The organism is Winogradskyella sp. 4-2091, assembly GCF_045765065.1.
Taxonomy (GTDB): domain Bacteria; phylum Bacteroidota; class Bacteroidia; order Flavobacteriales; family Flavobacteriaceae; genus Winogradskyella.
In genome coordinates this window covers 1-57,671 of the sequence record NZ_JBJKOD010000015.1, presented here as the reverse complement: position 1 = coordinate 57,671, position 57,671 = coordinate 1, and the positions used below count along the sequence as shown (strand labels likewise).

The 57,671-nt window shown below is 31.6% G+C and carries 57 protein-coding genes (1 of these 57 running past the window's edge); 30 read left to right on the top strand and 27 right to left on the bottom strand.

Going from position 1 to position 57,671, the window contains the following annotated elements; translation table 11 throughout:
- Positions 1-677, top strand: partial view of a tRNA (adenosine(37)-N6)-dimethylallyltransferase MiaA gene (gene miaA / locus ACJBCC_RS15430; protein ID WP_407557680.1) — the 3' portion only. It extends 226 nt beyond the left edge of the window; the window shows 677 of its 903 coding nt (coding positions 227-903); its start codon lies off the left edge, out of view; the stop codon is at positions 675-677.
- A gap of 25 nt (positions 678-702) precedes the next feature.
- Here the strand turns inward: miaA and ACJBCC_RS15425 are convergent, their stop codons facing one another.
- The 15 genes from ACJBCC_RS15425 to ACJBCC_RS15355 all read right to left on the bottom strand — a co-directional run bounded on the left by ACJBCC_RS15425 (position 703) and on the right by ACJBCC_RS15355 (position 18,377).
- Entirely contained in the window at positions 703-1,089 is a 387-nt protein-coding gene (locus ACJBCC_RS15425) for a VanZ family protein (protein ID WP_299103202.1), read from the bottom strand.
- Between the two features lie 71 nt (positions 1,090-1,160).
- A complete protein-coding gene (locus ACJBCC_RS15420) occupies positions 1,161-1,868 on the bottom strand; it encodes a response regulator transcription factor (RefSeq protein WP_299103201.1) in 708 nt (235 codons plus the stop codon).
- A gap of 10 nt (positions 1,869-1,878) precedes the next feature.
- Positions 1,879-3,450, bottom strand: a complete 1,572-nt coding sequence (locus tag ACJBCC_RS15415; protein WP_407557679.1) for a sensor histidine kinase — start codon at positions 3,448-3,450, stop codon at positions 1,879-1,881.
- A 69-nt stretch (positions 3,451-3,519) separates the two neighbouring features.
- Positions 3,520-4,113 (bottom strand): dephospho-CoA kinase, encoded by a 594-nt coding sequence (gene coaE, locus ACJBCC_RS15410; RefSeq protein WP_407557678.1) that lies wholly within the window; start codon positions 4,111-4,113, stop codon positions 3,520-3,522.
- Positions 4,113-5,072, bottom strand: coding sequence for a hypothetical protein (locus tag ACJBCC_RS15405; RefSeq protein ID WP_407557677.1), 960 nt, complete (start codon positions 5,070-5,072; stop codon positions 4,113-4,115). The genes coaE and ACJBCC_RS15405 overlap by 1 nt, the downstream gene beginning before the upstream one ends.
- Position 5,073: 1 nt before the next feature.
- Positions 5,074-6,075, bottom strand: coding sequence for a glycosyltransferase (locus tag ACJBCC_RS15400; RefSeq protein ID WP_407557676.1), 1,002 nt, complete (start codon positions 6,073-6,075; stop codon positions 5,074-5,076).
- A 137-nt stretch (positions 6,076-6,212) separates the two neighbouring features.
- Positions 6,213-10,745, bottom strand: a complete 4,533-nt coding sequence (locus ACJBCC_RS15395; RefSeq protein WP_407557675.1) for a fibronectin type III domain-containing protein — start codon at positions 10,743-10,745, stop codon at positions 6,213-6,215.
- Positions 10,746-10,985: 240 nt separating this feature from the next.
- Positions 10,986-11,804 carry an enoyl-ACP reductase gene (locus tag ACJBCC_RS15390; RefSeq protein WP_299103189.1) on the bottom strand — a complete coding sequence of 273 codons (819 nt, stop codon included), beginning with the start codon at positions 11,802-11,804 and terminating at the stop codon, positions 10,986-10,988.
- Between the two features lie 44 nt (positions 11,805-11,848).
- Complete coding sequence (recN, locus tag ACJBCC_RS15385) at positions 11,849-13,501, bottom strand: DNA repair protein RecN (protein ID WP_407557674.1); 1,653 nt, start codon at positions 13,499-13,501, stop codon at positions 11,849-11,851.
- A 127-nt stretch (positions 13,502-13,628) separates the two neighbouring features.
- Positions 13,629-14,516 (bottom strand): DUF4835 family protein, encoded by an 888-nt coding sequence (locus ACJBCC_RS15380; protein WP_407557673.1) that lies wholly within the window; start codon positions 14,514-14,516, stop codon positions 13,629-13,631.
- The gene (gene coaBC / locus ACJBCC_RS15375) at positions 14,509-15,720 is read right to left on the bottom strand and encodes a bifunctional phosphopantothenoylcysteine decarboxylase/phosphopantothenate--cysteine ligase CoaBC (RefSeq protein WP_407557672.1); all 1,212 of its coding nucleotides are present in this window, start codon (positions 15,718-15,720) and stop codon (positions 14,509-14,511) included. Before coaBC ends, ACJBCC_RS15380 begins: the two co-directional genes overlap by 8 nt.
- Positions 15,721-15,724: 4 nt before the next feature.
- The gene (locus tag ACJBCC_RS15370; protein WP_299103246.1) at positions 15,725-16,051 is read right to left on the bottom strand and encodes a DNA-directed RNA polymerase subunit omega; all 327 of its coding nucleotides are present in this window, start codon (positions 16,049-16,051) and stop codon (positions 15,725-15,727) included.
- A 14-nt stretch (positions 16,052-16,065) separates the two neighbouring features.
- A complete protein-coding gene (locus ACJBCC_RS15365; RefSeq protein ID WP_407557671.1) occupies positions 16,066-16,866 on the bottom strand; it encodes an outer membrane protein assembly factor BamD in 801 nt (266 codons plus the stop codon).
- Positions 16,867-16,974: 108 nt separating this feature from the next.
- Positions 16,975-17,859, bottom strand: coding sequence for a 4-hydroxy-tetrahydrodipicolinate synthase (gene dapA, locus ACJBCC_RS15360; protein ID WP_299103180.1), 885 nt, complete (start codon positions 17,857-17,859; stop codon positions 16,975-16,977).
- Entirely contained in the window at positions 17,859-18,377 is a 519-nt protein-coding gene (locus tag ACJBCC_RS15355) for a DUF6913 domain-containing protein (RefSeq protein WP_299103178.1), read from the bottom strand. The genes dapA and ACJBCC_RS15355 overlap by 1 nt, the downstream gene beginning before the upstream one ends.
- Before the next feature lie 71 nt (positions 18,378-18,448).
- Here ACJBCC_RS15355 and ACJBCC_RS15350 point away from each other — a divergent pair, with 71 nt between their 5' ends.
- The 3 genes from ACJBCC_RS15350 to ACJBCC_RS15340 all read left to right on the top strand — a co-directional run bounded on the left by ACJBCC_RS15350 (position 18,449) and on the right by ACJBCC_RS15340 (position 21,357).
- Positions 18,449-19,207, top strand: coding sequence for a 5'-nucleotidase C-terminal domain-containing protein (locus ACJBCC_RS15350; protein WP_299103176.1), 759 nt, complete (start codon positions 18,449-18,451; stop codon positions 19,205-19,207).
- A gap of 4 nt (positions 19,208-19,211) precedes the next feature.
- On the top strand, positions 19,212-20,126 hold the full coding sequence (locus ACJBCC_RS15345; protein ID WP_299103174.1) for a bifunctional UDP-sugar hydrolase/5'-nucleotidase: 915 nt from the start codon (positions 19,212-19,214) through the stop codon (positions 20,124-20,126).
- A 121-nt stretch (positions 20,127-20,247) separates the two neighbouring features.
- Positions 20,248-21,357, top strand: coding sequence for an adenylate/guanylate cyclase domain-containing protein (locus ACJBCC_RS15340; protein WP_407557670.1), 1,110 nt, complete (start codon positions 20,248-20,250; stop codon positions 21,355-21,357).
- Between the two features lie 8 nt (positions 21,358-21,365).
- On the opposite strand, the gene ACJBCC_RS15335 is transcribed toward ACJBCC_RS15340, so the two are convergent.
- The 5 genes from ACJBCC_RS15335 to ACJBCC_RS15315 all read right to left on the bottom strand — a co-directional run bounded on the left by ACJBCC_RS15335 (position 21,366) and on the right by ACJBCC_RS15315 (position 26,272).
- Positions 21,366-22,037 (bottom strand): hypothetical protein, encoded by a 672-nt coding sequence (locus tag ACJBCC_RS15335; protein WP_299103169.1) that lies wholly within the window; start codon positions 22,035-22,037, stop codon positions 21,366-21,368.
- 180 nt (positions 22,038-22,217) lie between these two features.
- Entirely contained in the window at positions 22,218-24,212 is a 1,995-nt protein-coding gene (gene ligA, locus ACJBCC_RS15330; RefSeq protein WP_407557669.1) for an NAD-dependent DNA ligase LigA, read from the bottom strand.
- Positions 24,213-24,219: 7 nt separating this feature from the next.
- Positions 24,220-24,903 (bottom strand): hypothetical protein, encoded by a 684-nt coding sequence (locus tag ACJBCC_RS15325; protein WP_407557668.1) that lies wholly within the window; start codon positions 24,901-24,903, stop codon positions 24,220-24,222.
- Between the two features lies 1 nt (position 24,904).
- The gene (gene prmC / locus ACJBCC_RS15320; RefSeq protein WP_407557667.1) at positions 24,905-25,777 is read right to left on the bottom strand and encodes a peptide chain release factor N(5)-glutamine methyltransferase; all 873 of its coding nucleotides are present in this window, start codon (positions 25,775-25,777) and stop codon (positions 24,905-24,907) included.
- Positions 25,778-25,780: 3 nt separating this feature from the next.
- Positions 25,781-26,272 (bottom strand): GNAT family N-acetyltransferase, encoded by a 492-nt coding sequence (locus ACJBCC_RS15315; RefSeq protein ID WP_407557666.1) that lies wholly within the window; start codon positions 26,270-26,272, stop codon positions 25,781-25,783.
- Between the two features lie 49 nt (positions 26,273-26,321).
- Between ACJBCC_RS15315 and ACJBCC_RS15310 the strand changes: the two genes are divergently transcribed.
- Genes ACJBCC_RS15310 through ACJBCC_RS15295 form a run of 4 tightly spaced genes read left to right on the top strand, consistent with a single transcriptional unit; the run spans position 26,322 to position 29,237 of the window.
- A complete protein-coding gene (locus ACJBCC_RS15310) occupies positions 26,322-26,780 on the top strand; it encodes an LEA type 2 family protein (protein ID WP_407557665.1) in 459 nt (152 codons plus the stop codon).
- Entirely contained in the window at positions 26,781-27,785 is a 1,005-nt protein-coding gene (ribD, locus tag ACJBCC_RS15305; RefSeq protein ID WP_407557664.1) for a bifunctional diaminohydroxyphosphoribosylaminopyrimidine deaminase/5-amino-6-(5-phosphoribosylamino)uracil reductase RibD, read from the top strand. It begins immediately after the preceding gene.
- On the top strand, positions 27,772-28,389 hold the full coding sequence (locus tag ACJBCC_RS15300) for an HAD family hydrolase (protein ID WP_407557663.1): 618 nt from the start codon (positions 27,772-27,774) through the stop codon (positions 28,387-28,389). The genes ribD and ACJBCC_RS15300 overlap by 14 nt, the downstream gene beginning before the upstream one ends.
- Positions 28,386-29,237, top strand: coding sequence for a DMT family transporter (locus tag ACJBCC_RS15295; RefSeq protein WP_299103153.1), 852 nt, complete (start codon positions 28,386-28,388; stop codon positions 29,235-29,237). The genes ACJBCC_RS15300 and ACJBCC_RS15295 overlap by 4 nt, the downstream gene beginning before the upstream one ends.
- Positions 29,238-29,270: 33 nt before the next feature.
- On the opposite strand, the gene ACJBCC_RS15290 is transcribed toward ACJBCC_RS15295, so the two are convergent.
- Entirely contained in the window at positions 29,271-30,854 is a 1,584-nt protein-coding gene (locus ACJBCC_RS15290; protein WP_407557662.1) for an aryl-sulfate sulfotransferase, read from the bottom strand.
- 221 nt (positions 30,855-31,075) lie between these two features.
- Between ACJBCC_RS15290 and ACJBCC_RS15285 the strand changes: the two genes are divergently transcribed.
- The gene (locus ACJBCC_RS15285) at positions 31,076-31,684 is read left to right on the top strand and encodes a YigZ family protein (protein WP_299103149.1); all 609 of its coding nucleotides are present in this window, start codon (positions 31,076-31,078) and stop codon (positions 31,682-31,684) included.
- Here the strand turns inward: ACJBCC_RS15285 and ACJBCC_RS15280 are convergent.
- Entirely contained in the window at positions 31,679-32,086 is a 408-nt protein-coding gene (locus ACJBCC_RS15280) for a thioesterase family protein (RefSeq protein WP_299103147.1), read from the bottom strand. The two genes, ACJBCC_RS15285 and ACJBCC_RS15280, sit on opposite strands and share 6 nt — an antisense overlap.
- Positions 32,087-32,286: 200 nt before the next feature.
- On the opposite strand from ACJBCC_RS15280, the gene dnaA reads away from it, so the two are divergent.
- From dnaA to ACJBCC_RS15260, 4 genes are all read left to right on the top strand, one after another.
- Entirely contained in the window at positions 32,287-33,714 is a 1,428-nt protein-coding gene (dnaA, locus tag ACJBCC_RS15275) for a chromosomal replication initiator protein DnaA (RefSeq protein WP_299103145.1), read from the top strand.
- A 12-nt stretch (positions 33,715-33,726) separates the two neighbouring features.
- Positions 33,727-34,182: a low molecular weight protein-tyrosine-phosphatase gene (locus ACJBCC_RS15270; RefSeq protein WP_407557661.1), complete on the top strand. Its 456-nt coding sequence runs from the start codon at positions 33,727-33,729 to the stop codon at positions 34,180-34,182.
- A gap of 64 nt (positions 34,183-34,246) precedes the next feature.
- Positions 34,247-35,671 carry a PQQ-dependent sugar dehydrogenase gene (locus ACJBCC_RS15265; protein WP_407557660.1) on the top strand — a complete coding sequence of 475 codons (1,425 nt, stop codon included), beginning with the start codon at positions 34,247-34,249 and terminating at the stop codon, positions 35,669-35,671.
- On the top strand, positions 35,671-36,387 hold the full coding sequence (locus ACJBCC_RS15260; RefSeq protein ID WP_407557659.1) for an SAM-dependent methyltransferase: 717 nt from the start codon (positions 35,671-35,673) through the stop codon (positions 36,385-36,387). Before ACJBCC_RS15265 ends, ACJBCC_RS15260 begins: the two co-directional genes overlap by 1 nt.
- A gap of 11 nt (positions 36,388-36,398) precedes the next feature.
- Here ACJBCC_RS15260 and ACJBCC_RS15255 read toward each other — a convergent pair whose 3' ends face one another.
- The 5 genes from ACJBCC_RS15255 to dapF form a co-directional block, all read right to left on the bottom strand.
- A complete protein-coding gene (locus ACJBCC_RS15255) occupies positions 36,399-37,055 on the bottom strand; it encodes a peptidoglycan-binding protein LysM (protein WP_407557658.1) in 657 nt (218 codons plus the stop codon).
- A gap of 117 nt (positions 37,056-37,172) precedes the next feature.
- Complete coding sequence (locus tag ACJBCC_RS15250) at positions 37,173-38,075, bottom strand: DUF2279 domain-containing protein (protein WP_407557657.1); 903 nt, start codon at positions 38,073-38,075, stop codon at positions 37,173-37,175.
- Between the two features lie 6 nt (positions 38,076-38,081).
- Positions 38,082-39,125: an endolytic transglycosylase MltG gene (mltG, locus tag ACJBCC_RS15245; protein ID WP_407557656.1), complete on the bottom strand. Its 1,044-nt coding sequence runs from the start codon at positions 39,123-39,125 to the stop codon at positions 38,082-38,084.
- A gap of 2 nt (positions 39,126-39,127) precedes the next feature.
- Positions 39,128-39,652, bottom strand: coding sequence for a GNAT family N-acetyltransferase (locus ACJBCC_RS15240; RefSeq protein WP_407557655.1), 525 nt, complete (start codon positions 39,650-39,652; stop codon positions 39,128-39,130).
- Positions 39,646-40,425, bottom strand: a complete 780-nt coding sequence (dapF, locus tag ACJBCC_RS15235; RefSeq protein WP_407557654.1) for a diaminopimelate epimerase — start codon at positions 40,423-40,425, stop codon at positions 39,646-39,648. Before dapF ends, ACJBCC_RS15240 begins: the two co-directional genes overlap by 7 nt.
- A gap of 158 nt (positions 40,426-40,583) precedes the next feature.
- Between dapF and ACJBCC_RS15230 the strand changes: the two genes are divergently transcribed.
- From ACJBCC_RS15230 to ACJBCC_RS15150, 17 genes are all read left to right on the top strand, one after another.
- Positions 40,584-41,993 carry a trypsin-like peptidase domain-containing protein gene (locus tag ACJBCC_RS15230; protein ID WP_407557653.1) on the top strand — a complete coding sequence of 470 codons (1,410 nt, stop codon included), beginning with the start codon at positions 40,584-40,586 and terminating at the stop codon, positions 41,991-41,993.
- A 149-nt stretch (positions 41,994-42,142) separates the two neighbouring features.
- On the top strand, positions 42,143-43,591 hold the full coding sequence (locus ACJBCC_RS15225) for a glyceraldehyde-3-phosphate dehydrogenase (RefSeq protein WP_299103126.1): 1,449 nt from the start codon (positions 42,143-42,145) through the stop codon (positions 43,589-43,591).
- A gap of 146 nt (positions 43,592-43,737) precedes the next feature.
- Positions 43,738-44,247 (top strand): hypothetical protein, encoded by a 510-nt coding sequence (locus ACJBCC_RS15220; protein WP_407557652.1) that lies wholly within the window; start codon positions 43,738-43,740, stop codon positions 44,245-44,247.
- A 5-nt stretch (positions 44,248-44,252) separates the two neighbouring features.
- Entirely contained in the window at positions 44,253-44,990 is a 738-nt protein-coding gene (locus ACJBCC_RS15215) for a hypothetical protein (protein ID WP_407557651.1), read from the top strand.
- Between the two features lie 134 nt (positions 44,991-45,124).
- Entirely contained in the window at positions 45,125-45,751 is a 627-nt protein-coding gene (locus tag ACJBCC_RS15210) for a tRNA (guanine-N1)-methyltransferase (RefSeq protein ID WP_299103120.1), read from the top strand.
- Positions 45,752-45,843: 92 nt separating this feature from the next.
- Positions 45,844-46,728 carry a hypothetical protein gene (locus tag ACJBCC_RS15205; protein ID WP_407557650.1) on the top strand — a complete coding sequence of 295 codons (885 nt, stop codon included), beginning with the start codon at positions 45,844-45,846 and terminating at the stop codon, positions 46,726-46,728.
- A 46-nt stretch (positions 46,729-46,774) separates the two neighbouring features.
- Positions 46,775-47,266 carry a TlpA family protein disulfide reductase gene (locus ACJBCC_RS15200; RefSeq protein WP_407557649.1) on the top strand — a complete coding sequence of 164 codons (492 nt, stop codon included), beginning with the start codon at positions 46,775-46,777 and terminating at the stop codon, positions 47,264-47,266.
- A gap of 110 nt (positions 47,267-47,376) precedes the next feature.
- Positions 47,377-48,060, top strand: coding sequence for a tRNA (guanosine(37)-N1)-methyltransferase TrmD (gene trmD / locus ACJBCC_RS15195; protein ID WP_407557648.1), 684 nt, complete (start codon positions 47,377-47,379; stop codon positions 48,058-48,060).
- Positions 48,061-48,071: 11 nt separating this feature from the next.
- Positions 48,072-48,398: a hypothetical protein gene (locus tag ACJBCC_RS15190; protein ID WP_299103112.1), complete on the top strand. Its 327-nt coding sequence runs from the start codon at positions 48,072-48,074 to the stop codon at positions 48,396-48,398.
- 173 nt (positions 48,399-48,571) lie between these two features.
- The gene (gene rplS, locus ACJBCC_RS15185; RefSeq protein ID WP_299103110.1) at positions 48,572-48,922 is read left to right on the top strand and encodes a 50S ribosomal protein L19; all 351 of its coding nucleotides are present in this window, start codon (positions 48,572-48,574) and stop codon (positions 48,920-48,922) included.
- 729 nt (positions 48,923-49,651) lie between these two features.
- Positions 49,652-50,143, top strand: a complete 492-nt coding sequence (locus ACJBCC_RS15180; RefSeq protein WP_299103108.1) for a hypothetical protein — start codon at positions 49,652-49,654, stop codon at positions 50,141-50,143.
- On the top strand, positions 50,140-50,712 hold the full coding sequence (locus tag ACJBCC_RS15175) for a pentapeptide repeat-containing protein (protein ID WP_299103106.1): 573 nt from the start codon (positions 50,140-50,142) through the stop codon (positions 50,710-50,712). The genes ACJBCC_RS15180 and ACJBCC_RS15175 overlap by 4 nt, the downstream gene beginning before the upstream one ends.
- 148 nt (positions 50,713-50,860) lie before the next feature.
- Positions 50,861-53,080 (top strand): NADP-dependent isocitrate dehydrogenase, encoded by a 2,220-nt coding sequence (locus ACJBCC_RS15170; protein WP_407557647.1) that lies wholly within the window; start codon positions 50,861-50,863, stop codon positions 53,078-53,080.
- Between the two features lie 148 nt (positions 53,081-53,228).
- Complete coding sequence (locus ACJBCC_RS15165; protein ID WP_299103102.1) at positions 53,229-55,604, top strand: TonB-dependent receptor; 2,376 nt, start codon at positions 53,229-53,231, stop codon at positions 55,602-55,604.
- 3 nt (positions 55,605-55,607) lie between these two features.
- The gene (locus ACJBCC_RS15160) at positions 55,608-56,423 is read left to right on the top strand and encodes a DUF4249 domain-containing protein (RefSeq protein WP_299103100.1); all 816 of its coding nucleotides are present in this window, start codon (positions 55,608-55,610) and stop codon (positions 56,421-56,423) included.
- Between the two features lie 96 nt (positions 56,424-56,519).
- Positions 56,520-57,332, top strand: coding sequence for an N-acetylmuramic acid 6-phosphate etherase (gene murQ, locus ACJBCC_RS15155; protein WP_407557646.1), 813 nt, complete (start codon positions 56,520-56,522; stop codon positions 57,330-57,332).
- Entirely contained in the window at positions 57,319-57,558 is a 240-nt protein-coding gene (locus ACJBCC_RS15150; RefSeq protein WP_299103096.1) for a DUF6095 family protein, read from the top strand. Before murQ ends, ACJBCC_RS15150 begins: the two co-directional genes overlap by 14 nt.
- Positions 57,559-57,671: the final 113 nt, after the last annotated feature.

The following is a 57,671-nucleotide window of genomic DNA, read 5'->3' as shown; positions in this document are numbered from 1 at the left end:
ATTTTGAACGTGATGCTATTGCTAAACTAAAAGAGCTTCATCAAAAACACAAAACTGTTATTATGGTTGGAGGATCTGGATTGTATGTGAAAGCCGTTACAAAAGGCTTAGATTATTTTCCTGAGGTTGATGCCAGTATTAGAGAGAATCTTAATCTTCAACTTGAAGAAAAAGGGCTACCACATTTACAAGACCAATTAAAAACGTTAGATACGGAAGCCTATAATACAATCGCAATTGACAACCCAAAACGTGTAATTAGAGCACTAGAAATTTGTTTAGGTACTGACAAACCTTACTCTTCATTTCTTACTAACCCTGAAAAAAATAGAGCATTTAAAACTATAAGCATAGGACTTAACGCAGAACGTAATATAATTTACGATAGAATAAATCAACGTGTTGACTTAATGATTAAAAATGGGTTATTAGATGAAGTAAAATCTTTATTACCACATAAAGAGCTCAATGCATTAAATACAGTCGGCTATAAAGAGTTATTTAACTATTTTGAAGGGGATTGGACTTTAGATTTAGCCGTATCAGAAATTAAAAAGAATACTAGACGTTTCGCTAAACGTCAACTCACTTGGTTCAGAAAAGATGAGAATACAAAATGGTTTGATTATAAGACTAACGTCAGCGAGATTATTGATTATATAGTCGCTAATAGCTAATAGTCAATTCTAACTGCTGCTCAAATTATGATTTAATATACTTTTCTTTACTAAGTCGTTGTCCCAAAATTGTAAAGCAAATAATCCCTAAACCGTCTGCTATTAAATCTGATATATCTAAAGTCCTATTAGGAAAAAACGTTTGGCTAAGTTCTTCTAATAGTACCAAAGCAGATACTATTACAGAACCCAATGGCAACTGCATCCAAAGTTTAATTTCTTTAAATTTCAACGTGATGTTTACCACCAAAGTTAAAATGCCAAAAAGAAAAAAGTGACCTATTTTATCTCCGAAGGGTATCCAATTTACGAGATCGAAAAACATATTTTTTCCTCCTGTATCTGCAGAATAGATTATCCAGCAAATAAATGCTAGAAATGTAATAGTGATTACCTTAAAGAGGTTATGCACTTATATTATAGTATTGTCGTATAAAAAAAGCCCAATTCAATGAACTGGACTTTATATCTTTTTAGCTTAAATTATTGGTTATTAATGACCAATCTAAATCCTTCACCATGTATGTTTAAAATTTCTACATTTGGATCTGGCTTTAAGTATTTACGTAATTTAGCAATATATACATCCATACTACGAGAAGTAAAATAATTATCGTCTCTCCAGATTTTTGTTAATGCTAATTCTCTCGGCATTAAATCATTTTCATGCAGTGCTAACAAACGTAGCAGCTCATTCTCTTTCGGAGATAATTTTGAAGGCTCCTCACCATCAAATTTTAAAAATCGCAATTTAGAATTAAGATCAAAACGCCCTATTTTAAATTCAAACTGTTTACTATCAGCAACTGTATCTGTTGCTTTTCGTTGCATTATTGCTTTTATTTTCATTAATAAAACTTCACTATCAAAAGGTTTATTAAGGTAATCATCTGCTCCTACTTTGTATCCTTTAAGGACATCTTCTTTCATAGCTTTTGCTGTTAAGAAGATAATAGGCACATCTGTATTTTTTTCGCGTATTTCCTTTGCTAAGGTAAATCCATCCTTATAAGGCATCATAACATCTAGAATACATAGATCATAATCATCTTTTTTGAATTTTTCAAAACCTTCCATACCATTCTTTGCATGGATGACGTCATAATCATTCATCATTAAATAATCCTTTAATACGGTTCCGAAATTTGGATCGTCTTCAACTAAGAGTATTTTTTTATTTTGTTCTTCCATAATTCTATTTTTATGATATTAATGGCATCTTTATTATAAAAGTACTGCCTTTCCCTTTTTCACTTTCTACTGATATATGACCTTGATGATCATCTACTATTCTTTTCACATAAGCTAAACCAAGCCCATGTCCTTTTACATTATGTACATTACCTGTGTGCTCTCTGTAAAATTTCTCGAACACCCGTTTTGCAACAGCTTTAGACATTCCGTTACCTTGATCTACTATTCTTGCAATAATATTATGACCAGCATTTTCCGTGTAAACGTCTATTTTTGGTGCATCATCAGAGTATTTAATTGCGTTATCTAAAATGTTCACTAACACATTTGTAAAATGCGTTTCGTTTGCTAAAACTGATGTATGCTCTGCATTTAAATGCGTTTTAACATAGCCTTGTCTATCTTCTACTATAAGTTCTACATGAGTAACAGCATCTTCTATTAAGTCGTGTAACTCGTGTCTTTCCTTACTGATATTTAATTCATTCTTTTCTAACTTAGAAATACGTAATACATTCTCTACTTGAGCATGCATTCGTTTATTCTCTTCCTTAATCATTCCTAAATAACGCAATACCTTCTCTTGGTCATTTATTATTTTAGGGTTTTTTATTGAGTCTAATGCCAAATTAATTGTTGCAATTGGTGTTTTAAACTCGTGCGTCATATTATTAATAAAGTCGGTCTTAATTTGTGATATTTGACGTTGCTTTATTAATTGGTATATGGCACTTGTGTATGCAATGATAATTATACTTGTAAATACTATCGATAGTATTATCATCCATATAATTGAGGATAATAAATACTTTTTTCTATCTGGAAACTCTACCCAAAGCGTGTAACTACTTTCTTCATTGTTATCTAAAAAAATTGGTACACCTTTATAGGCGTTAGACATTTCAAAATTTTGAGTTTGAATTTTGGTAGCCAAATCTTCGTCATATATACCAAATTCAAAATCTAAATCTATCCCTTCATCTTTTAACTCTCTATTTAAATACAACTCTACCTGATCTGTTGTAATACGTTTATAAATAGGAATCGTTTTCAACAAAGGCTTAAAAACATCCTCGTACATTTGTCTTACAACGATTGGCATAGAAGTAATTTCTCTAAGCCTTTGTATGGGCTCAACAGACTTTTTACCGTCTAGTCTTGCATTACTATAAACTTCTGTAACACGCTCGCTAGTGAGTTTACTAATATTTAAACTATCTGCATCAATTTCAAAGAACAATGAAGGAGGTACTTTATAATGTTCCTCTAAAACGGTACTTCTATTAACAATCGTAAGATCGTTAATGTCATCTTCTGTTGTTATAAAAAGCTTTCTAATTTTTACAGAATCTACTTTATTATCCTTATTTAAATATGGCTGCAGTTTAGAATATGCGTCTCTAAACTCCATTTCTTCAATAGACTTAGAAACAAGACTTAAGGATCGCTTTACACTCAAGGTAAAGTTCTTATTCTCGTTTTCTATACTATTATTAATAAAAAAAGACTGTACAAAAATTATACCGATGAGTGATAAACTCATTAAGACTATCAATAACACGAATAGCTTTTTGCTCATCAGCCAAATTTAACATTTTAACATATAGCACAAATTAGGTTTAACCTAACGTTAACAAAAGAAAGTGGATTATTTGTGCTTTATTTTTTGAAGAATTTCATTGTGAACTTTATCAGCTTGATTTTTAGCCACAAGTAAATCATTATTAACAATCACAAAATCAGATTTTTCTGCTTTTTCTTTATCAGATAATTGATTATTTATTATCGATTTTATTTTTTCTTTTGAAGTATTATCACGTTTCATAACACGCTTTATTCTTAGGTCTTCGTCAGCTATAACCGTAATAATATAATGATATTGACTTTGTAGATTATTTTCAAATATTATAGCAGCTTCTTTTATAACATAAGTTGAACTTTGTTTTTGAAGCCATCTTTTAAAATGCGATGCGACCTTTGGATGTACAATGGCATTCATTTTATCTAACAAGGCCTTATCGTTAAAAATCTTTGAAGCTAAATAGGGTCTGTTCAATTTATCATCCTTATAAGCTTCTTCTCCAAATAGTGCCACCAACTTCCGTTTAATAACCTTAGACCTGTTCATTAAAGCTTTTGCTTCATCATCAGCCAAGTAAATTGGGACTCCTAAAGATTTAAAATAATTTAGTATTGTGGTTTTACCACTTCCAATACCACCTGTTAGACCTACTACTACCATTATAATTTAATATAATCTATTCGTTTTTGTTTAATATTAACGCGCTTAACACTCAAAGGCTTCTTTACCACTTTTGGTAATAAATAATTCTGATTATTGTCTATTTCAGCAAAATCACACTCCACACTAAAGTCTTCCGTTTTAATGTTGTTATAATCTTCTAAATCCACATAATATGATACACTTACAGTCTTAGGGAAATAGTTTATAGTAATATCATTTGGCTGATTAGTTACTGTAATAGGCACCTCCTTTGTTCCTTCTGTAAATCTAGCGACTTCTCCTGTTACTAAAAGCGCTTTAGGATAGATTTCAACATTTCTTAATTGATCTATATTGAGTTTTATAGTTGTATTTATTTTGCTGTTCACATTATCCAATACCAACTTATCAGTAAATATGGCTGTTATAGAATCGACTTCAGTTGATGAGCCTACAACTTTTATACTATCTTGGCTAAACAAAAAATCTCCTTTCAAATCGTAACCAACAGCATAATTAATATTTTCTATTAATTTTATGGGTACCATTTTAGATGCCCTTTTAGAAAACGGAATTCGCAAAGTGTCTGGAATAACTGATAACAAGTTATATGAATTACCTAACTGCCCTTCAATTAAAAACTTATGTTTTTGTACATCAAAAATATATTGATTTCCTTTTAATACAACATTGTTATTAGAGTTGACAATAAGCTCTTTCGACTCATTGAAAATTAAAGGTATTAAAGAAAACCCTTTCGCTTCTACATAAGCATCAACATAATTTGAAGAATCATTTTCTATAATAATCTCATCTTCTACGTTGATTAGTTTAACTTTTAATTTTATGGTTTGCTTGTAGTCATTAGATAATTTAGAAAAAAGCAGTAACACAAAGGCTGCGATAAAAAATAAACCAAATCGTTTATAGTTTCGTTTTTTTAATTTATCAAATATGCTTGAACTATTTTGTTTCATATCAAAAAAACAATTTAGGAAAAGTTTTCTCCGGATTTCTTTTTAAAACTACTAAATAAAAAGTTGATTTTAAAAACCCAAACCCGTAACCTAAAAACTGAATAACAATGGCTATTATGGCCTGAAAAGCGATAATTAAACTTTTATTTGAAATTAAAGCCAATATAAATGCAATTATAAAGTAAAGAACATAGCAATATATTGGAAAATAAATACCAAAAATCATAAAAAATAAAGCACCTAACAAACCCAAACTAAATAAAGTAGGAAACCAATAAACTAAACTTTTAGATTTTGGATGCCATTGATTTAGTATTGGCCTTACCATACCAAATTTATTAACTTGCTTGTGGAATTTTGACCATGAAATACGACGCTTATGATAAACAAAAGCATCTTTAATTAAGGTGGTCTTAAAACCTAATTTGTGTAACCTAAGTGACAAATCTGGGTCTTCACCAGGATGAATTTTACCAAATCCACCAGATGCTAAAAATGCTTTTTTAGACAAGCCCATATTAAAACTTCTTGGCTGAAAATCTTCAACCTTATGTTCGCCACCTCTTATACCACCAGTTGTAATAAAAGAAGTCATAGCAAAATTTATAGCTTTCTGTAAATTTGAAAAAGAACTATGTGCAGCGTCAGGACCACCAAAACAATCATAATAATTAGCCTCTAAAAAAGTAACTACTTCATTTAAATAATTTGAAGGCATTATAACATCAGAATCTAGAATAATATAATAATTACCTTTAGCCTTATGCATACCAAAATTCCTAGAATCTCCTGGTCCAGAATTGGCCTTAATATAATATGAAATATCTAAGTTGCTTTCAAATTGTTCTATAATAAGCTCAGAAGACTCAGTTGAACCGTCCTCAATAATCACAATTTCAAACGGAACGGTATCTTCAAATTTGAGAAAACTCTCTAAGAGTTCTTTAATTTCGTCTGGTCTATTATAAACCGGAATGATAAAAGAAAATTCAATTGCATTCATAAGATGCAAAGGTAAATAAACCAAATACAACTAATTATAGTTAGTTAAGCTAAAAAGAAAATAAAAGCACTACTAAATTATAAAACAAAAAAAAGCCGCTATAAATAGCGGCTTTTTAAATTATAACTTAATTAAGTTTATTGCTTAATCACTTTTATAGTTTGTGTGTTATTTGCAATAGTAACTTTTACAAAATATGCTCCACTTTGTAATTGAGACATATCTAATTCACTATCAATTGAATTAGGTGTAACTCTTAATACTTCTTGACCAAGTACATTAAACATACTAACGTTCTCAATGTTATTTTGAGCATTTAATGTTAATGTGTTTTCTACTGGGTTAGGATAGTATGTAAAAGCAGATTCGCTTTCAATATCATCAGTTCCTAATACTTGATTAGTTACAATATCTAAACAGAAGCTTCCCTCTGCTCCACTATATCCTGAAACTTGAACATAATAAGTCTCTCCAACAGTTACAGCTAAATCTGAAATTATTGAATTCCAAGCAAATCCATTAGATAAATTAGTTGTACCACTATCTTGATCACAGTCTAATTGTACCAATGCACCAGAAACTCCAGAATATACTGCTATTTCAGAATCAACTAATGTTCCACCTGTAAAATCTGTAGAAATGTCTACAGTTGCCACACTAGCTGGTACAGTAAATGTAAACCAAACATCGTTCGATCCACCATTAAAACAAGAGCCATCTCCTTCTAATGAATCTGTTGAAGCAGCATTTGTTCCGTTTGAATTAGTACCATCACAATATCCTTCATCTACAGTAACTGCAATAGCTGCTGAAATTTCATCATTAACTGGAGGACAAGCAAATTCAAATAAACCTACAGTAGAACTACAAGCCACATCAGTTGCTGTATATTCTATAGTTATAGAATCTCCACTATTATAAGGACCTGCTGTTACAGTTCCTACAACTACTGGATATGTATTTGTTCCATCATCAAAAACTCCACCTGCATCACCAGCATCTGATACTACAATATCAACAACAAATGTACCTGTTCCGTCACCATTACAAGTTTCTACTATTGCAGAACTATCAATAGTTGCAGCCGCACATAAAACTTCAGTAATATCAAGTGTATACGTTGTACTTTGAGGAGTTGCCCAAGTAGAAATTACAATATAGTAAGTAGTTCCATTAGTTACATCTAGATCTAAATCATAATCATTAGTACTAGAGCCATTCCCAAATCCTGCTACACATTCTGTACCAATATTTGCACAGTCAGTATAAACAAAAAGTCCAGAGTATGTACTTCCTATTGCTGACATAGCAATATTAATTGTGCCATCTGCAGTTGCTGTATAAGCATAAACTACATCATCACCATTAAGATAACTGGAAGTTGTACCACAACCAGTTGCTCCTGCAGATCCAGTGTAATCATCTCCATAATTGGCAGTGTCATCTGATGTATTATAAGGAAGAGCAGTTACATCTATAGCAACCTCACAAGTTGCACCACTTAATGGTTGCGTCCACGATGTTGTTATATAAACACTATCTGAACCTGAAGCACAGTTAGCTTGTACATAAATATCATAAGATTCACCAGATACTAAACCAGTTAAACTTAATGTTGGTGTTGTATCCACTGTCCCTGTAGTTCCACCACTACCTTGAGTATATGGAGAAACGCCATATTCATAAGTCCATTCTGTTTCACTATCACCAGCTGTCCAGGCAATATCTGCAGTTTCCAAACCTGTAACAGTAGCTACTAAATTTGTAGGTTCTAAACAAGATGGAGGTGTTCTTACTTTAAATTCATCTATAAAGAAATCATAATCTTCAGCATCATCAACAGTACCATCAGTTGCCCAAATAGCAAATTGAGCCATTCCTGTGTACGCAGATAAATCAATAATTTCAATATCTCCAATTTCAGAAGGTATGTTAGATTGATTATATGTTTCTAAATTAATCCATGTAGCTCCAGAGTCAGTTGAGATTAAAACCTGAACTTCATCATCAGATCCCATTCCGTCCAATTCTGGCACATTAGAATTATTGTAATCTGTAACAGCTACTGAGTAGACTAATTCATAACCTCCTCCAGATAAATCAAATGTTGGAGAAAGTAACCAATCTTCTCTATTTGTTGTATACAAATTAATTTTCGCTGAATTATCATCACCACCTGCATTTAAAAAATCAGTATGATTCCATAAACCAGACTCTAATTCAGTAGGACCAGTTGTTGGATCACCAGAACCAGCTTCTATCCAACAGTTTGGTACGAACGTATCAAAACTTTCAGTATAATCTGGTGTAAACGTAGCACAAGTTGTTGTAAATGAGAATGGTCCAACCCATGAAGATGTTCCATTAGCACCACAATCCGCTTGAACGTAAAATTCGTAATCATTAGAGTCAGTTAAACCAGATAACATATATGGATTTGCAACGCCTGTTGCTGTTGCTGTTCCAGTAACAGAACCTCCAGCTGTAACATCTACTATTTCAATATTCCATGCTGTGGCAGAACCAGTTTCTACCCAACTCAAATCTGCTGAATCTGCAGAAATATTTGAAGCCGCTAAAGTTGAAGGGTCAAAACATGACGGTGCTTCATCAAATGATACATCATCAATTGCTATATCATTTTCATAGTTCGAACTTGTTTCAGTATCAACAATAAATCTAGCTTGAACGTTACCAGTTATAGTTAAAGACGATAAGTCAATGATAATCGCTTCCCAATCATCTAAATTTCCATCAGCATCTGTGTAAACTTGATTCCAAGCTGCTCCATCCCAAACTTCAACAGTAAGCGTATTTGAATTGGTTCCAGCAGCAACAAAATGATATGCATAGAATGATAATGCAGGAGTTGTAAGACTTGAAATATCTACCATTGGAGATAATAAAGTCGCATCAGTAGATGTCGTTGCCGTTGAAGCATCAACAAAAGCAAAATAACCAGAACCCGAGGTATGATCAGCATAAGAATTTCCAAATGTAGGAGAAGTTGCAAAATCCCATTCTCTTGTAGTAGAAGAAGAACTTGTCCAACAAGATGGAATATCACCAGCATTTTCAAAATCTTGAGAGTAAGGTGCTACTACTGCATCACAAGGAGTAGAAAAAGCAACTGGTCCTATCCATGCAGATGTTCCACCAGCACCACAGTCTGACCTTAAATATACTTCGTAATCATTGCTAGCATCAAGCCCCATTAAAGTATAAGGGTTTGTAGTAATACCTGATGTCGTTGGTGTCCCTGTTACAGAAGCTGCAGCAGTAACATCAACCAATTCAATATCCCATAATGTCTCAGAATCTCCCATAGTCCATGCTAAATCTACTGAGTTTACTGTTTCACCTGAAGCCATAAAAGCCGAAGGCTCTATACATGCTGGAGTCTCTCTTACTTGAAATTTACTTACGTGGAAATAAACATCTTCTGTATCATTTACGTCACCTTCATCACCTAAAAAGGCAAATTGTACCGTTCCTGTGATTGCAGATAAATCATACGTAATTTCTTCTCCTACATCAGTTGGCACATTTCCTTGTGTCCAAGATTGCATTGAAGTCCAAGTTGCACCTCCATCTGTAGTCATTAATAATTCAACGTTATCATCAGAACCTAAATCTGCATCAGAACCGCTAGTTCCGGCTTCAGTTAAAGCAACATATATATTAAGTTCACTAGGCGCAGCAGCAGATAAATCAAAAACTGGAGATATTATCCAATCGCTTCTTACATCCGACCAAATATTAATAGCATTACTTGGTGTTCCGTTATGATTCGATGCATACCATAAACCAGAACCTAAATCCATAGGTCCGCTTGCAGCATCACCACTATTTGCTTCTTCCCAACAGTCTGGTGTATTTGAAGACATATCGGCCAAATAATCAGGAGCAATTGATGCACATATTGTTGAAAATGCAAATGGACCAGCCCATTCTGATACGCCATCTGTCATACCACAATCTGCTTGTACATAAAATTCATAATCACTATTCTCTGTTAAGCTCATAGCTGAATACGGATTAGCAACGCCACTCGCAGTCGCTGTTCCTGTAGCCGCAGTTCCGGCATCTACTATTTCTATGTTCCATACTGATGCAGTGCCAGCTTCTGTCCAAGCTAATTCTGCTGAAGAATCAGTTATACCTGTTGCAGTTAAATCTGTTGGAATTAAACATGTAGGTGGAGGAGTTACAGCACTAGTCATAGTAAATGTCGTTGGTCCTTGAATCCAATCTGATAATACAATGTAATAAACGACTCCTGCTGTTAAAGCAGGTGTAGTTAATACTAGATCAGCAGAAGAGCCACCATTAGTAGCAGATTCAACACAACTTGGTGATGAATCAGGACAATTATCAATTACAAATACACCATAGTAAGTATTGGTAAGGTCAGATATTGTAATATCTAGAGTTTCACCTGTCTCAACAGCAGTGTACTGAAACCAATATTCAAGATCATTGTAGAAGGTACTACAAGGGTTAACTTCTGGAGCAGTATTAGAATCGGAGAAGCTTCCTGCTTGTCCAGTTGTATCACCTACTTGTGGTGTCCCTGGAGTTAATACTAATGCATTCGCGCAATCAGCCTGGGAAAAGCCAAACGTGATAAAGCAAAATGCAAAAATTGTTAGTAGTAAATTTTTTTTCATAAAAATGGATTAATAGTTAGTAATTCTCTAAAAATATGTTAAAACTTTAGAAGAAGAAGATGTTTAACTTTCAAATCGATGAAATGTATAAAAGGACGTTCAGCGACATCTTTCAATGTTGTTAATTACATTAGTGAACCTCTTAGCGGATATGTTTTTGAATTTACCGAAATTCAAAAACAAAAAAAAACCATAATACGCTAATTTGTATTATGGTCTTCAATGCTTTAAGAGTGATCCTTATTGATTATCTACGAAGGTTTCCATAACACTATCACTTACACCCATATTACTAAACCCACCATCATTATATAAATTTTGGAGTGTAACACGTTTAGTTAAATCACTAAACAATGTGATCGTATAATTAGCACAATCCATAGCAGATGCATTACCTAACGGAGACATTTTTTCTGCATACGCAATAAAGCCATCAAAACCTTTTACACCACTACCAGCTGTTGTTGGTGTTGGAGATTGTGAAATAGTATTTACTCTCACTTTCTTATCGCGACCAAAGAAATAACCAAAACTACGTGCAATACTTTCTAAGTACGCTTTATTATCTGCCATATCATTATAATCTGGAAAAACACGTTGGGCAGCCATGTAAGTCAAAGCAACAATACTACCCCATTCATTCATAGCATCTGCTTTGTATAATGTTTGCATGACCTTGTGAAATGACATAGCGGAAACATCTGTGCCTTTTTGAGTCCATGCGTAATTTTGATCTGTGTAGTGTTTGCCTTTTCTTACATTAATAGACATACCAATAGAATGCAGTACAAAATCTATTTTACCACCTAAAATCTCCATTGATTGTTCTACTAGATTTTGCAAATCTTCTTCTGAAGTTGCATCTGCTGGTATTATTTGAGAACCCGTTTTTTCAGCAAGCTCATTTATTTGACCCATTCTCATAGCAACAGGTGCATTTGTAAGAACAAACGTTCCGCCTTCCTCATGCACTCTAACCGCAGTTTTCCAAGCTATAGAGTTTTCGTCTAATGCTCCAAAAATGATTCCCCTTTTTCCTTTTAGTAAGTTGTAAGACATAATGTTTTGTTGTTAGTTTATTTAAATTGGTAAATAATTAATTTTTAATTCAATAATTGTTTGGCATGAGCCATCGCAGAATCTGTAATACTCAATCCTCCTAGCATTTGTGCTATTTCAACAATACGCTCTTCTTCATTTAATTTTTTAAGTTGTGTATGCGTAATGTCTTTAATATCCGTTTTAAAAACTTTAAAGTGCGAAACACCTTTAGCCGCTATTTGTGGTAAATGCGTTATGGCAAATACTTGCATATGGCTACTCATTTGCTTCATAATATCTCCCATTTTATTTGAAATTTCTCCAGAAACACCTGTATCAATTTCATCAAACATAATAGAAGGTAATTGAATATATTCTGCTAGTATCGATTTTATAGCGAGCATAATACGTGAAAGCTCACCACCTGATGCTGATTTTTTTAGTTCATTAAAGCTAGATCCTTTATTGGCCATAAACAGAAATTGTAAATTATCTTTTCCGTTTGAAACAAATGTATCTCTAGACTCTAACTCAACTTTAAACTTAGCGTTAGGCATACCCAATAATGCTAAAATTGTTTCTAATTTTGAAACAAATATTGGAATAACTTTTTTTCTATTCTTAGTAATAGTTAATGCTAATTGATTGAGTTTCTTATTTGCTTTTAAGATTTCTTCTTCTTTAAGAAGTATAGCTTCATCTAAACTTTCAGTATTATCAATTTTGGATTTTAAATCAATTTTAATAACTAATAATTTCTCAATGGTAGAAACTGAATGCTTTTGAAATAAATTATTTATAATTTGAAGTTGATGATTAATCCGTTCTAATTCCTGAGGGTCTGATGATAAGTTTTCTTCTAAATTATCTAATTCTATTAAAATATCATCGATTTCTATACCAACACTAATTATACGTTCTTTTAAAGCTTGGTAAGATTTACCGAAATTTTCAATTTTAGAGAGCTCTTGTCTCACTGAAATAATTTGATCTGAAACACCTAAGGATTCAGCTGTTAAAATAGATTTTGAACTACTTATTTTCTCACCTATTATTTCAACATTATTTAATTCTTCATATTGCGCTTCTAACTCTTCAAGATTTACGTTTTCTAAATTAATTTCATTCAATTCTTTAGACAAAAATAAATTGTAATCGTATTCCTTTATTAATTCAGCTTTAGAAAGTTTTAAATTCTCTAAGGCCTTTTGAAGAGACTTATACACATTCAAACTTTTAGAAAACGAATCTAAATGCGACTGATTATTAGCCAAAGCATCAATAACTTTAAATTGGTAATCATCTTGTGTTAGTTGCTGTGTTTGGTGCTGCGAATGTATATCTATAAGATGTTTACTTAAGCTAATTAAACTCTCTAGATTCACTGGTGTGTCATTAATAAATGCTCTAGATTTACCAGAAGGCAGTATTTCTCGTCTTATTATGGTTTGCACATCATAGTCTAAGTCTAAATCATTGAACAAAGACTTTAAATTATAGTTAGCAAGATCAAAATTGGCTTCGATAATACATTTATCCTTTGCGTTTTTAACCTGACTTAGATCTGCACGCTTACCCAATACTAAAGATAAACCACCTAACAGGATAGATTTTCCTGCTCCTGTTTCACCAGTTATAATAGTTAGTCCGTTGTTAAAGGATACATTGAGCTCATCAATAAGAGCGTAGTTTTTTATGTATAGTGATGTAAGCAATCTTAATTAATTTTTACAATACGAAATTAAGTGATTATGGCTTAAAAATTGAAAACAGAAGAAGAAAAATGTCTAATGTTCTGAAAATATTCGGAATTCTAAAAAGCTAAAACACTTTCTTAAAACACTAATATTTAATATTACGCCACTTTTGCGAATACATTGGTGCTATTTTATTGAGAATATCTTTTGCATCAGCAACATTTACCTTAGGACCTCCATTAAGTATATCTAATATCTCATCTGCTTTGGCATCAAAAAATACGCGCATTAGAAACGAATTTGGTCGTACGCTATGTACTTTTTTCAACTCATCAAAAACAGAAATGATCTTCGTCTTTCCATCTTTCTGGTTGTCATTCATAATATCTAACCCTTCTCTATGATACATGTATACCGCTGTTCGTATACTTTTATACGAAGGCGATATAATATTGTCAATTAATGCAAAACGCGACTGTAAACCGTCTTCTAATTTCCATCCTTGACCACTAAGCTGCTGTGAGTAATTAGCAATTGTCTGTGCTTGTTTAAAATAATCACTCCCTCCATTTAACTCAAAGGAATCTGCGTCCATTCCTAAAATCATATAGACGTGAAATGCCAAAACCGAAACTAAATTAGATTCAAACTGGCTTTCATTAAATACTAAATTTTGAAATTCTAAATATTGAAAATTAAAATCTTTGTCATTATAATTATAAATAGGCGAACTGTAAGTAGAATTAAAAATTGGACGCGATGACGATACTTGTATCGATGCAGAAAAAGCGTCATTATTATTTTCTCTTACATTGATAACCATACCACAGTTAATACGCTCGTGTGCCTCAAAAGATTTGTTGGTCCACTTCGTATTATTTACGAATTCTGTTAACTGCTTTTCTAAAGTTTTAAAAATAATATCATTTTCATTTCCTGTTTGCTGAGCAATTACATTAACTGTACAATTAAGCTCTTGTGAAAATGAAATACTTGAAGCTAGTAAAGCAAATAAAAGAAATAATTTACGCATGAGTTTGTTTTAGTATAAGTTCCATTAAGTCTTGAGCCACTTCTCTTTTAGACTTTAAGTCGTTTTCTATAATTTCATTAGTAGATGTAATAAATGTAACTTTATTTGTTGACACTCCAAAACCTGCACCTTTATCTTGCAAGGAATTTAAAACAATAAGATCTAAATTCTTAGATTTTAGTTTCCCTTTTGCGTGTTCTAGAGCATTATTTGTTTCTAAAGCAAAACCCACTAAAAATTGATGTGATTTAATCTCACCAAGTGATTTTAAAATATCTTTAGTTTTTTCTAACTCAATAGTAAACGTAAATTCCTTCTTTTTTATTTTCTGACTAGCCACATTTTTTGGTCTATAATCGGCAACTGCAGCAGAAAGAATTGCAATATCAGTTTCTTTATAATGCTTATGTACCTCATTGTACATTTCATCTGCACTTGTTACGGGATTGACAGTCACAAAATTATTTCCTGTTTTTTGGTGTGTTGGTCCAGTAACCAAAATAACCTCAGCTCCTAAACCTGCCGCTGCATTTGCGATTGCAAAACCCATTTTGCCACTTGAATGATTACCAATAAAGCGCACAGGATCTATCGCTTCATATGTTGGACCAGCAGTAATTAACACCCTTTTACCTTTAAGTGGTAGTTGATCTAATATATCCTTCTCTATATAATTAAAAATATCTTCAGGTTCTGCCATTCTACCTTCACCTACTAATCCACTTGCTAATTCACCTGTACCTGCAGGAATGAGCTTATTACCAAATGAAATCAGTTTTTCAAAAGAAGCTTTTGTAGTTTCATGCTTATACATATCTAAATCCATTGCTGGCGCAAAATAAACTGGGCATTTAGCCGAAAGATACGTTGCTAATAATATGTTATCGCATACACCATTTGCCATTTTAGCCATAGTGTTAGCCGTTGCAGGTGCAATTATTAATAGATCAGCCCAAAGGCCTAAATCAACATGATTATTCCAAACCTGACTGTCATCTCCATCTTCTGTAAAAGATGAGTAAACAGGGTTTTTAGATAAAGTAGAAAGTGTAAGTGGTGTTATAAAATCCTTAGAAGCAGGTGTCATAACGACTTTAACGTTAGCACCTGCTTTTATAAATAATCTTACTAAGTTAGCAGATTTATATGCGGCAATACCAGCTGTAATGCCTAATAAAATGTTTTTGTCTTTTAAAATAGACATTTAATTAAGACTGAGGATCCTCAGTATTTCTATGATAAATTTTATCATCTAACCACTCTTTTACAGCTAGTGCGTGTGGTTTTGGTAATTTTTCGTAAAACTTAGAAACTTCGATTTGCTCTTTGTTTTCAAAAATTTCTTCAAGACTATCGTTATATGTTGCAAACTCTTCAAGTTTATCAATTAACTCTCTTCTTATGTCAGTATTGATTTGCTCTGCACGTTTTGCAATAACTGAAATTGCTTCATAGATGTTATCCGTTGGTGCATCTATTTCATTTCTGTTGTAAGTTACTGAACTTACTGGTGCATCTGTCTTTTTTAAATCCATCATTATATAATAGTTTAACTTTTTGTCTTTAATGTATTCAACTCTTCTTGTAATTGGTTGTACAATGCCGTAGCATTCTGAATATTTTCTGAGTTTGGGTATGCTTTCTTTAAAGCATTATAATAGCCAATTGCTTCATTGAGTCGTTCTTCCTTTAAATACTCTACACTTAAAATGGCTAAATTATAAGCAGCATCTAATCTGTAATAAAAAGCTTCACTTCTTAATGTCGTTCCTGGGAACTCTAATAAAAAGTTATTGAATGATTTAATTGATGCTTTATAGTCTTTAATTAAATCATATTGCTTTGCAATTTCGAATGCCTTTTTCTCTAATTTAAAATCTAATTCTTTTACCAAAGTATTAGCTTCACTTAAATATTGAGAATTAGGATTAGCATTTACAAACAACTGTAATTTTTCAATCGCTTCTATAGTCTCTTTTTGTTCTTTAGAGTAAATAGGTGAATTGTAATAATAACCTTTAGCAGATAAAAATGAAGCTTGTTCTGCCTTCTCACTCTGCGGGTAAATATCCGTAAACTTATCTAAATGATAACTAGACCTATAATACTCTTTCATATTATACAAACACATAGCATGCATAAATGTTAATTTCTCTGCCTGAGGTTTTCCTCTATACTTCTGAAGAATTTGATCTAGTAATCTAAATGATTTTGCCCACTTCCCGTCATTATAAAGTTCTTCAGCCATATCAAATTTGGCCGAAGTATCTTCAGATTTTAGGGTTTTCTGAAAATCACTACATGATACTAATATTAAAGTAACAAGTAATATGTAAAGTCCTCTCTTCATAAATTTTAAACAGACTGCAAAAGTAAACATTATAAACGGAATTTAAAAACAATTATTATTGGCTAATTTAAACGTTGTTTTTAGGCTAATTAGGTATTTATATAAAGTTTAACTTTTACCTAATATTTTCAATTCGTTTTTTATAGCATCTTTTAGGTTTTCTGTAGCTTCAACTAGCGGCAATCGCACATTTGAATTTGAAATATTAAGAGCTTCTAAAACAGCTTTTATACCAGCCGGATTGTTCTCTGAAAATATTAAACCTACAATTGGCATAAGCTTAAAATGAATATCATACGCTTCCTTCGCCTTGCGAGCAATACCTAAACGAATCATTTCAGAAAATTCCTTTGGTAATGCTTGTCCTATCACAGAAATAACACCAGAACCTCCTGCTAATGCTACACCCAAAGCTAAGTCGTCATCACCAGAAAGTATTAAAAAACCTTTTGGCTTAGTCCTTAAAAGCTCTAAATATTGATGCACATTATTACCTGCTTCTTTTACGGCTACAATATTTTCAAAATCCTTAGCTAATCTCAATGTTGTCTCTGGCAACATATTAGAAGATGTTCTACCAGGAACATTATATAGTATTATAGGTTTTGGTGAAACTAATGCAATTGCTTTAAAATGCTGATAAATACCTTCTTGTGTTGGCTTACTGTAATATGGAGAAACTGACAAAATTCCGTCAATTTCAGTAAAGTCCGTAGCTTTAATTTCTTCCACTACAGTTGCTGTATTATTACCACCAATTCCAAGTACAAGCGGCAATCTTCCATTATTTACTTTAGCTATAAAAGCTATTAATTCCTTTTTTTCTTCTGCAGTTACGGTAACACTTTCTCCAGTTGTTCCACTTATTACTAAATAATCAGTTCCGTTTGCAATATTGTATTCTACAAGACGCTCTAATGCTTCAAAATCGATACTTAAATCCGCATTAAAAGGTGTAATTAACGCTACACCAGTTCCTATAAACTTTGTCATTATAATTTTTTTAGTATGTTTAAATATTTCTTCAATTCTTGCTTAAATATATTGATGTTCTTTAATTCTACATCAATAATTAAATCGTAGAGTCTTTCATCTTCATTTGAAATTCCAACTTTAAAATTAGCTTTAGATATAGCCGTAATTTGATTTAATTGTAATACCGGATTTTTAAAAAAACAAATCAGCATATCAAACGGCTCATCAATAAAAGATTGTAAATCTTGGTTTTTTATTTTACCATTCCATCCAAAATCTTTTGGACTATAATGCGCATTCCACTGATTGTGCTCTAATTTATCATCCATAGTAAAGGCCACAATCTTATGTTTTGGCGATGTTAAGCCTAATTCTTTAAAATAGACTCTAAACACCTCAAACTCATGAAACTCATTAGCATTTAATAAAACCGCGACTGTTTTTACTTTACTATTGTTTACAGAAGGTTTTCGTTCTGCCAACAATTTGTTCACATATTTTCGATTTGATTTTTCTTTAAATGCTTTTAAAATCATTTATCTTTAGCCTTTGTGCAAATTTAATAAAAGCACTCACATTTTAATACAAACTTTATATAAGTTATTCAATGACTATTAAACACACACTAAAACTTTGTTTTTTACTACTGCTTTTTACTTGTTCTTCTTCGCAAGTTTCTAAAATTGAAGGTAAACGCATAAATATTGACGAGACCTTAGAGCCCAATAAAGAAGTAGAAGATTTTATTAAACCTTACAGAGAACATGTTAATGCAGATATGGATAATATTATCTCTTACGCATTAGACACTTATTCTAAATCTGATGGCGAATTAAATACTGCTATCGGAAATTTGATGGCTGATGCTGTCTATGATGAAGGTAACGAGGTGTTCCTTAAAAAAACTAGCGAACATATAGATTTTGTTTTGTTAAACCATGGTGGTATTCGTGCTATTATATCTCAAGGAAATATTACAACAAGAACAGCTTATGAAGTAATGCCGTTTGAAAACTCTGTAGTTGTGGTAGCCATGAAAGGCAATAAAGTTAATGAAATGATGGACTATTTAGCAAAAGCTAAACGCGCTCATCCTATTTCTAAACAGCTTCAACTTACTTTAACGGTTGATGACAAAATTAAGTCTGCAACAGTATTAGGAGAACCAATTGATCCTAAAAAAACGTATTACGTTGCTACTAACGATTATCTCTATAATGGTGGAGATGGTATGACGTTTTTTCAACCCAATGAAGGTTTAACCATCTTAGATTATAAAATTAGAAACGTATTAATTGATAATTTTAAGAAGACAGACACCTTAAATCCAAAGATCGACAACAGATTTATCAAATTAAAGTTTTAAAACGATGAAAAGAAGACAATTTATACAAAAATCCACTGCTGCAACCGTTTTAGCTGGTGTTGGCGGACTTAGTTTACAATCTTTTGATTCGTCTAAAATCACTAAGATTACCATACTGCACACCAACGATGTTCACAGTCATATTGATCCTTTTGGACCAGATGACGGCAGAAATGCGAATAAAGGAGGTGTTGCAAGACGTGCAACCTTAGTGGAATCTATAAGACAAGAAAATCCGAATACTTTATTATTAGATGCTGGCGACATTTTTCAAGGCACACCATATTTTAACTATTATGGAGGCGAATTGGAATTTAAGCTTATGAGCATGCTAAAATACGATTTAGCCACAATTGGAAATCATGATTTTGATAACGGAATTGATGGTCTTTATGCACAGATTCCTCATGCTGACTTTGAATTCGTTTCTGCCAACTATGACTTTTCAAATACTGTAATGGATACGCATGTAAAACCTTATAAAATTTTAATTAAAGACGGAATTAAAATTGGTGTTTTTGGATTAGGAATTAAGCTAGAAGGTTTAGTGGATAAAAAAATGTATAAAGAAACCGTATATCACGATCCTATTGAAAAAGCACAAGACATGTCTCGAATTTTGAAGGAAGAAGAAAAATGTGATTTAGTTATTTGCCTTTCTCATATAGGCTATAATTATAAGAATAAGCCAAACAAAGTTAGCGACTTAAAATTAGCAAGAGCAACAAAAGATATTGATCTTATTATTGGAGGACACACGCACACCTTTTTACCTAAACCTACGATTGAAAAAAATAGTGTTGGTAAAAATGTCTTAGTTAATCAAGTTGGTTGTTATGGATTATATCTTGGTAAAGTAGATTTTTATTTTAATTCTGGAAAAAACATTAAAGCAGATGGCGCTTCCATAGTTGTGTAATTAGAGCTCAGAGTAATTTTAGATTAATCATTTAGAGAAACTACTATCCGTAAATAGATAATGGATTGAAACATTAATACTTTAAAAACAAATCATACTAAACTCGAATGGAATTCAAAGGATGACGCCAAAACTTAAAAGAAATATTAAACGAGTTATTCCATTTGGTTTAATCTGGCTGATATTTGGTATCATCTTTTTAATAATTGAGTATGCCGCCACAAAAGATTTTGGCTATACAATCAATGGCGTCATAAAACTAGATTATAAAATTGTATTATTTGCCTTGCCTGTTGTTACAATTGTTGGTTTGATATTAGGAATCATTGAACTACTTTTTATAAACCAATTGTTTTTAAAAAAAAGTTTCTTAACCAAAGTCATAGGAAAGTCAATTATCTACTCTCTATTTCTCTTTATTATAATTTGTATCGCTTATCCTGTAGCAGCGAGTATTGAATTAAAAACAAATATTTTCGACGAGCAAATTTTGAACAAATTCAGTGAATTCATCAATAGTATAAGCTTTATTAGTACTAGTTTTCAAATGGCTGTTTCACTTGTTTTTACACTTTTTTACAATGAAATAAGTGAAAAAGTTGGTCCTAATTCATTTTCAAATTTTATAACAGGCAAATATCATAAGCCAAAAATTGAAAACAGGATTTTTATGTTTCTGGATATGAAATCGTCAACAGCAATTGCTGAAAAAATTGGCCACCATCAATATTTCAAGCTTTTAAATGAATACTATAATGTAATTTCAGAAGCAGTAATAACATATTCTGGTGAAGTTTATCAATACGTAGGTGATGAAATGGTTGTATCATGGAAAGTTTCAAAGAATATAAACAATAATTGCATTTATTGCTTCTTCAAAATGAAACACGACTTAGAAAATCGAAAATCTAAATTTATTGATAAATATAAAGTACATCCAACTTTTAAAGCCGGAATTCATTTTGGCGAGGTTACAACTGGTGAAATCGGAAGAATAAAAAAAGATGTGGTTTTTACGGGTGATACTTTAAATACGACTGCGAGAATTCAAGGTTTATGTAATGAACTTTCCGTTGACCTATTAATATCTTCTCAGCTATTAAATATATTAAATTTGGACCATCCATATTCCATAAAATTTAAAGGTAATAATGAGTTAAAAGGAAGAAAAGAAGTGGTTGACTTATATACTATTGAAGAACAAGTTAAAAGTGACAACACACTCGACTAATTGATCAATTAGGTGTTTTCAACTTCTAAAGGTTCGTCAATATATGCTGCTATCGGCTCAGTAACTTTATATTGAGACTGTGCATATAAAAAGACGAAGGCAATTACTAGAAAGAAGGCATAAATGTATCCCAAACTGTCATCATTTAAAATGTAGAAATACGCTAATTGAATTATTTCTGAAAACGTAAGGAATATAGTAGCCAATAAAAATAGCATAGACTTTGAGTTATTGCGATACATATAATCGATAAGCGCAATGGATAATAATGCCATAACAACACCATTGTAAGTATATTCTAAAATATATTGTGAGGTAGTCAACACACCTTCTGTTGTATTTGAGATTAGCGATACACAGAATATATCTAAAACAACTAAAACTAAAATCGGAATGGTTAATTCAGAAAATATTGTTCTTAATCTCAGTTGCCTAATCGTTTTAAGTATTAACAGAACATAAGACACTATATAAAGCATATTACTAACAAAGTATAAATAATCAACTTCATCTGCCTTAACTTCAGGAGTGTGCCAAGAAATTGCTCCTAATACTTGTGCTAAAGTAAATGTAATAAGAAATGTAATAAAGAATTTAGATCTAACTTTCGAACGTCCAATATAAAAAATTGTAAATAATACTAGCGCGATTGCACTTACGTAGGCGCCTTCTACCTCCAAGGTTAAACCTTGCAGCGAAATATAAACTCCTCCCAGCAGTAGCAATATTATTTTTATCGTTCTATTTAATAACATTATAATTGATCCCTTAATTATGGAAGCAAATATAAACATTTTTTTAACACTTTAACGAATAAATTATGTATTTCATCGAATAAATAGCTGTTTTTCTGTAAGAATTTATTTCAATTTACTCAAAAAGTCTAATTCTGTTAGTATTTGAATATTCAATTTTTCGGCTTTTGTCCGCTTACTTGGTCCCATTTTATCACCTGCAACGAGATAAGATGTTTTAGATGAGATAGATGAAGACACCTTTCCTCCATTATCTTCTATGAGTTTTTTAAGCTCATTCCTAGAAATCGTTTCAAATACGCCAGACACCACTATAGACAACCCCTTTAACTTATCAGTTTGGTTAGCAAGTTTCTCAGCTGAGATTTCTAATTGCACTCCAAACCCTTTTAAGCGCTCTATAATCAATTTATTTTCTTCTGAAGAGAAAAACTCCACAACACTCTGCGCAATGCGCTCTCCTATTTCATCAACCGTAACTAAATCTAATAGCGATGCATACATTAAAGCATCGATAGATTTATAATGCCTAGCCAATTTCTTGGCAACCGTTTCACCTACATAACGAATGCCTAAAGCAAATAGTACACGCTCAAACGGAATTTGCTTAGAAGCCTTAATACCATTAACCAAGTTTACAGCACTTTTTTCTGCCATTCGTTCTAACGGAATCACTTGTTCCACAGTTAATTCATATAAATCTGAATAATTATAAATTAGGCCTTCCTTAACTAATAAAGCAACCGTCTCACCTCCTAGTCCATCAATATCCATAGCTTTCCTAGAGATATAATGTTGAATTCTACCTACCACTTGTGGTGGACAGCCTATATAATTAGGACAGTAATGTTTTGCCTCACCTTCTAATCTAACTAATTCTGTACCACATTCAGGACAACTAGCAATATAACTCGTTGGTATAGAATCCGCAGGACGCTTTGTTAGGTCTACCGAAATTATCTTTGGAATAATCTCGCCTCCTTTTTCTACAAAAACCTCATCGCCTACTCTAATATCTAATTTTTCAATCTGGTCTGCATTATGAAGCGAAGCTCGTTTAACCGTTGTACCAGCCAATTCTACAGGTTCTAAATTAGCAACAGGTGTTATAGCTCCTGTTCTTCCAACTTGATATGTAATTTCATTTAAACGTGTAGAAACTTGTTCGGCCTTAAACTTATACGCCATAGCCCAACGTGGTGCTTTTGCAGTAAAACCTAATTCATCTTGTTGGTATAGATTATTTACTTTAACTACAACACCATCTATCTCGTAAGGTAAATTGTGTCTGTTTTTATCCCAATAGTCTACATACTCTAAAACCTCATCAATAGATTTTACTAATTTGGCTTCTTTTGGCACTTTAAATCCCCAAGCTCTAGCTTTTTCTAAACCTTCGTATTGCGAAGTTAAATTTAGATTGTTGCCCACTATACTATATAAAAGACATTCTAAAGGACGCTTTGCCACTTCTGAACTATCTTGAAGCTTTAAACTTCCTGATGCCGTATTTCTTGGGTTTTTATAAGGTTCTTCCTCGTTTTCGATGCGTTCCGCATTCATTTTTAAAAAGCCTTCAATAGGTAAAACAATTTCGCCTCGTATATCAAAACGTTCTGGAAAATCGCCTTTCAATTGAAGCGGAACGGTATTAATGGTTTTTATATTCGCCGTAACTTCATCGCCTTGCACACCATCGCCTCGTGTGACTGCCCTTAATAATTTACCATTTTCATAGGTTAAACTCATAGATGCGCCATCGTACTTTAACTCACACATATAGTTAACGTCGCCATCTACCATTTTTTTGATTCGTGTTTCCCAATCCAACAAATCTTCTTTAGAGTATGAATTATCTAAAGAATACATTCGAGAATCATGAACCGTTGTTTTAAAATTTTTAGTCACTGCACCACCAACACGTTGTGTTGGCGAATTAGCATCAAAAAACTCAGGATGCTTTTCTTCTAAAGCTTGAAGTTCTTTTAATTTTATATCGAAATCATAATCACTTATCGTTGCATCATCTAAAATGTAATAATTGTAGTTGTGCTGACGTAATTCTTCTCTAAGTGATTCTATTTGTTGTTTTGTGTTCATTATTAAATTATTCTTTTAGAAGATTTTTAAAATCTTCAAATATTATTTTCTGGTCATAACTAAAAGCCATTGCTCTCGTATGAAAAATGAATAAATAGTTTTTATAGGTATAGAAAAATGGATTTGTATTAAAGTAAAAGACTGTTCCACCTTTCTTTTCAATATTTTCGTGAGCAATTTTGGCTAAAGTTTGTGTTTTAAATTCCCATTGTTCAATTATTCCATCTTCAATCCAATTGTCATCCATATCATCTCTGTAAAAATAAGACCAAATACTTACTGTATTTTCAAAAACCTCAACATCAAAATCCTCTAATTCATCTTTGAAATTTTTGGACTTAACAAATCGGCTAATTCCTGTTTCATCAAAAGTTAATTCATAAAATGGCTTCTCTTTAAAAAACACAGGTTTCTTTGAACTATTTTTTCCTAAGCCATATATTTTTTTAGCGCGAATTGTATCATGCTTCCATCTTCCTAATTCTAATCTATTAGTCAATACAATAAACTCATGAATTGGCGAATTACCAGTAAGTGCATCTTTTTTATTAATTTGTGATTCTTTATAAAGTGTAGTCGAATCGGCTGCCTCAATAACTTCTTTCTTATTTTCTACCACTGGAATAGATTGTTTTTCTTTCTTACAAGAGAAACAAATAATCAAAACAAAAAAAGAAATTAAACTTCTCATTCTATACCTTTTTACCCTTCAACATTCTATTATTTCCATTTAAGTCTTTCAATAATTTAACAGCTTCAAAATTAGTGTTAGTTAGTAAAGCCTTCGTTTCTTCTCCAAGATATTGATTTATTTCAAAATACAATTGTCCTTTTGATTTTAAGATTTTTTCCGCGAATGCTGTTATGGCTTTATAAAATAGTAACGGATTATCATCTTCTACAAACAATGCTAAATGTGGTTCATTGTTTAAAACATTGGGTTTAATTTCTTGTTTTTCTAGGTTTCTAACATATGGTGGATTAGAAACAATAATATCGAATTTAGATGCCGCATCAAGTGCGGAATGACAAGTTTCGTCTAAAATACTGGCTTCAATAAAATGGGCATTAACCTTATTTAATTCAGCATTTTGCTTTGCCATCTTTAAAGCATCTGGACTTACATCTAGTGCATAAACTTCGGCATTCGGTAAGTTTTTAGCTAAAGAAATGGCTATGCAACCAGAACCTGTACCAATGTCTAAAATTTTAAGTTTAGATGCTTCGCTTTGTTCTGAATGACTTCGGATAATCAAATCCACCAACTCTTCTGTTTCAGGTCGTGGAATTAATACATTTTCATTCAATTTAAAAGGTAATCCAAAGAATTCCGTTTCGCCTAGTAAATACTGAATTGGTTTTTGTTGTTTTAAATGCTCTAAGGCTTTAAAAAACGTTTCGGTTTCAGGTTTTGTGATGGCTAATTCTGGTTCTAACGTTAATTGAATTCTTGCTATATTCAAATAATGTTCTGTGCACAAATAGAAAAAACTATTCACTTCATGCTGACCATAAATTGCATCTAATTCTATATGAAATATATTCTGAAGTTCTTTTAAAACCATAACCTACAAATCTTTAAGCATCCAAACCGTACACGAGTAATGACCAGTATTTCCGAGTGGTTTATCAATAGATTTAAATCCTACTTTTCTGTATAATTTGCGCGCATCATCCATATAAGGCAAGGTTTCTAAATAGCATTGAGCAAAACCAGCTTGTTTGGCAAAATCAAGACATTTCTGCATCATTTCTGAACCTAAACCTTTACCTCTAGCTTCTGGCATAAAGTACATTTTTTGTAGTTCACAGATATTACCTTCGTAATTATCTAATGGCGAAATTCCTGCACCACCAATAACGTCATTACCAGCTTCAACTATAAAATAGGCTTTCTTTTCTGCACTGTAGGTTTCCGTCATACAATCTAAAGCTGAATCTTCATAGGCTGTGCCCACTTTTGGAACACCCATTTCTATTAAAACATTACGAATCGCCTTCGCAATTTTAGGGTTATCCTTAGCTTCAATTTCTCGAATAACAATAGTATCTTTACGCACTTAATAATTAGGTTTTAGCAATTTCAAAAATACGTATAAAAACAATTTTATGTTTAAAAGACTCTTAATGTTTTCCTTAACTTTTACACTACTTTTCAACTGTTCTGTAACGGAAAAACCAGAATTTGTAAAGCTAGATAACATAAAAGTTGTTGATTCTAATTCTAAAAGAATCACACTCAGTGCAGATGCTTTTTTCTTGAATAAAAATGATGTTGGTGGCACACTAAAAACGGATGATCTTAAAGTCTATGTTAATGATACAGAAGTTGCCACAATTATTTCTGATGAATTTGATGTACCACGAAAAAAGGATTTTACAATCCCATTAACGGTTACTGTAGAAACAGAAAAACTTATTGATAAAAATAGTTTAGGTGGTTTATTAGGAAGTTTAATTAGCCAAAGCCTAAAAGTGCATTATAAAGGCGACATTAAATATAAAATTATGGGTTATTCGTCTACATATACGGTTGATGAAATCCAAGATGTAAAAATTAAACTTTAATTGACTTCACACGAAACTTATATAAAACGCTGTTTGCAAATTGCCAAAAACGGATTAGGAATTACAAGACCTAACCCAATGGTTGGCGCTGTGATTGTTTATAACGACCAAATTATTGCCGAAGGATTCACTAGTGCTTATGGTGGCAATCATGCTGAAGTTAATGCCATAAATGCCGAAAAAGACCAATCGCTTTTAGCCGAAAGCACCATTTACGTGACCCTAGAACCTTGCAGCCACTATGGAAAAACACCACCTTGCAGTGATTTAATTGTTAGAAACAATATACCAAATGTGGTTATTGGTTGTATTGATGATAATCCTGAAGTTGCCGGAAAAGGCATTGCAAAACTTAGAGCATCTGGCTGTAAGGTTACTGTTGGTGTTTTGAAAGACGAATGCAAAGCACATCACAAGCGATTTTTTACATTTCACAATAAAAAGCGTCCTTATATTATATTAAAATGGGCAGAAACTTCAGATGGTTTTATTGCACCTTTAAAAAAGGACGAACAAAAACCAGTTTGGATAACCAACCAGTATTCACGTCAATTAGTCCATAAATGGCGCGCCGAAGAACAAGCCATTTTAGTGGGAACCAATACCGTTGAAGCAGACAATCCGAGTTTAACGGTTAGAGATTGGTCTGGCGACAACCCAATTAGAGTTGTTTTGGATAGAACTTCAAAATTAAATTCAGATTACGCTATTTTTAATGATGACGCTAAAACCATTAGGATTACTTCTGAAACTATTGATTTTAAAAAACCGATAGCCATTCAAATTGCGACTTTATTACATGCTGATAATATTAACTCTGTAATTATTGAAGGTGGTTCACAAACGCTTCAAACTTTTATTGATGAAGAGCTTTGGGATGAAGCCAGAGTTTTTATCGGGAAAACTGAATTTAAATCTGGTATTAATGCACCACAATTTAGTGGGGATTTGATATCTGAAACCAATATTAAAAATGATACTTTAAAAATATATGCAAAAGATTAAGACTTTAATTTTCGATTTTGGCGATGTATTTATCAACCTTGACAAACAAGGTGCCATGCAACATGCTTTAGATTTATTCAATTTAGAGACCTTTGAATCTGATATGATTGGAATTAACGAATTATATGAAGTAGGAAAGATTACGACTTCTGAATTTATAGCATTTTACAAATCGAAATTTCCAAATATTAATGAAGTAGAACTTATTAAGGCTTGGAATTGTATCATTAAAGACTTCCCAAAGCATCGCTTAGAGTTTATTAAAAATTTAGCACTTCAAAAAGAATACAAACTCATACTACTGAGTAATACAAATGATATGCATATTGATTATGTAAAGGAAACGGTTCCGTTTTTTGAAGAATTTAAGTCGTGTTTTGATGTCTTTTATTTATCTCAGCAAATTCATTTTAGAAAACCAAATAAAGATATTTTTGAATACGTGTTAAATGAAAATAAGCTTAACGCTAATGAATGTCTGTTTATAGATGACACTAAAGACAATACTGATACAGCAGACCAAATGGGATTTCATACTTGGAATATTGATGAAACCAAAGAAGATGTAGTCACTCTTTTTGAAACTAAAAAAGCACTCTTTTGATATATTTACTTCTCAGTATTCTATCATCAACTGGAATATTTGTTTTATTTAAACTATATAGCAAGCATAAGGTTAATACGCTCCAAGCTATAATTGTAAACTATATTACAGCCTGCATAGCTGGCTTATTCTTTTACGATGGTAAAGTTATTATTTCTCAAATTGTAGGTGCAAGCTGGTTTTATGGAGCACTTGGTTTAGGTTTTTTATTTATAGCTATATTTAATGTCATGGCATTGACAGCACAGAAAAACGGCCTTTCTGTAGCTTCAGTTGCCAGTAAAATGAGTGTTATAATTCCTATCCTTTTTGGTATTTATGTATATAACGAAAGTATTGGTGCTCAAAAAATCATTGGTATAGTATTAGCGTTATTTGCTGTTTATCTAACCTCTATTAAACCAAAAGACAACACTGTATTGAAGCCATCAATATTTCTACCAGTCATGCTATTCTTTGGTTCTGGAATTATAGATACATCAGTTAATCATTTTGCTCCTGACGATAATATTCCTTTATTTTCAGCTACGATTTTTGGTATCGCTGCAACTATTGGATTAGTAATTTTAAGTTACAAAGCTATAAAAGAAAAAAATCGTTTCGAATTAAAAAGTATACCTTTTGGTATTACTCTCGGTATCGTTAATTATGCTTCAATTTATTTTTTATTAAAAGCCTTACGTGTAGATGGCTATGAAAGCTCTACTGTATTTACTATTAATAATGTGATTATAGTAGCAATCTCTACGTTAATAGGTTTGTTATTCTTCAAAGAACATATTTCAAACAAAAACTGGATTGGAATAGTTATCGCTATCGTATCAATTGTATTAGTTACATTAACGTAATCAAATTTTTAGTAACTAAAATCAATGATAACCTTAATTCTTTGTAATTTTAAAAATCACGGATTTCTCATCTTCAAAAAGTCTAATAAGATATAAACCTATTCGTAAACTTTCAAGGTTTACAAAATCAGAGTTAGCTTTGTTTAGCACAACTTTTCCTGATATATCGTAAACTTTAATTTCATCGATTTGTTTTGTGAAATTTAAAATAGTTTTTGTGGGATTAGGATATACATTTAAATTCACATAGTAAGAATCATCGTCAGATAACATATTAACACAATTAGCTGAAATAGAGTTTACATCTTCAATAATCCCGGTGTTATTAAAAGTTAATCCATTAAAACCAATATAATTTTCAGAATATCTGGTCACTCTAAAAGCTTCATTTACACCTGGCTGTGAGAATTGATTATAATTAGAATTATTACCTGCAGGAATAATATAAACCCATATTACATTACCCATATTATCTACCTCTGTAATTCTTCCTTTGCCAGATTCGTTAATTAAAGCATTACCATTAGACATAAATTGCACGCCAGATTTTTTGCCCTCATGCATAACAGTACTCATTATTACTCCATCCCAAGACCAAAAATAATCTTCAGGTAAATATTTACCCGAATTTAAAGTGTAGACGCCTTCGGTATGGTTTTGATCGATAATATGAATAGATGATGCAGCAAAATCACTACCGTAACCAGCGTTATTAAATACAGAAATTTTACCTTGATTAGGTCCTTCAGTAATCCATTTTACATCGTGCTGACCATTTAATTTACGGTCTGCGACTATACCGTTGTCATAAACTTCTGGGTTTCCCCATCTCCAAAGTATATCGCCTCCTTTACCATAAATTCCACCATCATGTTTTCCTGCCTCGATAGTTGTAGTACTGTGATCAATTATATAAATTTCGTTTAAATTTCTTGCTGAAAATACAATTTGATCTAATTCTTCATTATAATTTATAGCATTTACGTGCATGAAATTTGATTGATTTCCATAATTAAGATCAAATAATTGTGGATTATTTGCAACAACACCATAATTATCTTTAGAACTATCGAAATCTTGAATTAAATGATCAAAAGCCTTCCATTCCCAGACAAGGTTTGCAGAATTACTGCCTAATGGCTCAATTTCTATTATTCGTTCAAGCTGAAAATCATCATCAGGAAAGGAAACATCTAACCCATGACCTACCATTTCACTTTTAGAGTAAACATCTCTCACTAATACTAAAAAATTACCATTAGATAATGGAGCAATATCATGATGAGTTACAAAACCAAGATCGCTATAAGAAATACTCCAAACTATATTATTATCCCAATCTCTAATTTCTGCATTAGTTCCATTACTCAATAATAAATTCCCATTTTCTAAAAAATATGATCTGCTCACTCCATCTCCTGTGGCATCCCATTGATTAACAACCTCTCCACAGTTATTAATTAAAAACACTCTATTATCATTTGTAGGCTTAATTAATGTATAGCCCTCTGATTTGGTTTTATTAAAATCATTATAAACTAAGCCAATCGTTTCTTGATCTTGAGCCATAATAACATTAAAAGACAGTAAGAAGAATAGTATATTTATTTTCACCATTGATATTTAAAATTTAAAACGAAAAATATAAGTAAATTTATAGAACATTATAAACTTTACTTATTAAAAAATGTATTCTATCCAATAATCTAATTGCTAATAAAATTAATCGTCATAGAAAGCCCTCTTCACATCGATAAAATTGAATATTATTATATTATAACGATTATATAATAAGTGTATTGGTATTTTTGTCGAAGCGATATTAACTATCTTACAGAATGACAGAGGAAGATTTATACCAAACAATTTTAGAGCCTGCAGAAGGCGAAATATTCAAAGATAAAAATAGTAAGTTCATTGGTTTTGCGTTTCCGGTAGATAACGAAGACCAAATAAAACAACACCTTGAGGACGTAAAAAAAACACATTATTCTGCAAGACATTGGTGCTACGCCTACCAGATAGGAGCCGAGTCTAAACAATATAGAGCGAACGATGATGGCGAACCTAGTAATTCTGCAGGTATGCCTATTTATGGACAAATACAATCATTTGAAGTAACCAACATTCTAATAATTGTAGTTAGATATTATGGTGGCGTAAAATTGGGAGTTGGTGGTTTAATAAATGCTTACAGAACAGGCGCACAATTAGCTTTAGAAGCTTCAAAAATTGTAGAACGAACAATTAATAAAGAATTTCAACTCATTTTTGAATACAAAAACATGAGCAAGGTGATGAGATTAATCAAAGAGAATGAAGTCGAAATCAAAAAACAAACGTTAGAATTAAATTGTATGTTAGAAATATCTGTCAGAAAAAGTAACGGTTCTAAAGTTTTTGAATTATTTGATCAATTTTACGGTATTGAAATCAAAGAATTATAACGAATAATTTTGCAGTTGGTCTAAAAGATATTTTGGACAACGTGTTGGTCTATTTCGCTTCGTGTCAATAAAAGCCAAAATTGTACTTCCTGTTGCTAATAAAATGTTAGACTGATTTCGTAATTCATATTCAAATTCAATAGAAGCCGTTGGCATTTTTTTAAGTGTAGTTTTTACTTTAAGAACATCATCATAACGTGCTGAATTTTTGTAGTTTACAGAAAGTGATACTACAGGTAACATTATCCCATCCGCTTCCATTGCACTATAACTTAAGCCAAATTCACGTAACCACTCGGTTCTTCCTACTTCAAAGTATACCGCGTAATTGGCGTGGTATACAACGCCCATTTGGTCTGTCTCACCATATCGCACTCTTATTTCTGTTTCATTAAAGTTCATTTATGTAAATTTGTTTAGGATTTATTTCGTAATTTTAAATTCGTTTTAAACATGAGGAAAAATTTCTAAATATTCAAAATATTTTAATTTTTTTATTAAGAATTTTGTTCACATATTTGCCTTGTTCAAAAACTACTAGAGAATCCTAATTCTCTTTTTTTTTGCTAATATAACTAACAACAAATAACTTAACTTAACGCATGGAGAACACAGCGCAATCTGTATGGAGTAATTGTCTTGCTTTTATTAAAGACAATATTCAACCACAAGCCTACAAAACTTGGTTTGAACCTATAGATGCTGTTAAACTCTCTGGAAATGCATTGAGTATACAAGTGCCAAGTAAATTCTTCTATGAATGGTTAGAAGAGCATTACGTTAAGATTTTAAAAGTTTCGCTTACAAAAGAGTTAGGAGAAGATGCCAAATTGGTTTACGTTATTAAAATGGAAAACACATATGGTAATAAGCAACCTTTCACTGAAAAAATTCCAAGTTCAAATAGATCTGCTGTAAAATCGCAAGATGTCGATGTGCCTTTTAATAATAAAAGCCCTGAACTTAGAAACCCATTTATCATTCCGGGAATAAGAAATGTTAAGATTGAGTCTCAATTAAACCCAAGTTATAGTTTTGAAAACTTCCTTGAAGGCGACTCAAACCGTTTAGCTAGAAATGCAGGTATTGCAGTAGCAAATAAACCAGGAGGAACTTCATTTAATCCATTATTGATTTTTGGAGGTGTCGGTTTAGGCAAAACACACTTAGCCCATGCCATTGGTGTTGATATCAAAGATAAATATCCTGAGAAAACTGTATTGTATATTTCTGCAGAGAAGTTTACACAGCAGTATATTGATTCTGTAAAGAAAAATAATAGAAATGACTTTATTCACTTCTATCAAATTATAGATGTTTTAATTATTGATGACGTACAATTCTTATCTGGTAAAACAGGTACGCAAGATGTATTCTTTCATATATTTAATCACTTACACCAAAACGGAAAGCAAGTTATTTTAACGAGTGACAAAGCGCCTGTAGATATGCAAGATATTGAGCAACGCTTATTATCTCGTTTTAAATGGGGACTTTCTGCCGAATTACAAACTCCAGATTTTGAAACTAGAGTTTCTATTTTAAAGAATAAGCTTTATAGAGATGGTGTTGAAATGCCAGATGATATTGTAGAATATGTTGCAAAACATATTAAAACCAATGTAAGAGAGCTAGAAGGTGCTATTATTTCTTTAATTGCTCAGTCTTCATTCAACAAAAAGGAAATTACAATAAATCTTGCAAAAGACATCGTAGAAAAGTTTGTTAAGAACACTAAGCGTGAAGTCTCTATAGATTACATTCAGAAAGTAGTTTCAGATTATTTTCAGATGGATGTTAATACACTACAATCTAAAACACGTAAGCGTCATATTGTACAAGCACGTCAGTTAGCTATGTTTTTTGCCAAAAAATACACTAAAGCGTCTTTAGCTAGTATTGGTTCTCAAATCGGGCAACGTGATCATGCTACAGTTCTACATGCTTGTAAAACCGTTGATAATTTATCATCAACTGATAAGCAATTTAGAAAATACGTTGAGGATTTGTCTAAAAAGTTAGCTCTTTAATTACCTTTTATTATGACTCGTATTTTAATGGTATGCTTAGGGAATATTTGCCGTTCACCTTTAGCACACGGAATTATGCAGTCTAAACTTCCTGAAGACCATTTTTATGTTGATTCTGCTGGTACAGCTGCCTACCACGTTGGCAATAAACCAGACAGACGCTCTATTGCTGTAGCCAAAAAACATGGACTAGATATAAGTACACAAACTGCTAGACAATTTACGGTTGCTGATTTTGATACGTTTGATTATATCTACGCTATGGACTCTTCAAACTATGAAGACATTATTAGGCTTGCGAGAAATAATTCTGATATCGAAAAAGTAATGTTGTTTTTAGAAGCTAATACCTTTATTCAAAATAAAAATATGCCAGATCCTTATTATGGCGAAAAAGATGGTTTTGAATATGTATACAATCTTGTACATGAAACCTGCGACATCTTAATAAAAACAATAAACGACTAATCGTAATTTTACTATATCTAAGCTCCTTTTTTTTGTAAATTAGTAGCTAAAACCATTAATAATTATGCTGAAGTCTGCTATTACTCTGTTTGTTTTTGCTTTTTTCACCTTACAGTTTTCACACGCCCAAGACATAGATTTAGAGCTATTTGCTTCAAATTTTAATAGACCTGTAAACATTAAACATGCTGGTGACGATAAACTTTATGTTGTAGAACAAGATGGGCTTATTAAAATAATTAATTCTGATGGCTCCATAGAAAGTACTGCTTTCTTAAATATTGACAATCTTGTTATTGACAGCGGTAACGAAAGAGGCTTGTTAGGCTTGGCTTTTCATCCAGACTACGAGACCAATGGTTACTTCTTTGTATATTATATAGACAATTCTGGAGATTCTGTAATTTCTAGATTTACTAGAGATGCTACAAATCCGTTGTTAGCAGATGCTGGTTCGGAGTTTAATATTATTTCCTTTTATCAGCCCTACAGTAATCATAATGGTGGTGATTTAGCTTTCGGACCAGATGGCTTTTTATACATTGCTTCTGGCGATGGTGGTGCTTCTGGTGACCCTCAAAATAACTCACAAGACACAACAAATTTTTTAGGTAAAATTTTGAGGTTAGATATCAATTCAGTCACATCAATACATAATTATAGTATTCCTGCAGACAACCCATTTGTAGGCAACCCAAGTGTTAATGGAGAAATTTGGGCTTACGGATTAAGAAACCCATGGAAATTTTCTTTTGATAGCTTAAACGGAGACATCTGGATAGCAGATGTTGGACAAAATGCATACGAAGAAATTAACCACACTACGGCTGCAGATGCCGCTGCCGGATTAAATTATGGATGGCGTTGCTACGAAGGTAATTCAATATTTAATTCTGACGATTGCTCCGCAGCTAGTACTTATACTTACCCTATTGGTGGCTATCACCATTTTGACGATGGAGAATCTAAGTGCTCTATAACAGGTGGTTATGTATATAGAGGAACAGCATATTCTAGTTTTGATGGTTTATACTTCTTTGCTGATTACTGTAGTCAAGAAATAGGTTTCTTAACTTATGATGAAACCAATGACGTTTGGAATAGAAACTTACAAGATTTTAATGGTAATTGGAGTGCTTTTGGTGAAGATTTAAATGGAGAATTATATATTTCAGATTTAACATCTGGAAATATTTATAAATTAACGGATACGACGTTAAGTTTAAATCAAAATTCAATTTCTTCAATTTCCGTTTATCCTAATCCATCTAATAATATTGTGAATATAAATTTTGGCACAAATTTAGCAAATGAATTATCATCTGTTATACATATATTTGACCTACAAGGAAAAGTAATGAAAACTGTTGCTCAAAGTACAACTAGTATTCAGCAAATTAATATATCCGAATTGTCAGTTGGGATTTACCTATTAAAAATAACAGACGAAAACGGAGCACAATCCATTCATAAACTGGTTAAAAATTAATGAGCATCACAAAAGGAACATTATACCTCATACCAACACGATTAGGAGATAATCCACCATTAGAGGTTTTACCGATTTCAATCAAAAAGATAATCGAAGATTTAGACTATTATATAGTTGAAAATGAAAAAACTGCAAGACGATTTATTAAACGTGTTTCTCCCGGAAAATCTCAACCTTCATTAAAATTACAAGTACTAAATAAATATACCACTGAAGCTGAACGCAACACTTATCTTAATAGTTGTTTAGAGGGAAATTCTATTGGTTTATTATCTGAAGCTGGCTGCCCTGCAATCGCAGATCCTGGTGCTGATATTGTAAGTTTAGCCCATCAAATGGATATAAAAGTTGTTCCACTTGTTGGTCCATCATCTATCATTTTAGCGCTAATGGCATCTGGTATGAATGGCCAGAGTTTCACATTCAATGGCTATTTACCTATTGATAAAAGCGAGAGAAAAGCTAAGTTAAAGTCTTTAGAACGGTTATCTTCTGAACATAACCAAGCTCAAATATTCATTGAGACACCTTATAGAAACATGAAAATGCTCGAAGATTTATCACATACATTACAACCTAATACAAGAATTTGTGTGGCTTGTGATTTAACATTACCAACCGAGTATATTAGAACGAAAACTGCGAAAGATTGGAAAAATAACAAAGAAGACCTCCACAAGAGACCTGCAATATTTATTATCCAAAAAGACTAATGACTAAATAATTATAAGGTAACTCTAGCTTTTTTATCTGGTGTGATCATTGAAGTATCATAACCAGAGAATCTTTTCATGTAAGTTTTAACCGTTGCTCCATAAGCGTCAGAACTATTGGTACCTCCATAACTACGCAAGTATTTCTTAACACTTCCTGGACCTGCTAAGTGCGCAGCTGCTAAAATACCAGATTCGGTAATTTCTATCCCTCCAATAAATTTACCTTCAAAACGCTTTATGTCTTTTCGAAGCACCCATTTATTTCTTTCTGCGTTTGCAACAAAGGCCTTTTCTTGTAACTCAGGATTATATAAAAATTGATTGGGTGTGTATATACCTAACAACTTTAAAGTTTCTTCACCAAACTGATACTTTCCTAAATAACCCAAAGTATTTACCGTAAAATAGTTTCCCCTTGATTCTTTAAATGCTAATGCCTCTTTAAAACCATCAAATGATTTACCTAGATGTGGTGTAAACATATTATACTTCACTGAAGTCTCTTTAGGCAACATGGCCAAATCTTCAGAAATGTTATAGTTAAGTTCTAAACCTTCAGTAGAATACACTTCAAGGTTAAGTGTAGTATCTGGATACAATGATATTGCTAAGAGCAAACAAATTGAAAACGGTAATAAAAAATTCTTAATGTTACTTTTAATCATAACAGCTAAATTTAATTAGTAAAATAATTTCCCCAATTACGTTACCAAATTCGCGTGCAAATATACGACTATTTTGTAATTACTGAAAATCAGCCGCTTAAGTGTTAAAATTTTAACTTAAAAGTATATAAAATGCCACTTTGAACGACCATCGTCACTCAACTCCAATGCAGGAAAAGGAACTTTAATAACGTTAAAAACGCTAAAAACAGTTTTTAAGACGTTAGAATTGGTCTTAATTTTGGTTAAATCAACATCTAAACTAAAGTAAAATTGACGTCTTCTATTTTGATTTGTAAAGTTCAAATCCGAGGACTCACCAGTTAACATACCTTCTGCACCATAGCCAAATGCAAAATTTAACCAGTTAGGAATCGTTTCTGTTTTTAAAAACGAATTAATATTAGCACTTAACCAATAGGTTTGTCCATTATAATCTTTTAAAAATTCTTCAGTTAATCCATTACCTAATTTGTTTGGTCTTTGTTTTGCAAATTGCGTTCTGTGAAAAGAATATTTTAAAACAATGCGTTGTTCTTTCCAAAGTAATTCTTGGCCAACGTATAAACCTGTTCCTGCTGTATTTGCTGCCATGTCAGTCCAAGAAAATCCCCATTCTTCTGAAAAACCATCTAAAACTTCAACTGCGGTTAAAAACCCTAAGCCAATTGTAGAACCATAGATTAATTGATTTCTTTCACTAACTCCAGCCCATTCTAAAGAATTTGCTCCTACCCTACCTAATTGATACGATGAAAAAGCATGTCCCATTTTGTCCATCTGTAACCATTCTCCACTATCATTTAAAGTTTTAAAACTAGAACGCGGATAATCTGCGTACCACAATTGATTGAGACCAATTAGTGTAGCAGAAGCTAAAACGGATTCTGAAATGACAACTGTATTGCGTCGTGATTTATTTAAAGTATCACTAGGCTTTAAAAATGCATTGAACTTAGATTGCGAAAAAACAGAATAACTAACCAAAAAGAATAATACAAAATGGCAGTATAAACGCATTTGACTTTATTTATTAATACCTTGAGATGACAAATATTGATGATACTCGCGTGCATTATTATTGTGCTGACCTAAAGTTTTAGCAAACTTATGATAGCCAATTCGTTTTGCATCTGCCGCAAAATATAAATAGCTGTGCTTCTCAGGATTTAAAACTGCTTTTACAGCAGATAAATCTGGCATAGCGATAAGTCCAGGTGGCAAACCTGAATACTTGTATGTATTATAAGGCGATTCAATTTCTTTATGAATATTTAAAACTCGTCTAATTATTGTGTTCTTATACTTTGGTAATTGATAAGCTGCAAACTTTAAAGTTGGGTCTGCTTGTAAAGCCATTTTAATCCTCAACCTATTGAGATAAACTCCAGCAACTCTTGGTTGCTCATTGGCTTGCTTAGATTCTTCATGCACAATTGAAGCTAAAGTAATGACCTCATTAGGCATTAAATTTAGTTTTTTGGCTTTTGCTTTTCTATCTGCTGTCCAGAAACGGTTATATTCTTTTAGCATCCTTTCTCTAAATGTTTCTGCAGATGTATTCCAGAAAAATTCATAGCTGTTTGGCAAATACATTCCTAAAGCAGTTGCTTTATTAAATCCATTTTTTCTTAAAAATGCTTCATCTGTCATCGCAGTAATGAGGGATAAACTATCAGCTTCAATTTGTGTACTAATTCTTCCTGCCAAATCTGCTAAATTATGCTGATTATTAAATGCAATTTTTATTGGAAGATTTTTACTTCTTATTGAATTAATAATATCATTATTATTCATTCCTTTATTAATAGCAAAACGACCAGCTTTAATATTTGTAATGTATTGCTTCTGTTTGGCTAAAGCATCAAAGGCATCAATATCCTCTAAAAGTGGCTCTAACTGTGAACGTACTTCTGCATACTTTGCATCTGTTGGTACTTCTATATAAGCAGTTTCATTATTGAATTTTGTATTAGGTGCAAACATGGCATTATATACATAGTAGGCAAATGCACCACAAATTACCAAGCCAATAAGAGCTACTGCCCAAAGAATTTTTTTAATATACATAGTTAGTTGTTAATTCGTTGTAATACATATTCATTAGAGTAAGTTTCTCCATCAAAACTCCAATCTTTTTTTAATCCTATTTTCTTAAACCCATTCGTTTCAAAAAGCTTTAGACTCGCTAAATTATTTTCTGAAATATTAGCATAAACTTGGTGTAAATGTAATGTTGAAAAACAGTAGTTAACTAATAAGTTTAATGCTTCCTTACCATAACCTAAATTTCTATTTTCATTATCTTGAATTAATATTCCGATACCAGCACGTTTGTTTTTTATATCAAAATCAAACACATCAATTAATCCAATTGTTTCTTTTTGAACATTACATATTGCTAATCTCAGTTGCTTGGCTTCAAAAATATCTTGCTGAGCATTTTCTAAATATTGCTTAATTAAAAATCTAGAATATGGTGTTTGTGTATCACTTAAATACCACAAGTTTGTGTCATTTTCTATTTCGTATACAAACTCTAAATCTTCGGGCTCTAAAGCTCTTAAATATATTTGATTTCCCGTTAAACTTACCATGTCATTTCGCCTTTAAACACTTGTTCTGCAGGACCAATAAGCCAAATATTAGAATAGCCACTATCATCAAAATTAAACATTACATTTAAGGAACCACCTTGTGTCTTCAGTTTAACCTTCTCATTTAGTGTTTTACCTGTTTTGTGCATAGCTATCGCAACAGCTGTAACACCTGTACCACAAGATAATGTTTCATCTTCAACACCTCTTTCGTAAGTTCTTACAGCGAAATTATCATCAGAAATTTGCTCTACAAAATTCACATTACTACCAGCTTCATTATATGGTGCACCATATCTTATCTTAGCACCTTTTAATTTTACTTCAAAATTAGAAATATCAGAAACCAATTCTACATGATGTGGCGAACCTGTATCTAAAAACTGATGATCTTTATATGATTCTATTTTAGAAACGTCTTGCATTTGTAAATGAACAATACCATTATCAACTTTTGCACTATGAAGACCATCAATAGCAATAAATTCAGTTTCATTTTCTATGATACCTAGAAATTTTGCAAAAGCTACAATGCAACGACCACCATTTCCGCACATACTACTTTCGTTACCATCTGCGTTATAATAAACCATTTTAAAATCTGTATTATCATCGTTTTCTAAAAGTATAAATCCGTCTGCACCTACACCAAAACGTCTATCGCAGATTTCTGCAATACGCTTAGTATTAGATTTATCTATTGTATTTAAGCGGTTATCTACGATTACAAAATCGTTACCTGTACCTTGATATTTGTAAAATGTCATATTCATAATTGTAGGCAAATATAAGAATAATACACATTAAAATCAGTTGTTAAACACGCGTTAAAATTCACGTTAAAAAGTCGTTAAATCGAAAAATGAAATCAATAAATTTCTAAATTTAATCGTTAGTTAAAATGAATAGTAATACTTAAATCTAAAAAAACATGAAGAAGATTCTAACATTAGTCTTTGTTTCGGCATTAGGAGGCCTTTTAACCTTAGGTGGTTACAAATTATTTGTTGAAAAAGATTCTAAACCCTTAATGGTGGAAACCACAGCTGATACTCCAGTCTTTGTACCAGCATCAAATTACAATAACGTAAATAATAATAGTGCGAATACTCCAAATTTTATTGAGTCCGCAGAAAAATCATTGGACGCCGTAGTCCATGTAAAAAACACATCTATTGTTAGTGCACCAACATCGATGCAAGATTTATTTTTTGGTCGTCAGTCTCAAAGAGCACAAGTTGGTACAGGTAGTGGTGTAATAATTTCGCCAACAGGTTATATTGTTACCAATAACCATGTAATTAAAAATGCAAACGAAATTAGCATTACCTTAAATAATAACAAAGCATATATGGCTGAATTGATAGGTACGGATGAATCTACTGATATCGCTTTATTAAAAATTGAAACTGATGAAGACCTTCCGTTTATGGCTTTTGGAGATTCTGATAATGCAAAAGTTGGTGAATGGGTTTTAGCCGTTGGCAATCCTTTTAACCTAACTTCTACGGTTACAGCCGGAATTATAAGTGCAAAATCAAGAGATTTATCTGGAAACCATTCACAGTCGTTTATACAAACTGATGCTGCTGTAAATCCTGGAAACTCAGGAGGAGCTTTAGTGAATACGAATGGCGATTTAATTGGTATTAATACTGCTATTTCATCGCGTACAGGTTCTTACATTGGGTATTCTTTTGCTGTGCCAAGTAATATTGCACGCAAAATTGTAAATGATATTATGGAATATGGAAATGTACAAAACGGAATTCTAGGTGTTGTTGGTGGTGCATTAAATAGTAAAGCTGCTGAAGAATTAGGAACAACAACTACAGAAGGTTTTTACGTTAGTGATGTACAAGAAGATACAGGAGCAGAAAAAGCAGGTATACAATCTGGCGATATAATCAATAAAATAGACAACGTTAAAATCAATAAGTTTTCGGATTTATCTGGTTATTTAAAAACCAAAAGTCCTGATGACGTGGTAAATGTAACCTTATTGAGAGATGGTGAAGAAGAAACACTTCCTGTTACTTTATTAAAACCATCGACTTATAATCTACAGAATATAGGAATGATTAAAAATGCAACAAAAAAAGAACTTAAAAAATACAATACTGAATATGGAGTAAAGATTTCACGTTTTGATGACAATTATAAACCTTATTGGAATAAAAACGGTATTGAGGAAGGTTCTATCATCACTAAAATTAACGGAACAGAACTTTACACAATTGATGATGCAAAAAGTGCTATAACTTCTAAGCATATCAATGAAGCGCTTCAGCTAGAAGTGATAAATAAAAACGGAGAAAAAGTGGTCTATCATTTTAGATAATGAGACATTAAATTTAGGTTAAATGAACCCTTCAAAGTAATTTTCTTTGAAGGGTTTTTATTTTCGTTAAAATGTGCTACGAAAACGTTTGAAATATAGTACTTTCGCAAAAAATATAAACTAATAATTTATTCTCTAAACAAAAAAATATGAGTTTTAATGCCACTTACGAAAAGGAATTGGCTTTTCAAGCTGATCGTCGCAGAGCAACAGTAGAATTTATAAAAATCATTAGTGACTTATGGTATGATAAGTCTATTGAATTAGTTCTATTTAGAAATCAATTAATTGATAGAAATGTAAGCGAAATATTGAATCTGCATGAATATGCTGGTGAATTTGTACAAAAACCAATTTCTATTTTTGATTCTGTTGAAATTGCACAAGCCATTAATGCTTTAAACTTCCCTCCTGCCAAATTAGATATAGGTAAGTTAACTTATGAGTTTCATATGGAAGACCAAAAATATAGCAATGCTACTGCTTTTGTAGCGGCTAAACTTGGTAACTCAAAGCAAAATAAACCTATTGAACCAAAGAATGTTGTTCTTTATGGTTTTGGCAGAATTGGTCGTTTAGTAGCGCGTGAATTAATGACACGTACAGGAAAAGGCACACAGTTAAGATTAAGAGCTATTGTGACTAGAGGAGAAATTAATGAAACTGTTTTAGAAAAGCGTGCTTCATTATTAAGAAATGATTCCGTTCATGGAGATTTCTCTGGTATGGTAAGTATTGATGTAAAAAATTCTGCATTAATAATTAATGGAACTACAGTGAAAATAATCTCTGCAAATAAGCCTGAAGATATTGATTATACAAAGTATGGTATAAAAAATGCTTTAATTATAGATAATACTGGCGCTTTTAGAGATAAAGAAGCATTAAGCAGACACCTCAAAGCTAAAGGTGTAGATAAAGTTTTATTAACTGCACCAGGAAAAGGCATTCCTAATATTGTTCATGGTGTAAACCACAAGGAAAACGATCCTGATAAAGTAAAAATATTCTCGGCCGCATCTTGTACAACAAATGCAATTACGCCAATTTTAAAAGCAGTAGAAGATTCTTTCGGTATTAAAACTGGTCATTTAGAAACCATTCATGCATATACCAACGATCAGAATCTTGTAGATAATTTTCATGGTAAATACAGACGAGGACGCGCTGCCGCTCTTAATATGGTAATTACTGAAACTGGCGCAGGAAAAGCGGTTAGCAAAGCATTACCATCGTTAGAAGGAAAATTAACATCTAACGCTATTAGAGTACCAGTGCCTAATGGATCTTTAGCAATTCTTAGTTTAGAATTAAAAAATGAAACTTCAGTGGAAAGCATGAATACCATCATGAAAAAATATGCGCTAGAAGGTGATTTGGTAGAACAAATTAAATTTGAGATGAGTGATGAGCTTGTGTCTAGTGACATTGTTGGTAGTTCTGCACCTTCAATTTATGATAGTAAAGCAACAATTGTAAGAAAAGATGGTAAAAATGCCATCTTATATATATGGTATGATAATGAGTATGGCTACAGTCATCAAGTTATTAGATTAGCAAAGTATATTTCTAAAGTAAGACGCTATGCTTATTATTAGAATAATTGAAAAAGGAAAAAAAGAAAAAATCTTGTCAGCTGGCAAGATTTTTTTTGTTTAAAAGTTAAGCTGTTAGTAATTTAATGAAAATTAAACGCAACCTTTTTCATTGTTTTTCATCTTCTTAACAACTAATCAATTTAATTATGAAAAATAAACTTGCTTTTCTGGCAGTAGTTTCGGTATTGCTGCTACATAGCTGTATCCATTTTGGAGGTGTTGATGATGACTTCATTATGACATCTAATTACGAGCCTATAATTATTAAGCGTACTGCTTTTGAATCTACTACGATGCTTGAAAACACGCCACGAGCTATAGAAAATTCAGGAAAAATATACGTAAAAGGAAACTATATCTTTATTAACGAGGTAAATGAAGGCTTCCACCTTATCAATAATTCAGACCCTTCAAATCCACAAAATATTGCCTTTATAAAAGTACTTGGCTCTTCAGATTTAAGTATAAAGGAAGACATTATATACGCCAATAATGCTACAGATTTAATTGCATTTACAATTGACGAATCTTCAGAAACTCTAACGATTACGAAACGTTTAGAACATGTATTTCCTCAAATTTGGTCTCCAGAAGGTGAGTATTATTATGCTCTCGAAGACGATGATATTATTGTAAACTGGGAACTTATAAACTAATAGCTATGAAAAAAATCTATTTAATTTTACTCGTTATTTTTTTAGTTCTGAGCTGTGATTCTGATAGTACCAATGATGCGTCTTCCTTTTCTGAAAACGGACAAGGTGGATCACTTGCTAGATTTGCACTTTACACCGATTACCTATACGTTGTTGACGATACTAACTTAAATGTGTTTAGTATAATTAATACAGCAGAACCTGTTCAAATTAATACCATACCAATAGGATGGAATATTGAAACTCTATTTAATTATAAGAACTATTTATATATAGGTTCTAGAAATGGCATGTTTATTTACGATTTAGATAATCCTGAAGAACCTAATTATCTCTCTGCTGTAGAACATTTTACGGCATGCGATCCTGTGATTGCCAATGATACACATGCTTTTGTAACCTTACACTCTAATATTGGCTGTGGCAATACTATTAATGTATTAGAAATATATGATGTTGCAGATATTACTAATCCCGTTTTAATATCATCGAGAAATTTAACTCGACCAATAGGAATAGGACTTTACAACGATTATCTATTTGTTTGTGATGATGAAGTTAAGGTTTTTGATATTTCAGATCCTAATAATTCACAGTTAGTTACCTCTATAAATGTTGACAGCTTTGATGTTATTATAAACAATGGAATATTGGTGTTAATTGGAGCAAATGGATTGTATCAATATAGCTTAGACGAAAATGATATTACGAATTTATCACATTTAAGTACGCTTAACATCTAAATTATAATATCTATCGTATATAAAATAGCCTTACTTTAATGTGAGGCTATTTGTTTGATAAATGTTTATGTAATACTCATAAAATTATTATCTTGGCAGTCAATTAATCCATCAAAACTAAAATTAATCTTTAGATGAAATTCCTAACCAAAGTTTCTGTAATTCTTATAGTTACACTTAGTTTGCAAAATTTAAACGCGCAAACAAACACAGATGATGAGGACGATAAGTTGTCATTAAACAGTGGTACAATAGATAGTCAGTTTGAATATATATTTAAGAAGTCTGGTAATTTTAGAGGTACCAATGGCCAAAAATATGAAGCTGTAAAATATGCTTGGCTTTTAACTTTAAAAGCACATGTTCTTGATTCGTTAAAAACTACTTACAAAAAACTAGAAAATTCTGAAAAAGTTGTAGGTAACCAAGCTAAGGAAATTGAAGATCTAAAAGTAAAGTTAGTGGATACTCAGACCATTTTAGATCAAACAGATTCTGAAAAAAATAACATGGCCTTATTAGGTATGCAGACTAGTAAAACGAATTACAATGTAATTATGTGGTCTATTATTGGCGCTTTATTCGCTTTCCTATTATTATTTATTTACAAATTTAAAGGTAGTAATTCAGCAACACGCGAAGCTAAACACAAATTAGATGAAGTTGAAACTGAATTTGAAGAACACAGACGCACTGCATTAGAACGAGAGCAAAAAGTAAGACGTCAATTACAAGATGAATTAAATAAGCATAAATCTTAATTAGATTTATTTAACACATTATAATATTAATCCGTAATTTTAATTACGGATTTTTTTTATAAAAAAAATGAAAAACAAACACTTAAGTTACAATGTCTAAACGACTAATATATTTATTTACTTTTATAATTCCTTATATCGGATTTACTCAAACTAAAAGTGAATTGAGTCAACTTTTATGGAATAACGTTCAAGCTTGTTATTCAAATTTAGAGGATTTAGAAAGTAAAACTTCAGACGTAAAAATTATTGACGATTCTAAAAATGGTTACCTTTATATTTCTGGCTCATACCCAACATGTGGTTGTAATTGTAGTTCATCTATTGGTGCTTATAAGGATGTTAATGGAAATTACACCTTGTTACAATCGGATTATAGCGGATGTGATTGGATGAAAAAAACCACTTCAAACAGATTACTTTCCGAAATTTTACCAGAAGATTTTGGCATTAAAAGTTTTACAACAAAAGATATAGTAACAGATTCCATCTCTCCTTTGTTTTATGTTGAATTTGAAATCCCTCAACTTGGCACAGATACAAATGTTAATCTTAACCTCGTACCATTTGGAATGAAAATTAAAGAAGATGAACTGATCTGTTATGAATACTCAGAATATAAAAGTGAGAAAACATCGTATTATAATATTATGGAACTGATACGTTCACTAACTGATAAAAATTCATTAGTGTCTATATTATCAGGAAACTTTAAAATTATTGATAAAGCAGATATTGAATTAATTGAAAAATCAATTGAAAAAAAGCAGTTTTTATCTAAAAACGATATTCAAGAACAATTAAAGACGCTAAAAAAGGTTTATGATGTCTATATACAAATTGAATGTACTAACCTTACATTAAGTTGGAATCGTAAAACAGCAAAATTTGAAATTAAACAATTAGGTAAGAAACAAACTAAAGAGACATTCAATGATTTTTTACTTAATAATTTGTTTTGGACAGCTCTATGTTAAAAATGCATTAATAACCAAATTACCTTATCATTAAAGACTATTAAACATGAAAAAACTTATTCTAATTATTATTGTTCTTATAAGTGTCAACGCATTTTCTCAAGAAAAAGAATTATGGGCTAAATCTTTTATAAATAAAGAAGCGCCAGAATTAGTAGTAGAAAAATGGTTATCAGATAAACCAGAAATGGAAGGTAAATTTATACTTATAGATTTTTGGGCTACTTGGTGTGGACCATGTTTAAGATCTATTCCAAAATTAAATAAGTTTCATAAAGAGTTTAGTGAAAATCTAGTTGTCATAGGATTAAGTGATGAAACAGAAGCCACAGTTGAAAAACTCAATTACCCAGAAATAGAATATTATAGTGCTATTGATACCGATAAACATTTAAATGATATTTTTGAAATTAAAGGCATACCACATTGCGTAATTATAGATCCAAATGGCATTGTAGTATGGGAAGGATGGCCAGATCTAAAAGGCTTTGAATTAACGTCTGAAGTAATTCAAGATCTTATTGATTCAGATAAATAAACTCTAATAAATGGAATATTAACAATCATCATTCCATAACAATACTAAAATTAGACTTTATTAAAAAACATAACAATAAATCTTATCTTCGCAGCCAATTAACATAAGTCATGCGTATAGATATTATTACCGTTTTACCAGAACTTTTAAAAAGTCCGTTTGAAGCCTCTATACTGAAGAGAGCAATAGAAGCAGGTCTGGTAGAAGTTCACTTTCATAACTTAAGAGATTTTGCAACTGGTAATTACAAGTCAATTGATGATACTCAATTTGGAGGAGGTGCTGGTATGGTAATGAGTATTGCACCAATAGACAAATGTATTTCAAAATTACAAGCAGAACGTAATTACGACGAAATTATCTATATGACACCAGATGGTGAACAACTCAACCAAAGCATTGCCAACCAAACGTCTTTAAAAGAAAATATAATTATTCTTTGCGGACATTATAAAGGCGTAGATCAGCGTGTACGAGATAAATTTATTACAAGAGAAATATCTATAGGTGACTATGTGCTTTCTGGTGGAGAATTAGGTGCAGCTGTTTTGTGTGATGCCGTAATTCGATTAATTCCTGGCGTACTTGGTAATGAAACGTCTGCTTTAACAGACTCGTTTCAAGATAATTTATTAGCACCACCAATTTACACAAAACCTAGAGAGTATGATGGTATGAAAGTGCCTGAAGTACTATTTAGTGGTAATTTTGCTAAAATTGAAAAATGGCGAGAAGAGCAAGCCTATAAAAGAACACAAGAAAGACGTCCTGATCTTTTAGATGATAAACAGTAAAATATTAAATTATGGATAGTTCTACACAAATTCTATTTTCTATTGGTCAGATAATTAGTAGCATTTCTATGCTAATCATATTAGCTGCTACAATTGTACTTATTATAAAAAAGAGAACTCCAGCAACTTGGACCATATTTATTGGTTATCTATTATTTTGTATTAAATATGTTGTAAGCCTAATAATTACAATAATGGCAGGCAGATACAGTATGGACACTCTATTACAAATTCAAGGTATTTCTAATATTGTTAGAAGTTTATCGTATTTAATTTTTGCTATTGGTTTATTAATGTTTGTCATAACAGAATTATCAAAGAAAGATTCTGAGAATTAGTTTCAGTATTAATTATCGTCATCGATTGACAATTAATAAATAATCCCACAAAAAATAATATACTAAAGCATTGCATATTTTATAAAAAGCACTACTTTTGCAAACCAATTTAGACCAACCTCTGGCGAGAATCGTGAATGTTGCTTTGAATCAAAAATTATAAACAAAACAAAATGAATTCTTTAGTAAAATTTGTACAAGACGAATTTGTAACTCGTAAAGACTTTCCAGAATTTAGTGCTGGTGATACAATCACTGTTTACTATGAAATTAGAGAAGGTGAAAAAGTACGTACTCAGTTTTTTAGAGGTGTAGTATTACAACGTAAAGGAAGTGGATCTTCTGAAACGTTTACTATCCGTAAAATGTCAGGAACTATTGGTGTAGAGCGTATTTTCCCAGTGAACTTACCAGCTTTACAGAAAGTAGAAGTTAACAAACGTGGTAAAGTACGTAGAGCTAGAATTTACTACTTTAGAGGTCTTACTGGTAAAAAAGCAAGAATCAAAGAAGTTAGAAGATAATTCAAACTTATATAAAAACAAAAAGAGCCTTCTGTATCAGAAGGCTCTTTTCGTTTTTAACAATTGTTAACAACTACGGTTCATAAGGTGTTGATATCTAAAATGTTAAAACTATAGCGATTTCAAATTTAATTATGTAATTTAGTGAAACAATTAATAACAAACCTAGTTTGTTTTTTGAATCCTATTTCAAATTAATGTTAGTTGTCGTTAGAGATTCGTTCTTTATGTAATGAGGTTGTTTTTTGAGATTGTGTAGCAACTTGTGTTAACAAGTGTTTGTAAAACGATCATGAAGCTTTTATAAGATAACATGCTTGTGTAGGTTATAGTAGAAAAGTGAAAAGTTCTGAAAAAGTAGTGGAATCGAAAGTGCACACGAAAAGGATGAGCAATGTTCCCTAATAGATACTCGAGTATTTGAATATTTATCAGAAAAACATCAAGAAAAACAAACCTAAGAAACAAAGTAATATCAGGTCAATACATTTTGAAAGATATAAAATGTTTCGAATTTGAATCAGATACTGATGTACTGAAAAACTTTTGACGCTGGTCATTTAGTTGAGTTAGTGAAAGCTAAGTAAGTCATAATAGTTCTGTTTCTATGAAAGCCATGTCAACACAGATAATTCTGAATGATATGGCTTTTTTTTTGTTTGGATTAAATACACTAGATCATTAAACCATTAGTTCTTATTTTATATAAAAACGTCTATCCTTAATATAATGAAACCTTTATTCCTCATTATCATCCTACTTTTGACTTCACAGAGTAATGCTCAACGAGATTCGCTTGCTATATTGCATACTAACACATGGACTATTAAAAAGCAAAATCCTTATATATTAAGGAATTGGTTAGAACAAGATACCATAAGCTTAATTTCTACAAACCCAATTAAAAAAATTAAAGATTCCCTTTATAAAAAAAATGGTTTAACTGAAGCCGAATTAAAATTCTTAATTTCAAATGTTAGAGATAAACAAGAACTCATTAATTTTGATTCCATAGGAAAATTACATCATATTAAATACATATTTTGCCCAGTAGGCTCAACCCTATTTCACTTAAAGTCATTTAGTTTAGAAAACAATGTAGTTAACCTAATCTACACCAAGAAGGAATGGAAAAAAACACCTGCTGAAAAATTTTCGGTGTATTATAAAGTTCTATTGTGGGATGACAAACAAATACAATTAAGAAAAATTAAAGAATGAACTTACTTTTATTCGATCAACACGATTTTAAGAGCGAAAATTACACCGTAAACCTACTCCCAAAAGCTGAATATACAGATTGTACGTTTACCAACTGTACGTTTGAAAACTCAGACATTTCAAACATTAATTTTATAGAATGCAACTTCATAGATTGTAATTTTAGCAATGTCAACGTTATTAACACAACCTTCAACGACGTATCTTTCAAAGATTGTAAATTACTTGGTGTTCTATTTCAAAATTGTAATGCCTTTTTGTTATCGTTTAAATTTATTAATTGCATTTTAAATTTCAGTAGTTTCTATCAATTAAAAATTAACCTTACTGAGTTTCAAAATTGTACAATTCATCAAGCAGATTTTACTGAATCCGAAGCAAAACAAGTCGTATTTAAAGACTGTGATTTAAGCGGATCAACGTTTAATAGAACCAATCTAGAAAGTGCAGACTTTACTTCTGCCATTAACTTTAATATCAATCCTTCCGTAAATCAATTAAATAAAGCTTCTTTTTCTAATGAAAACATTTCTGGATTGCTAAAAAGCTTCAATATTAAGATAAAATAATAAATCGATTATTTTAAGCAAAAATTTATTGATTCTTTAAATAATAGCGTGCTTTAGTGCAAATCTAGCACGTGAAAAATCAAACGTTTTCGTATATTTGCTCTGCTTAATTTTAAGCTAATTATTTTTCAAACTATTTACTAGACTTATGACAAAAACAGCAAAGATTGTTTATACAAAAACGGATGAAGCACCAGCTTTAGCAACACGTTCATTTTTACCAATTGTTAAAGCATTTACAAAGTCTTCTGGTATTTCTATTGAAACAAAAGATATATCCTTAGCAGCTAGAATTTTAGCAACTTTTCCAGATTTTTTAACTGAAGATCAAAAAGTAGCTGACGCACTTGCAGAATTGGGCGAATTAGCTAAAAAACCAGAAGCTAATATTATTAAACTTCCAAATATTAGTGCATCTGTCCCGCAACTTACTGCTGCCATTGAAGAATTACAAAATAAAGGATTTAAAATTCCTAATTATCCAGATGAGCCTCAAAATGAATCTGAAAAGGAAATTAAATCTCGTTACGATAAGATAAAAGGTAGTGCAGTAAATCCTGTCTTAAGAGAAGGAAATTCTGATAGACGTGCACCAAAAGCAGTTAAGAATTACGCTAAGAAAAATCCTCATAGTATGGGAGCTTGGACGGCAGATTCTAAAACGCATGTGGCAACAATGTCTGAAGGAGATTTTGCTCACAATGAAAAATCAGTTACGCTTGCAGATGAAACAACCGTAAAAATTGTACATACAGATTCTAAAGGTAATGCCACTAATTTAAAAGAGAATTTAAGTTTACTTAAAGGCGAAATTATCGACGCTACAGTAATGAGTAAAAAGGCATTACTTGAGTTTTTAGAAGAACAAGTTGAGGATGCTTTAGATCAAAGTGTTTTGTTTTCTTTACATATGAAAGCAACTATGATGAAAGTATCTGACCCAATTATTTTTGGACATGCCGTAAGAATATTTTTTAAAGATTTATTTGAGAAGCATGGTAAAACCTTTGATGAAATAGGTGTAGACGTAAATAATGGCTTTGGAAATTTACTTGAAAAATTAAGTGAACTTCCGGAAGATAAACGCGATGAAATTAGAGATGATATTCGTTTTGCCTTAGATCATAGTGCCGATTTAGCTATGGTAAATTCTGATAGAGGAATTACTAATCTACATGTGCCAAGTGACGTCATTATTGATGCTTCTATGCCTGCAATGATTAGAACATCTGGTCAAATGTGGAATGCAGAAGGAAATCAACAAGATACAAAAGCAGTAATACCAGACAGCAGTTATGCTGGTGTTTACATCGCCACTATAGATTTCTGTAAAAAACATGGTGCCTTTGATCCTACTACAATGGGAACAGTACCTAACGTAGGTCTTATGGCTCAAAAAGCTGAAGAATACGGTTCTCATGATAAAACATTTGAAATTTCAGCAGATGGCAAAGTAGAAGTTGTTGATAATAACGGAAATGTATTAATAAGCCATAAAGTTGAAACTGGAGATATCTGGAGAATGTGTCAAGTTAAAGATGCACCAATTCAAGATTGGGTAAAGTTAGCTGTTACAAGAGCTAGAGCTTCCCAAACACCAGCTGTTTTTTGGTTAGATAAAAACAGAGCGCATGATGCAGAATTGATAAGAAAGGTAAATACATACCTTAAAGATCACGATACTGACGGATTAGATCTTAGAATTTTATCACCAATCGATGCTACAAATTTCACATTAGAACGTCTTAAGGCTGGAGATGACACTATTTCTGTAACAGGAAATGTGTTAAGAGATTATTTAACTGATTTGTTTCCTATATTAGAAGTAGGTACAAGTGCAAAAATGTTATCTATTGTTCCTTTAATGAATGGTGGTGGTTTATTTGAAACTGGTGCTGGTGGATCTGCTCCAAAACATGTTCAGCAGTTTGTTGAAGAAGATCACTTACGTTGGGATTCTCTAGGAGAGTTCTTAGCATTAGCTGTTTCTCTTGAACATTTTTCTATTGTAAATAACAATAAAAAAGCGAGCATTTTAGGAGAAACTTTAGATGATGCTTCTGATAAATTATTAGAAAATAGAAAAGGGCCTTCAAGAAAGGTAAATGAATTAGACAATAGAGGAAGTCATTTTTATTTGGCTTTATATTGGGCTGAAGCATTAGCTAATCAAGATAAAGACGCTGATCTTAAAACTGAATTTTCAAAAATATTTAAAGAACTTTCCACTAATGAAGATACGATAGTGAAAGAATTAATAGATTGCCAAGGTGAATCTGTAAATATTGATGGCTATTATTATCCAAATGAAGAACTAGTATCTAATGCTATGCGTCCAAGTAAAGCATTTAATACAATTATGAATTAATTACTTAATTATTATACATTAAGATTTTGTTAAAAAGCTTCTTTCGAGAAGCTTTTTTTATGCTTTTAAATTACTTTTAGTGTAACAACTACATTAGTTATTCGTTATAACAGAAAGTCATCATCAATCAATATAATATTCATCACATATGAAAATACTATCCAGAGGATTTTTTCTCTGCCTATTTTTATGCAGCATTAATCTCTATGCTCAAGAAAAGTTCACATTAAGTGGAACGATAACTGATAACCAAAGTAATGAAACACTCATTGGCGTAAATATTATAATTCCAGAATTACAGACAGGAACCATGTCCAATGAATATGGCTTCTACTCTATTACGCTGCCAGCTGGCACTTATGATATACAAATTAGCTATTTAGGTTTTACAACAGTAAATGAATCTGTAGTACTTTTATCAGACCTTACTAAAAACTATAAATTATTAGAAGCTACTGAAAGCTTAGACGAAGTTGTAATCACAGAAAATATTGAAAAACTAAACATTAAGAAACCTCAGATGAGTGTTAATTCTTTATCAATAAAAACCATAAAGAATATGCCTGTGGTTTTGGGTGAGGTCGATGTTATTAAATCTATTACCTTACTTCCAGGTGTAACTAATGCCGGTGAAGGTGCTTCAGGTTTTAATGTACGAGGTGGTGCAGCAGATCAAAATCTTATCCTATTAGATGAAGCTACCATATTTAATTCGTCTCATTTATTTGGTTTCTTCTCTGTTTTTAATCCAGATGCCATTAAAGATTTAAAATTGTACAAAGGAGGAATTCCTGCTAAATATGGTGGACGTGTATCTTCAGTTTTAGATATTTATCAAAAAGAAGGGAATAGTAAATCATTTCATATGAATGGAGGAATTGGCTTGATCTCTAGTAGATTATTGGCTGAAGGTCCTATAAAAAAAGACAAAGGCTCTTTTTTAATTGGAGGTAGAAGCAGTTACGCCCATTTATTTTTACCACTTTTTGATATTGATAGCAAAGCTTATTTTTATGATTTAAATACTAAACTGAGTTATAATATTAATACAAATAATAATATTTATTTGTCAGGATATTTTGGCAGAGATGTATTTGAAATTTCTGATAGCTTTCAAAATACATTTGGAAATTCTGTATTGAATTTCCGATGGAATCATTTGTTTTCAGATAAACTATTTTCAAATTTATCATTAATTTATTCTGATTACTATTATGGTTTAGAATTAAGTTTTGTAGAGTTTGACTGGGTTTCGGGTATAAAAAACTTCAATTTAAAATACGATTTTAAACACTACATCAACAACAATTTTAAGCTTGAATATGGTTTGAACAGTATGTATTACGATTTTAATCCTGGTGAAATTAATCCTACAACGGAAACTTCTGGAATTAATCCCTATAAACTTATTGATAAATACGCGTTTGAAAATGCCGTTTATATCGATGCTGAGCATAAATTGAGTAATAAGCTTAGTATCAGTTATGGAGCTAGACTAAGTATGTTCCATCGATTAGGCCAAGATGAATTAAATATTTATGAAAATGATTCTCCCTTAATCTTTAATGAGGAAATTGGTATATATGAAAAAGCAGAACCAATAGGAACCGAAAGTTTTAACCGATCTGATGTAATAGAATCCTTTACTAACTTAGAGCCAAGACTAGCTATAGCATATCAATTAAACGATGTATCTTCAGTGAAGGCAAGTTATAACAGAATGAGTCAATATTTACATCTATTATCAAACACAACTTCTCCTACTCCACTAGATGTTTGGACGCCAAGTGGTAAATATGTAAAACCTCAGTTACTTGATCAAGTTGCCGTTGGTTACTTTAAAACATTTAAGGATAATACATTTTCAATTGAAATTGAAAGCTTTTATAAAACCATTAAAAACCGAATTGATTATGTTGATGGTGCAGATTTAATTGCCAATGATGCCATTGAACAAATAATTTTAAATGGAGAAGCAAGAGCTTACGGATTAGAAGTCTTACTCAGAAAAAATGAAGGTCGATTTACCGGATGGTTAGCATATACATTATCAAAATCTGAGCAAAGAACACCAGGACGAACTCCTATTGAAACAGGAATTAATAGTGGACAATGGTATAGCACGGCATACGATAAAACTCATGATGTTTCACTAACCGGAAGTTACGAGCTCAATAAAAAATGGTCATTTAGTTCTAATTTTATTTTTCAAACCGGACAACCCACTACGTATCCTAATAGTCAATATGAATATAACGGACTAGTAATACCAAATTATGAAGCCAGAAACTCAAGTAGATTACCAGCATATCATCGGTTAGATTTATCAACCATATATACTCCAAAACCAGAAAGTAAAAAGAATTTTAAAGGTGAATGGGTATTCGGAATTTATAATGTCTACGGACGTAAAAATGCTGCCAGCATATCTTTTGGTGAAAATAGCGACACAAGTAACAATGAAGCAGTTAAATTGGCGATTTTCGGAATGGTACCATCAATATCTTATAATTTTAAATTTTAACACATGAAAAAAGTTTTCTGTTTTTTAATAATATGTACGTTTTTATATTCTTGTGAAGATGTAATTGATGTAGATTTAAATGAAGTTGAACCAAGATTAGTTATTGAAGCCTCCATAGATTGGTATAAAAACACTTCAGGAAACGAACAGTTTATAAAACTAACTCTTTCAGCACCATTCTTTGATGAAATTATTCCACCAGCTAACAATGCTTTGGTACAAATATTTGATACTAATGGTAATACGTTTTCATTTATTGAAGAGAATGAAACTGGTATTTATAGAAATTCTGATTTTATCCCAATTATTGATGGAGAGTATACATTATTTATAAATTATAATAATGAAGTATATACAGCTACAGAAACTTTAAAATCAGTTGCTCCAATTGATTATATTGAGCAAGATGATGAAGGAAGTTTCTTTGGCGATGAGATTGAAATTAAAGTTTATTTTACAGATCCTGCTGAAACAGACAATTATTATTTCTTTGAATATTTTACTGATATTTCGGACTCTCCATCCCTAGATGTTGGCGATGATAGATTTATAGATGGGAATCAAATTTTTGGTTTTTATTCTGAAGAAGATTTAGAATCAGGAAATGAATTAACTATTCGCCATTTTGGTGTATCTGAGCAGTACTATGAGTTTATGTTTATCTTATTACAACAAGGAAGCGAAGATGGAGGTGGGCCTTTTGAAACACAACCAGCTACAGTTCGAGGAAATTGTATAAACACAACTAACGAGGAAAATTATCCATTTGGTTATTTTCGATTATCAGAAGTTGAACAAGTTATTTATACAGTAGAATAGTTTTATTTAGATTAAAATCCAGTAAATTTAATTAGTATATTAATCAAGCTTAACTAAATAGCATCCTAATATAATTATTATTCTTACCTTCAACTTATGACGTTTACAAAAATAACAGAACAAGAATCAAAATATAATAATCTCGATAGCATGTCTGTAAATGAGATTATCACTAATATAAATAATGAAGATAAACTCGTTTCTTTAGCCGTTGAAAAATCTTTACCACAAATAGAAGCATTAATAAATAGAATTATTCCCAAACTTAAGAATGGTGGTAGAATTATATATATTGGAGCTGGAACTAGTGGTAGATTAGGGATTTTGGATGCGTCAGAATGTCCACCTACATTCGGAGTTTCAGATAATTTAGTAATTGGAATAATTGCTGGTGGAGATAAAGCCATTCGAAAAGCTGTAGAAAATGCAGAAGATTCAAGAACACAAGGCTGGAAAGATTTAGAAAATTTAAATATATCACAAAATGATACTGTGATTGGTATTGCAGCATCAGGTACTACTCCTTATGTACTTCACACTTTAGAACAATGTAATTCTAATAGCATTTTAACGGGATGTATTACTTGTAATCATAATAGTCCTATATCGTTAACAGCAAAATATCCTATTGAAGTTATGGTGGGTCCTGAGTTTTTAACTGGTAGTTCAAGAATGAAAGCTGGAACTGCCCAAAAACTAGTACTTAATACAATTTCAACAACATGCATGATTCAACTAGGTAAAGTGATGGGTAATAAAATGGTAGATATGCAACTTAGCAATGACAAACTTGTAAATAGAGGCGTAAAAATGATAATGCAAGAATTACATATTGAACAATCAGAAGCGACCCAATTATTAATGAAATATAAATCAGTAAGAGAAAGTATTAATCATGGACGAAAGTAATCGAACAGATAAGGAAATATTAACAAAGGGCCTGAAACAACTCTTAATTTGCTTAATTTTTATGTTTTTAGGTCCTAGCCTAATACATTTAGCCTTAAATAATCAGGATAAATCTCTATTTATCGTATTACTAATTATAGCATTTATCTTTTGTATAATTGCTATTATATTATTGGCGAAAGGAATTAACACTATTTTAGATAGTATGTTTAATAAGAAAAGTTAGTATTATCATAGTTTTGCTATTATTTTCATAAAACTCTCAGATTAAAAAAAACGAAAAAACCCTTACTAAATAAATAGTAAGGGTTTTACAATACCGATATATCGGTAAAAAAG

Bases quoted from the DNA above. Each gene is read 5' to 3' on its own strand.
- ACJBCC_RS15420 (WP_299103201.1), bottom strand. From the start codon at position 1,868: ATGGAAGAACAAAATAAAAAAATACTCTTAGTTGAAGACGATCCAAAT.
- ACJBCC_RS15415 (WP_407557679.1), bottom strand. From the start codon at position 3,450: ATGAGCAAAAAGCTATTCGTGTTATTGATAGTCTTAATGAGTTTATCA.
- coaE (WP_407557678.1), bottom strand. From the start codon at position 4,113: ATGGTAGTAGTAGGTCTAACAGGTGGTATTGGAAGTGGTAAAACCACA.
- ACJBCC_RS15405 (WP_407557677.1), bottom strand. From the start codon at position 5,072: ATGAAACAAAATAGTTCAAGCATATTTGATAAATTAAAAAAACGAAAC.
- ACJBCC_RS15400 (WP_407557676.1), bottom strand. From the start codon at position 6,075: ATGAATGCAATTGAATTTTCTTTTATCATTCCGGTTTATAATAGACCA.
- ACJBCC_RS15395 (WP_407557675.1), bottom strand. From the start codon at position 10,745: ATGAAAAAAAATTTACTACTAACAATTTTTGCATTTTGCTTTATCACG.
- ACJBCC_RS15390 (WP_299103189.1), bottom strand. From the start codon at position 11,804: ATGTCTTACAACTTACTAAAAGGAAAAAGGGGAATCATTTTTGGAGCA.
- ACJBCC_RS15380 (WP_407557673.1), bottom strand. From the start codon at position 14,516: ATGCGTAAATTATTTCTTTTATTTGCTTTACTAGCTTCAAGTATTTCA.
- coaBC (WP_407557672.1), bottom strand. From the start codon at position 15,720: ATGTCTATTTTAAAAGACAAAAACATTTTATTAGGCATTACAGCTGGT.
- ACJBCC_RS15370 (WP_299103246.1), bottom strand. From the start codon at position 16,051: ATGGATTTAAAAAAGACAGATGCACCAGTAAGTTCAGTAACTTACAAC.
- ACJBCC_RS15365 (WP_407557671.1), bottom strand. From the start codon at position 16,866: ATGAAGAGAGGACTTTACATATTACTTGTTACTTTAATATTAGTATCA.
- dapA (WP_299103180.1), bottom strand. From the start codon at position 17,859: ATGACAAAGTTTATAGGAACTGGTGTAGCGTTAATTACACCTTTTAAT.
- ACJBCC_RS15355 (WP_299103178.1), bottom strand. From the start codon at position 18,377: ATGATTTTAAAAGCATTTAAAGAAAAATCAAATCGAAAATATGTGAAC.
- ACJBCC_RS15350 (WP_299103176.1), top strand. From the start codon at position 18,449: ATGACTATTAAACACACACTAAAACTTTGTTTTTTACTACTGCTTTTT.
- ACJBCC_RS15345 (WP_299103174.1), top strand. From the start codon at position 19,212: ATGAAAAGAAGACAATTTATACAAAAATCCACTGCTGCAACCGTTTTA.
- ACJBCC_RS15340 (WP_407557670.1), top strand. From the start codon at position 20,248: ATGACGCCAAAACTTAAAAGAAATATTAAACGAGTTATTCCATTTGGT.
- ligA (WP_407557669.1), bottom strand. From the start codon at position 24,212: ATGAACACAAAACAACAAATAGAATCACTTAGAGAAGAATTACGTCAG.
- ACJBCC_RS15325 (WP_407557668.1), bottom strand. From the start codon at position 24,903: ATGAGAAGTTTAATTTCTTTTTTTGTTTTGATTATTTGTTTCTCTTGT.
- prmC (WP_407557667.1), bottom strand. From the start codon at position 25,777: ATGGTTTTAAAAGAACTTCAGAATATATTTCATATAGAATTAGATGCA.
- ACJBCC_RS15310 (WP_407557665.1), top strand. From the start codon at position 26,322: ATGTTTAAAAGACTCTTAATGTTTTCCTTAACTTTTACACTACTTTTC.
- ACJBCC_RS15300 (WP_407557663.1), top strand. From the start codon at position 27,772: ATGCAAAAGATTAAGACTTTAATTTTCGATTTTGGCGATGTATTTATC.
- ACJBCC_RS15290 (WP_407557662.1), bottom strand. From the start codon at position 30,854: ATGGTGAAAATAAATATACTATTCTTCTTACTGTCTTTTAATGTTATT.
- ACJBCC_RS15285 (WP_299103149.1), top strand. From the start codon at position 31,076: ATGACAGAGGAAGATTTATACCAAACAATTTTAGAGCCTGCAGAAGGC.
- ACJBCC_RS15280 (WP_299103147.1), bottom strand. From the start codon at position 32,086: ATGAACTTTAATGAAACAGAAATAAGAGTGCGATATGGTGAGACAGAC.
- dnaA (WP_299103145.1), top strand. From the start codon at position 32,287: ATGGAGAACACAGCGCAATCTGTATGGAGTAATTGTCTTGCTTTTATT.
- ACJBCC_RS15270 (WP_407557661.1), top strand. From the start codon at position 33,727: ATGACTCGTATTTTAATGGTATGCTTAGGGAATATTTGCCGTTCACCT.
- ACJBCC_RS15265 (WP_407557660.1), top strand. From the start codon at position 34,247: ATGCTGAAGTCTGCTATTACTCTGTTTGTTTTTGCTTTTTTCACCTTA.
- ACJBCC_RS15260 (WP_407557659.1), top strand. From the start codon at position 35,671: ATGAGCATCACAAAAGGAACATTATACCTCATACCAACACGATTAGGA.
- ACJBCC_RS15255 (WP_407557658.1), bottom strand. From the start codon at position 37,055: ATGATTAAAAGTAACATTAAGAATTTTTTATTACCGTTTTCAATTTGT.
- ACJBCC_RS15250 (WP_407557657.1), bottom strand. From the start codon at position 38,075: ATGCGTTTATACTGCCATTTTGTATTATTCTTTTTGGTTAGTTATTCT.
- mltG (WP_407557656.1), bottom strand. From the start codon at position 39,125: ATGTATATTAAAAAAATTCTTTGGGCAGTAGCTCTTATTGGCTTGGTA.
- ACJBCC_RS15240 (WP_407557655.1), bottom strand. From the start codon at position 39,652: ATGGTAAGTTTAACGGGAAATCAAATATATTTAAGAGCTTTAGAGCCC.
- dapF (WP_407557654.1), bottom strand. From the start codon at position 40,425: ATGAATATGACATTTTACAAATATCAAGGTACAGGTAACGATTTTGTA.
- ACJBCC_RS15230 (WP_407557653.1), top strand. From the start codon at position 40,584: ATGAAGAAGATTCTAACATTAGTCTTTGTTTCGGCATTAGGAGGCCTT.
- ACJBCC_RS15225 (WP_299103126.1), top strand. From the start codon at position 42,143: ATGAGTTTTAATGCCACTTACGAAAAGGAATTGGCTTTTCAAGCTGAT.
- ACJBCC_RS15220 (WP_407557652.1), top strand. From the start codon at position 43,738: ATGAAAAATAAACTTGCTTTTCTGGCAGTAGTTTCGGTATTGCTGCTA.
- ACJBCC_RS15215 (WP_407557651.1), top strand. From the start codon at position 44,253: ATGAAAAAAATCTATTTAATTTTACTCGTTATTTTTTTAGTTCTGAGC.
- ACJBCC_RS15210 (WP_299103120.1), top strand. From the start codon at position 45,125: ATGAAATTCCTAACCAAAGTTTCTGTAATTCTTATAGTTACACTTAGT.
- ACJBCC_RS15205 (WP_407557650.1), top strand. From the start codon at position 45,844: ATGTCTAAACGACTAATATATTTATTTACTTTTATAATTCCTTATATC.
- ACJBCC_RS15200 (WP_407557649.1), top strand. From the start codon at position 46,775: ATGAAAAAACTTATTCTAATTATTATTGTTCTTATAAGTGTCAACGCA.
- trmD (WP_407557648.1), top strand. From the start codon at position 47,377: ATGCGTATAGATATTATTACCGTTTTACCAGAACTTTTAAAAAGTCCG.
- ACJBCC_RS15190 (WP_299103112.1), top strand. From the start codon at position 48,072: ATGGATAGTTCTACACAAATTCTATTTTCTATTGGTCAGATAATTAGT.
- rplS (WP_299103110.1), top strand. From the start codon at position 48,572: ATGAATTCTTTAGTAAAATTTGTACAAGACGAATTTGTAACTCGTAAA.
- ACJBCC_RS15180 (WP_299103108.1), top strand. From the start codon at position 49,652: ATGAAACCTTTATTCCTCATTATCATCCTACTTTTGACTTCACAGAGT.
- ACJBCC_RS15175 (WP_299103106.1), top strand. From the start codon at position 50,140: ATGAACTTACTTTTATTCGATCAACACGATTTTAAGAGCGAAAATTAC.
- ACJBCC_RS15170 (WP_407557647.1), top strand. From the start codon at position 50,861: ATGACAAAAACAGCAAAGATTGTTTATACAAAAACGGATGAAGCACCA.
- ACJBCC_RS15165 (WP_299103102.1), top strand. From the start codon at position 53,229: ATGAAAATACTATCCAGAGGATTTTTTCTCTGCCTATTTTTATGCAGC.
- ACJBCC_RS15160 (WP_299103100.1), top strand. From the start codon at position 55,608: ATGAAAAAAGTTTTCTGTTTTTTAATAATATGTACGTTTTTATATTCT.
- murQ (WP_407557646.1), top strand. From the start codon at position 56,520: ATGACGTTTACAAAAATAACAGAACAAGAATCAAAATATAATAATCTC.
- ACJBCC_RS15150 (WP_299103096.1), top strand. From the start codon at position 57,319: ATGGACGAAAGTAATCGAACAGATAAGGAAATATTAACAAAGGGCCTG.